At 70.3% G+C, this 57,020-nt stretch carries 49 protein-coding genes and 1 other RNA gene (2 of these 50 only partly in view); 26 read left to right on the forward strand and 24 right to left on the reverse strand.

All coding sequences use genetic code 11. The annotated features are described in order from the left end of the window. Positions 1 to 143: the 3' end of a bifunctional RNase H/acid phosphatase gene (locus tag H9L21_RS05450; protein ID WP_154595358.1), read on the forward strand. Its footprint begins 1,030 nt before the window's first position; only the last 143 of its 1,173 coding nucleotides appear in the window; its start codon lies off the left edge, out of view; it ends in the stop codon at positions 141 to 143. Positions 144 to 274: 131 nt separating this feature from the next. On the opposite strand, the gene H9L21_RS05455 is transcribed toward H9L21_RS05450, so the two are convergent. Beyond that, positions 275 to 1,018: a YaaA family protein gene (locus H9L21_RS05455; protein ID WP_187411822.1), complete on the reverse strand. Its 744-nt coding sequence runs from the start codon at positions 1,016 to 1,018 to the stop codon at positions 275 to 277. A gap of 15 nt (positions 1,019 to 1,033) precedes the next feature. Continuing rightward, the gene (locus H9L21_RS05460) at positions 1,034 to 1,594 is read right to left on the reverse strand and encodes a TMEM165/GDT1 family protein (RefSeq protein WP_154595357.1); all 561 of its coding nucleotides are present in this window, start codon (positions 1,592 to 1,594) and stop codon (positions 1,034 to 1,036) included. 234 nt (positions 1,595 to 1,828) lie between these two features. On the opposite strand from H9L21_RS05460, the gene rnpB reads away from it, so the two are divergent. Further along, positions 1,829 to 2,207: RNase P RNA component class A (rnpB, locus tag H9L21_RS05465), an RNA gene on the forward strand. Here the strand turns inward: rnpB and H9L21_RS05470 are convergent. Further along, complete coding sequence (locus H9L21_RS05470) at positions 2,201 to 2,644, reverse strand: hypothetical protein (RefSeq protein WP_154595356.1); 444 nt, start codon at positions 2,642 to 2,644, stop codon at positions 2,201 to 2,203. The genes rnpB and H9L21_RS05470 overlap by 7 nt on opposite strands. 46 nt (positions 2,645 to 2,690) lie before the next feature. On the opposite strand from H9L21_RS05470, the gene H9L21_RS05475 reads away from it, so the two are divergent. The 3 genes from H9L21_RS05475 (at position 2,691) to H9L21_RS05485 (ending at position 5,953) form a co-directional block, all read left to right on the forward strand. Beyond that, positions 2,691 to 3,146 (forward strand): hypothetical protein, encoded by a 456-nt coding sequence (locus tag H9L21_RS05475; RefSeq protein WP_154595355.1) that lies wholly within the window; start codon positions 2,691 to 2,693, stop codon positions 3,144 to 3,146. A gap of 139 nt (positions 3,147 to 3,285) precedes the next feature. Continuing rightward, positions 3,286 to 4,182: a hypothetical protein gene (locus H9L21_RS05480; protein ID WP_154595354.1), complete on the forward strand. Its 897-nt coding sequence runs from the start codon at positions 3,286 to 3,288 to the stop codon at positions 4,180 to 4,182. Further along, positions 4,175 to 5,953: a GMC family oxidoreductase N-terminal domain-containing protein gene (locus H9L21_RS05485; RefSeq protein WP_154595353.1), complete on the forward strand. Its 1,779-nt coding sequence runs from the start codon at positions 4,175 to 4,177 to the stop codon at positions 5,951 to 5,953. The genes H9L21_RS05480 and H9L21_RS05485 overlap by 8 nt, the downstream gene beginning before the upstream one ends. A 432-nt stretch (positions 5,954 to 6,385) precedes the next feature. Here the strand turns inward: H9L21_RS05485 and H9L21_RS05490 are convergent, their stop codons facing one another. Beyond that, a complete protein-coding gene (locus H9L21_RS05490; protein WP_154595352.1) occupies positions 6,386 to 8,041 on the reverse strand; it encodes a nuclease-related domain-containing DEAD/DEAH box helicase in 1,656 nt (551 codons plus the stop codon). A gap of 83 nt (positions 8,042 to 8,124) precedes the next feature. On the opposite strand from H9L21_RS05490, the gene H9L21_RS05495 reads away from it, so the two are divergent. The 3 genes from H9L21_RS05495 to H9L21_RS05505 are packed head-to-tail and all read left to right on the forward strand — an operon-like array spanning position 8,125 to position 10,697. After that, positions 8,125 to 8,964, forward strand: coding sequence for an aldo/keto reductase (locus tag H9L21_RS05495; protein WP_154595351.1), 840 nt, complete (start codon positions 8,125 to 8,127; stop codon positions 8,962 to 8,964). 42 nt (positions 8,965 to 9,006) lie between these two features. After that, positions 9,007 to 9,201: a hypothetical protein gene (locus H9L21_RS05500; RefSeq protein ID WP_154595350.1), complete on the forward strand. Its 195-nt coding sequence runs from the start codon at positions 9,007 to 9,009 to the stop codon at positions 9,199 to 9,201. Then, positions 9,198 to 10,697 (forward strand): hypothetical protein, encoded by a 1,500-nt coding sequence (locus H9L21_RS05505; protein WP_154595349.1) that lies wholly within the window; start codon positions 9,198 to 9,200, stop codon positions 10,695 to 10,697. The genes H9L21_RS05500 and H9L21_RS05505 overlap by 4 nt, the downstream gene beginning before the upstream one ends. A gap of 7 nt (positions 10,698 to 10,704) precedes the next feature. On the opposite strand, the gene panB is transcribed toward H9L21_RS05505, so the two are convergent. Beyond that, a complete protein-coding gene (panB, locus tag H9L21_RS05510; protein ID WP_154595348.1) occupies positions 10,705 to 11,556 on the reverse strand; it encodes a 3-methyl-2-oxobutanoate hydroxymethyltransferase in 852 nt (283 codons plus the stop codon). An 83-nt stretch (positions 11,557 to 11,639) separates the two neighbouring features. Between panB and H9L21_RS05515 the strand changes: the two genes are divergently transcribed. Further along, positions 11,640 to 13,334, forward strand: a complete 1,695-nt coding sequence (locus tag H9L21_RS05515; protein ID WP_154595347.1) for a hypothetical protein — start codon at positions 11,640 to 11,642, stop codon at positions 13,332 to 13,334. A gap of 15 nt (positions 13,335 to 13,349) precedes the next feature. On the opposite strand, the gene H9L21_RS05520 is transcribed toward H9L21_RS05515, so the two are convergent. Beyond that, complete coding sequence (locus H9L21_RS05520; protein ID WP_187411823.1) at positions 13,350 to 15,101, reverse strand: NAD+ synthase; 1,752 nt, start codon at positions 15,099 to 15,101, stop codon at positions 13,350 to 13,352. Between the two features lie 170 nt (positions 15,102 to 15,271). On the opposite strand from H9L21_RS05520, the gene H9L21_RS05525 reads away from it, so the two are divergent. The 3 genes from H9L21_RS05525 to H9L21_RS05535 are packed head-to-tail and all read left to right on the forward strand — an operon-like array spanning position 15,272 to position 20,456. Next, positions 15,272 to 16,609: a glutamine synthetase family protein gene (locus tag H9L21_RS05525; RefSeq protein ID WP_154595345.1), complete on the forward strand. Its 1,338-nt coding sequence runs from the start codon at positions 15,272 to 15,274 to the stop codon at positions 16,607 to 16,609. An 8-nt stretch (positions 16,610 to 16,617) separates the two neighbouring features. Next, complete coding sequence (locus H9L21_RS05530) at positions 16,618 to 19,509, forward strand: bifunctional [glutamine synthetase] adenylyltransferase/[glutamine synthetase]-adenylyl-L-tyrosine phosphorylase (RefSeq protein ID WP_255467350.1); 2,892 nt, start codon at positions 16,618 to 16,620, stop codon at positions 19,507 to 19,509. A gap of 47 nt (positions 19,510 to 19,556) precedes the next feature. Then, positions 19,557 to 20,456, forward strand: coding sequence for a DUF3152 domain-containing protein (locus tag H9L21_RS05535; protein WP_154595344.1), 900 nt, complete (start codon positions 19,557 to 19,559; stop codon positions 20,454 to 20,456). 31 nt (positions 20,457 to 20,487) lie between these two features. On the opposite strand, the gene H9L21_RS05540 is transcribed toward H9L21_RS05535, so the two are convergent. The 4 genes from H9L21_RS05540 to H9L21_RS05555 all read right to left on the reverse strand — a co-directional run bounded on the left by H9L21_RS05540 (position 20,488) and on the right by H9L21_RS05555 (position 25,283). Further along, positions 20,488 to 21,036, reverse strand: coding sequence for a hypothetical protein (locus H9L21_RS05540; protein WP_154595343.1), 549 nt, complete (start codon positions 21,034 to 21,036; stop codon positions 20,488 to 20,490). 94 nt (positions 21,037 to 21,130) lie between these two features. After that, positions 21,131 to 22,546 carry a DUF6801 domain-containing protein gene (locus H9L21_RS05545; protein ID WP_187411825.1) on the reverse strand — a complete coding sequence of 472 codons (1,416 nt, stop codon included), beginning with the start codon at positions 22,544 to 22,546 and terminating at the stop codon, positions 21,131 to 21,133. Between the two features lie 357 nt (positions 22,547 to 22,903). Further along, complete coding sequence (locus H9L21_RS05550) at positions 22,904 to 24,181, reverse strand: fatty acid desaturase family protein (protein WP_154595341.1); 1,278 nt, start codon at positions 24,179 to 24,181, stop codon at positions 22,904 to 22,906. 10 nt (positions 24,182 to 24,191) lie between these two features. Continuing rightward, on the reverse strand, positions 24,192 to 25,283 hold the full coding sequence (locus H9L21_RS05555; protein WP_154595340.1) for a ferredoxin reductase: 1,092 nt from the start codon (positions 25,281 to 25,283) through the stop codon (positions 24,192 to 24,194). Positions 25,284 to 25,444: 161 nt separating this feature from the next. Between H9L21_RS05555 and H9L21_RS05560 the strand changes: the two genes are divergently transcribed. The 3 genes from H9L21_RS05560 to H9L21_RS05570 all read left to right on the forward strand — a co-directional run bounded on the left by H9L21_RS05560 (position 25,445) and on the right by H9L21_RS05570 (position 28,666). Beyond that, entirely contained in the window at positions 25,445 to 26,071 is a 627-nt protein-coding gene (locus H9L21_RS05560) for a TetR family transcriptional regulator (RefSeq protein WP_187411826.1), read from the forward strand. Positions 26,072 to 26,188: 117 nt separating this feature from the next. Further along, entirely contained in the window at positions 26,189 to 26,815 is a 627-nt protein-coding gene (locus H9L21_RS05565; RefSeq protein ID WP_255467352.1) for a GTP pyrophosphokinase, read from the forward strand. A 54-nt stretch (positions 26,816 to 26,869) separates the two neighbouring features. Further along, entirely contained in the window at positions 26,870 to 28,666 is a 1,797-nt protein-coding gene (locus H9L21_RS05570) for an acyl-CoA dehydrogenase (protein ID WP_154595338.1), read from the forward strand. 40 nt (positions 28,667 to 28,706) lie between these two features. Here the strand turns inward: H9L21_RS05570 and H9L21_RS05575 are convergent, their stop codons facing one another. Then, the gene (locus H9L21_RS05575; RefSeq protein WP_154595337.1) at positions 28,707 to 29,315 is read right to left on the reverse strand and encodes a TetR/AcrR family transcriptional regulator; all 609 of its coding nucleotides are present in this window, start codon (positions 29,313 to 29,315) and stop codon (positions 28,707 to 28,709) included. Between the two features lie 394 nt (positions 29,316 to 29,709). Here H9L21_RS05575 and H9L21_RS05580 point away from each other — a divergent pair, with 394 nt between their 5' ends. Further along, positions 29,710 to 31,422 (forward strand): AMP-binding protein, encoded by a 1,713-nt coding sequence (locus H9L21_RS05580; protein ID WP_154595336.1) that lies wholly within the window; start codon positions 29,710 to 29,712, stop codon positions 31,420 to 31,422. 91 nt (positions 31,423 to 31,513) lie between these two features. Here the strand turns inward: H9L21_RS05580 and H9L21_RS05585 are convergent, their stop codons facing one another. Together H9L21_RS05585 and H9L21_RS05590 are read right to left on the reverse strand one after the other, a co-directional pair. Further along, positions 31,514 to 32,044: a hypothetical protein gene (locus H9L21_RS05585; protein WP_154595335.1), complete on the reverse strand. Its 531-nt coding sequence runs from the start codon at positions 32,042 to 32,044 to the stop codon at positions 31,514 to 31,516. Positions 32,045 to 32,073: 29 nt separating this feature from the next. Next, positions 32,074 to 33,549, reverse strand: a complete 1,476-nt coding sequence (locus H9L21_RS05590) for a carbohydrate-binding domain-containing protein (protein ID WP_154595334.1) — start codon at positions 33,547 to 33,549, stop codon at positions 32,074 to 32,076. Positions 33,550 to 33,832: 283 nt separating this feature from the next. On the opposite strand from H9L21_RS05590, the gene H9L21_RS05595 reads away from it, so the two are divergent. The 4 genes from H9L21_RS05595 to H9L21_RS05610 all read left to right on the forward strand — a co-directional run bounded on the left by H9L21_RS05595 (position 33,833) and on the right by H9L21_RS05610 (position 39,472). Then, entirely contained in the window at positions 33,833 to 34,567 is a 735-nt protein-coding gene (locus H9L21_RS05595; protein WP_255467355.1) for a response regulator transcription factor, read from the forward strand. Between the two features lie 40 nt (positions 34,568 to 34,607). Then, positions 34,608 to 36,029, forward strand: a complete 1,422-nt coding sequence (locus tag H9L21_RS05600) for a sensor histidine kinase (RefSeq protein ID WP_255467356.1) — start codon at positions 34,608 to 34,610, stop codon at positions 36,027 to 36,029. A 163-nt stretch (positions 36,030 to 36,192) separates the two neighbouring features. Further along, positions 36,193 to 38,883, forward strand: a complete 2,691-nt coding sequence (locus H9L21_RS05605; protein ID WP_154595332.1) for a purple acid phosphatase family protein — start codon at positions 36,193 to 36,195, stop codon at positions 38,881 to 38,883. Between the two features lie 112 nt (positions 38,884 to 38,995). Then, positions 38,996 to 39,472, forward strand: a complete 477-nt coding sequence (locus H9L21_RS05610) for a TspO/MBR family protein (RefSeq protein ID WP_154595331.1) — start codon at positions 38,996 to 38,998, stop codon at positions 39,470 to 39,472. 1 nt (position 39,473) lies between these two features. On the opposite strand, the gene H9L21_RS05615 is transcribed toward H9L21_RS05610, so the two are convergent. Both H9L21_RS05615 and H9L21_RS05620 read right to left on the reverse strand, forming a co-directional pair. Further along, complete coding sequence (locus H9L21_RS05615) at positions 39,474 to 40,520, reverse strand: FUSC family protein (protein ID WP_154595330.1); 1,047 nt, start codon at positions 40,518 to 40,520, stop codon at positions 39,474 to 39,476. A 90-nt stretch (positions 40,521 to 40,610) separates the two neighbouring features. Then, positions 40,611 to 41,567 carry an alcohol dehydrogenase catalytic domain-containing protein gene (locus tag H9L21_RS05620; RefSeq protein ID WP_154595329.1) on the reverse strand — a complete coding sequence of 319 codons (957 nt, stop codon included), beginning with the start codon at positions 41,565 to 41,567 and terminating at the stop codon, positions 40,611 to 40,613. 82 nt (positions 41,568 to 41,649) lie between these two features. On the opposite strand from H9L21_RS05620, the gene H9L21_RS05625 reads away from it, so the two are divergent. Together H9L21_RS05625 and H9L21_RS05630 are read left to right on the forward strand one after the other, a co-directional pair. Further along, on the forward strand, positions 41,650 to 42,288 hold the full coding sequence (locus tag H9L21_RS05625) for an alpha/beta hydrolase family protein (RefSeq protein WP_154595328.1): 639 nt from the start codon (positions 41,650 to 41,652) through the stop codon (positions 42,286 to 42,288). Positions 42,289 to 42,543: 255 nt separating this feature from the next. Then, complete coding sequence (locus H9L21_RS05630) at positions 42,544 to 45,489, forward strand: M1 family metallopeptidase (protein ID WP_187411828.1); 2,946 nt, start codon at positions 42,544 to 42,546, stop codon at positions 45,487 to 45,489. A 197-nt stretch (positions 45,490 to 45,686) separates the two neighbouring features. Here the strand turns inward: H9L21_RS05630 and H9L21_RS05635 are convergent, their stop codons facing one another. The 4 genes from H9L21_RS05635 to H9L21_RS05650 all read right to left on the reverse strand — a co-directional run bounded on the left by H9L21_RS05635 (position 45,687) and on the right by H9L21_RS05650 (position 50,041). After that, entirely contained in the window at positions 45,687 to 47,252 is a 1,566-nt protein-coding gene (locus H9L21_RS05635) for a peptide chain release factor 3 (RefSeq protein ID WP_187411829.1), read from the reverse strand. 34 nt (positions 47,253 to 47,286) lie between these two features. Continuing rightward, positions 47,287 to 48,291 (reverse strand): 5'-3' exonuclease, encoded by a 1,005-nt coding sequence (locus H9L21_RS05640; protein WP_154595326.1) that lies wholly within the window; start codon positions 48,289 to 48,291, stop codon positions 47,287 to 47,289. A gap of 62 nt (positions 48,292 to 48,353) precedes the next feature. Next, positions 48,354 to 48,479, reverse strand: a complete 126-nt coding sequence (locus tag H9L21_RS05645) for a methionine/alanine import family NSS transporter small subunit (protein ID WP_154595325.1) — start codon at positions 48,477 to 48,479, stop codon at positions 48,354 to 48,356. Continuing rightward, positions 48,476 to 50,041: a sodium-dependent transporter gene (locus tag H9L21_RS05650; RefSeq protein WP_154595324.1), complete on the reverse strand. Its 1,566-nt coding sequence runs from the start codon at positions 50,039 to 50,041 to the stop codon at positions 48,476 to 48,478. The genes H9L21_RS05645 and H9L21_RS05650 overlap by 4 nt, the downstream gene beginning before the upstream one ends. A 180-nt stretch (positions 50,042 to 50,221) precedes the next feature. On the opposite strand from H9L21_RS05650, the gene H9L21_RS05655 reads away from it, so the two are divergent. Further along, positions 50,222 to 50,587: a DUF2255 family protein gene (locus H9L21_RS05655; protein WP_187411830.1), complete on the forward strand. Its 366-nt coding sequence runs from the start codon at positions 50,222 to 50,224 to the stop codon at positions 50,585 to 50,587. Positions 50,588 to 50,608: 21 nt separating this feature from the next. On the opposite strand, the gene H9L21_RS05660 is transcribed toward H9L21_RS05655, so the two are convergent. From H9L21_RS05660 to glnA, 4 genes are all read right to left on the reverse strand, one after another. Next, positions 50,609 to 51,910 carry a DUF7168 domain-containing protein gene (locus tag H9L21_RS05660; RefSeq protein ID WP_154595322.1) on the reverse strand — a complete coding sequence of 434 codons (1,302 nt, stop codon included), beginning with the start codon at positions 51,908 to 51,910 and terminating at the stop codon, positions 50,609 to 50,611. Positions 51,911 to 52,004: 94 nt separating this feature from the next. Beyond that, positions 52,005 to 52,859, reverse strand: a complete 855-nt coding sequence (locus H9L21_RS05665; RefSeq protein WP_154595321.1) for a PhzF family phenazine biosynthesis protein — start codon at positions 52,857 to 52,859, stop codon at positions 52,005 to 52,007. Positions 52,860 to 53,007: 148 nt separating this feature from the next. Further along, on the reverse strand, positions 53,008 to 53,550 hold the full coding sequence (locus tag H9L21_RS05670; RefSeq protein ID WP_187411831.1) for a TOPRIM nucleotidyl transferase/hydrolase domain-containing protein: 543 nt from the start codon (positions 53,548 to 53,550) through the stop codon (positions 53,008 to 53,010). A 143-nt stretch (positions 53,551 to 53,693) separates the two neighbouring features. Further along, positions 53,694 to 55,115 carry a type I glutamate--ammonia ligase gene (gene glnA, locus H9L21_RS05675; RefSeq protein WP_154595320.1) on the reverse strand — a complete coding sequence of 474 codons (1,422 nt, stop codon included), beginning with the start codon at positions 55,113 to 55,115 and terminating at the stop codon, positions 53,694 to 53,696. 246 nt (positions 55,116 to 55,361) lie between these two features. On the opposite strand from glnA, the gene H9L21_RS05680 reads away from it, so the two are divergent. The 3 genes from H9L21_RS05680 to H9L21_RS05690 are packed head-to-tail and all read left to right on the forward strand — an operon-like array spanning position 55,362 to position 56,922. Further along, positions 55,362 to 55,610 carry a hypothetical protein gene (locus H9L21_RS05680; protein ID WP_187411832.1) on the forward strand — a complete coding sequence of 83 codons (249 nt, stop codon included), beginning with the start codon at positions 55,362 to 55,364 and terminating at the stop codon, positions 55,608 to 55,610. After that, positions 55,553 to 56,518 carry an HNH endonuclease gene (locus H9L21_RS05685; RefSeq protein WP_187411833.1) on the forward strand — a complete coding sequence of 322 codons (966 nt, stop codon included), beginning with the start codon at positions 55,553 to 55,555 and terminating at the stop codon, positions 56,516 to 56,518. Before H9L21_RS05680 ends, H9L21_RS05685 begins: the two co-directional genes overlap by 58 nt. A gap of 23 nt (positions 56,519 to 56,541) precedes the next feature. Then, positions 56,542 to 56,922, forward strand: a complete 381-nt coding sequence (locus tag H9L21_RS05690; RefSeq protein WP_187411834.1) for an RDD family protein — start codon at positions 56,542 to 56,544, stop codon at positions 56,920 to 56,922. Position 56,923: 1 nt separating this feature from the next. Here H9L21_RS05690 and H9L21_RS05695 read toward each other — a convergent pair whose 3' ends face one another. Further along, positions 56,924 to 57,020, reverse strand: the final stretch of a protein-coding gene (locus H9L21_RS05695; protein WP_154595317.1) for a DUF4191 domain-containing protein. It continues 611 nt past the right edge of the window; 97 of the gene's 708 nt are visible here — the last part of the coding sequence; its start codon lies off the right edge, out of view; it ends in the stop codon at positions 56,924 to 56,926.

Consider the following 57,020-nt stretch of genomic DNA (forward strand, 5'->3'; position numbering starts at 1 on the left):
CGATCAAGTTGATGGTGCGGCTGGCGCTCGGGGCCGACATGAACGTCATCCACCGCATGGAGCTGTCGCCGGCCTCAATCACGACGATCGCGTGGTGGCCCGACGGGACGCCGAGCCTGCGGAACTTCTCCGTCGCTCCCTGAACTCGAGAGCTCGCCCCGCCCCGCCCCACCCCACTTTTGGAACTGGATCCACCTCAACCGGAACGTTTGACGTGGATCCGATTCCAAAAGTGGGGGGTGGGCGCGGCGGACGAGGAGTCGGGTCGCGCGCCTCAGCGCAGGACGACGTCCAGGCGGGCCGGTCCCGAGGACTCCACCGACCAGCCGAGATCGCGCAGGGCGTCGGCGAGCGAGCCCGCGTCCTTCGCCTCGACGCCCTCGGCGAGCAGTTGGCGCACGATGCGCCCCTTCGTGGCCTTGTTGCTGTGGCTGACGATCGACCGCTTGCCGTTCGCCTCGGTCAGCACGCGCATCGTCACCGAGCCGGCGGGCGCCTGGCCGAGCGCGACGTACGTGCCCGACCGCAGGTCCAGCACCAGGTCGCCGTCGGCGAGGTCGACCAGGGCAGCGGGCAGGACCGGCTTCCAGCGTGAGGCGACGGTCCCGAGGCGGGGCAGGCTCACCGATCCGCTCATCCGGTAGGCCGGAATGAGGTCGTGCGGGCGCACGAGACCGAACAACGCCGACGCGACGGCCACGCTGGCCCGGCCGCGCTCCCGGGCGGTCTCGTCGAGGTCCGCCCAGCCCAGCTCGCCGTAGAGGACACCGGTGTAGACCTCGATGGCCGGGGCGGTCGGCTCCTCGCGCAGCCGCGCGTTGCGGACGATGTCGTCGGCCTGCTGGGGCCCCAAGCCGAGGATCTCGGCGGCACGCTTGGTCGAGCTGAGCCGCACGAGGGCGTTCAGCAACTGCTCGCGGGTGCGTGTCAGCCGGGGCGACGAGAGCGAGGCGAGATCCAGCGGAGGACCGGTCTGCGGCCGGGTCTTGCCTTCGGACGGGGGGAGGACGATCAGCACGTCGGAGACCCTATGTCAGCCCACGAGCATCCAGATGCCGAGGGCCGCGAACAGCAGCGCGGCAACGGCGTGCACGGCGCGCACCGGCAGGACCTTGAGGATCTGCTTGCCCAGCACGACGGCCAGGGTGATCGAGACGAGCATGCCGAGCGTGCTGCCGACCCAGACCCAGACCCACGAGTACTGCGTCGCGAGGGTCATCGTCGCGAACATCGTCTTGTCGCCCAACTCGGCCAGGGCGAACGCCAGCCCCACGGTGACCAGGGCCCGACCACTGTGCGGGACGACGTCGGGCTCGTCCTCGTGCTCATCGCCGAACAGCGACCAGGCGGTGATCGCCGCGAAGACGAGGAAGACCACGCCGGCCACGACCTGCAGCACCTGTTCGGGGATGAAGTTGCCCAGCGCCTCACCCGCCAGCGCCGAGGCCAGGTTGATGATCGCGCAGGCGATGCCCATGCCGAGCACGACCGTGCGGGCGCGGTAGCGCGTCGCGAAGGTCATCGCCATGAGCTGGCTCTTGTCGCCGAGCTCGGCGACGAACACCAGTGCTGCCGCGATGAAGACGGCTTCCATCAGAAAAGCTCCTCGTCCACCCGGACGAGGAGCCATGTTCGCGACGAGCCTCGACCGGGCTCGTGTACACGAATCCGGTCGAAAGTCTCGTCCGCCAGATTTCTCTGGCCCGCTGTACCGGAGGCCGAGGCCTCAGTGTGTCGACACAGCGATTGGGGACTACTCCCTTTCGATGACTCCAGCGTACCGGGCCGGGGGGCACGGCGGTGTCTCGGCATAGGATGGGGACGCGAATGAGTCGGCCGGGCGGTCGCGGCGTCTTCGGGCGTCGAGGAAAGTCCGGACTCCACAGAGCACGGTGGTGGTTAACAACCACCCACGGCGACGTGCGGGACAGTGCCACAGAGAACAGACCGCCAGCGGCCACCTCCGGGTGGTGCGGGTAAGGGTGAAACGGTGAGGTAAGAGCTCACCAGCACGGCGGGTGACCGTCGTGGCTAGGTAAACCCCACCGGGAGCAAGACCAAGTTGGCCCCTCGCGGGGCCGTGCCACAGGGCTGCTCGTCCGACGTGGCAGGTAGGTCGCACCGAGGTGTCCAGCAATGGGCATCCCAGATGGATGGCCGTCCCTGCTCCGGCAGGACAGAATCCGGCTTATAGGCCGACTCATTCGCACCCTCGGTTTCCCGGGCCCGGGCACGTACATCGCTCGCGCGAACGGTCCTTGGCGCTGTCCTCGTTGACGCACAGCACGACGGCGCGGCGCTCGAGCCCCTTGGCGCCGAGCACGTGACCGTAGAAGACGTCGTCCTCGTCGAAGAACGTCGACCAGTAGCCCGCCTGGTCGTGGTAGTCGGTGCGCTCGACCTGCACCGGGGTGGCGTCGACCGGTGGTGAGCAGGCAGACGTGCCGGGATTCCAGCCCTCGTCCAGCAGGGCGTCCACGGCATCATCGGCGGCGGCGAGGGCGTCGTCCGGCGAGGCGGCCACGAACCGGACGGCCGGCCCCTCGCCGCCACGGGAGTACATGCGCGACGGCGCGAGCGGCCCGAACGCCTCGTGGATCTGCTGCGTGTTGCGCAGGTTGTGGTCGTCGCTCCCAGAAGTCACTGTCGGTGCGATCGCCGTCCGGCGCGCCCCACTGGCGACCGAAGTCGTGGAGGGTGCCGACGAACGCCGGCCGCTCCTTGCGGTTCCACGACCGCACCTCGCGACCGAGGTGGGCGGCCAGTCCGAGCGAATAGCAGAGGACGGCTACCCGCTGAGGTTTGACGCCGCCGCGCCCCTTGCTCAGTTGCTTGGCCTGCTGCAGGGCGAGGACGGTCTTGCCGCTTCCGGCACCGCCGCGCACCTCGACGCGCGTCAGCAACCGCGTGACGCCGAGGATGGTCGCCTGCTCCTGCGTCAGCCGGTCGGCTGTCTCCGCGCGCTCGTCGGCCGCGGCGTTCACGTCGAACGAGGTGGGCAGGCGCCCGGTCAGGATCTCGGCGATGAGGTCCACGTCGTCCTGCGTCGGCACGAGCTTGCCGTGCTGGGCCCGCCGTGCGTTGTCGACGAGCCGCTCGAGGAGCCCCGCCTGCTGGGAGCGCGGGCCAACCTGGAGGCCGAGTGAACGCTGTTACGCCCGGGACCAGCACGTTGACGACGAACCCGACGAAACCGTTGATTTCCCGAAAAAAACCGTTGATTTCGTTGGCCCGCACTCGGTAGCGTCACCAGGAATGAGCCGTCGATCCGAGTAGGGGACCGCCGTGGAAGAACCGCTCTCGTCGCACGGGCTCGAACGAAGGCGCCTGCTGCTCGGCCTCGGCGCCGCCGTGGTGGCAGGCCTGGCGCCGTCGTCGCTCTGGCGGGTGGCGCCCGCCGACGCCGCGCTGCTCGCCGACCACGTCGCCCCGGGAGGGACGGGGCCGACGTACTGCATGAGCCGGCCGACCTACGACACGATGGCCGGGCTCGCCGCCTGGGTGCTGCCGGGTGACGACGCCTACTCCGCGACCCAGGGCGTCACCGATCCCCGCCCGGGAGCCGTGGCCGCCGGCGCACCGCAGTTCCTCACCATGGCCTTCAACCAGGTGCTGCTCGACCCCACGGCGATCACGCTGCTGCTCGACCGGCTCGCCGACCTCTTCCAGCTGGTCGAGCTGCCCGACGACGTCGCCGCCTGCGAGCGGATCGGCTCGGCGATCGAGCAGGAGGGCGCCGTCCCGCTGGCGCCGGTCATCGTGGCGCTGGTCAACGCCGTGGCCGTCTCGGTCCGCCCGTCGAGCGCAGCGGGCCCGCACGCGGCGCCGTTCGCCCGCCTCAGCTGGGCCGAGAAGGCCGAGACGTGGCGCCGACTCGAGCAGGACGTCCCCCGGCTGCTCAAGCCGCGGTACCCCGCCATGGAGGCGCCGGTCGTGGGTCGGCTCCTCGAGCTGAACGAGACGCTCGGCGGGATCATCGAGTACGCGTCCGGCGTGGCGCCGATGCTCGCCGGGTTCTTCGGTTACAGCGAGACGCTCGTGTACGACCGTGCCGCCCGGCGGCTGGTGGATCGACCGATCGGCTGGGACCTGTCGAACCACCTGCCCGGCCGCCTGTGGCCGGTCGACGGCTGGGACGAGTTCCAGGGCTACTACCAGGGGAGGTCGAGCGTCGATGCCTGACGTCATCGTGATCGGAGCGGGCGGTGGCGGGCCCGTCGTCGCCAAGGAGCTCGCCCAGCGCGGGCTCGACGTCCTGCTCCTCGAAGGGGGGAGCCGCAACGCGAACATCGAAGCCAAGTGGACACGCCTCGAGGACGACGCCAACAACCCGCTCTGGGGCTACCTCCGCTTCGGCGCTGACGACCGGGAGATGCCGTGGTGGCAGCGTGACCACCCGCAGAACTCCCAGGTCTTCCACGTGGCCGGCGTCGGCGGCACGACCGCGCACTACTTCGGCAACAGCCCGCGGACGCCACCGGGCGTCTTCGCCGGGTACGCCGGCCCCGACGCCGGCGCCTACGACACGGCGCACCGCTTCCCCTTCACCTACGAGGAGTTCCGGCCGTACCTGGAGTGGGTCGAGGACACCCTCCCGATCCTGACGGCGCCGATGGGTACGAAGGAGGAGATCTTCTTCCGGGGGTGCGAGCGGATCGGCCTACCGGTGCTCCGTCAGCGCGACACCACCCACGACTCCTACCGCCCGCAGGAGAACGCCATCCTGCAGCCCGAGGGCACCGCCGGCCGCACCACCGACCCGGCGCTGCTCACGTACCCCCAGGCCCAGGGCTGCACCATGTGCGGGGGCTGCCTGCAGGGCTGCAACCTGCCGAGGCAGGCACCGCGCAACCTCAAAGCCAAGCGCTCGACCGACAACAGCTACGTGCCCATGGCCCTGACCGCCGACCGGTGGGCGCCGGGCGGACGCGCCGTGACGCTGGTGAGCGACGCGTTCGTGACGAAGATCCACACGCGCACGACGTTGCTCGGCGCCCCGCAGGCCGTCGGCGTCACCTGGCGCGACACCAGGACCGGTGCGGTCACCCGGGTCGACGCCAAGGTCGTGGTCATGGCCGGCAGCGTCGTGGAGAACCCCCGGCTGTGGCTGAACAGCGGCCTGCCGAACCCGAACGGCTGGGTGGGCCGGGGCCTCACCGACCACGCCCTCGACTGGGTGACCGGGATCTTCGACGAGGACACCGACCAGGACAAGGGCCAGGACTCGGCGTGCCGGGCCGACTTCCCCGGCCGCGGGGCCATCGAGAACGTCGGCCTCGGTCCGGCGACCCAGGTGCTCAGCATGCTGCTGAGCGACAGCGGCGTCCGCGGCGCCTACGGCAACGGCCGTGGGGTCACGGGGCCGTGGGACGGGAAGACCGGCCGTCCCCTCGGGCTCGAGCTGAAGGACACCATGCGCGACAACAACAAGTTGTTGAACATGCTCATCCTCACCGACGACGACGTCGAGGCGAAGAACCGGGTGCTTCGCTCGCCGCTGCCGCCCGACCGCAACGGTCCGATGCCCAAGGCCCGCATGTACAAGCGGGTCCGCTCGGCCCGGACGCTGCGCAACCGCGAGTGGTTGGCGGCCAAGGCGGTGGAGATCATGCGGGCCGCCGGCGCCCGCAAGGTCATCCGCATCGACATGGCGCCGCTGATGCTGCACACGCAGTCGTCGATGCGGATGGGCCACCGCGCCTCCGACTCCGTGCTGAACGCCGACGGCGAGGCCCGGGCGGTGCGGAACCTGTTCATCGCCGACAACTCGGCGCTCCCCAACAGCGTCGGCGGCGTGAACCCGACGCTGACCACCCAGGCTCTCGCCACCCGCACGGCGGAGAAGATCTTCACCCGTCACTTCGGGGGCGACCCGTGGGTCAACGTGGAGGCCCCGCTGAGCTCGGCCGACGACCGGGTCACGCAGGCGGTGGTGGCCGCCGGGATCACCTGATTTCGAGCTGGGCCGCCAGCGCCGCCGGCTCGGTGACCGACTGGCGGCAGGCGAACGCCTCGCACACGTAGGCGCGGCCCCCGGCTCGCCCCACGCCAGCACGGTCCGCGGGCGGGACGCCTGCTGCACGACGCCGACCAGGTCGGGCCGCTCGCCGACCACGGCGACCTCGGTCACCGGCCCGACGAGGAGGTCGACGGCAGCCAGCAGGTGGGCGAACGCCGTGGCTAGGTAAACCCCACCGGGAGCAAGACCAAGTTGGCCCCTCGCGGGGCCGTGCCACAGGGCTGCTCGTCCGACGTGTGGCAGGTAGGTCGCACCGAGGTGTCCAGCAATGGGCATCCCAGATGGATGGCCGCCCCTGCTCCGGCAGGACAGAATCCGGCTTACAGGCCGACTCATTCGCGCCCCGGCCCAGCGCCGGGGCGCGCCTCACTCGATGCCCAGGCGCTTGGCCACCTCGAGGCCGCCCATGTCCCGGATCACCTTGGGATCGCCGACCACGATCAGCTCGTCCGTGGCGCGCGACATCCCCACATACAGCCGCTCCCGGGAGCGCTCCTGGACGCTCGACTCGTTGACGCACAGCACGACGGCACGCCGCTCGAGGCCCTTGCACCCCAGCACGTGCCCGTAGAAGACGTCGTCGTCGTCGAAGAACGTCTCCCAGTAGCCGCTCTGGTCGTGGAAATCGGTGCGCTCCACCTGGATGGGGTGGCGCCTTCCGGTGGTCAGCAGGCAGACGTTGCCCGCCTTCCACCCCTCGTCGAGGAGCGCGTCGATCGCGTCGTCGGCGACCGCCAGCGCGTCGCCCGCCTCGGCGGGCAGGAAGCGCACGCCCGGACCCTCGCCACCGCGGGCGTACATGCGCGAGGGGGCCAGGGGACCGAAGGTCTCGTGGATCTGGCGCGTGTTGCGCAGGTTGTGGTCGAGCACGAGGGGGACCAGGTGCACCGGCGGGCGGCCGAAGCGGGCGAAGATCCGCTGGTTCTCGTCGGAGTACACGAAGAGGCCGCTCTCGTTCTCGTCGCGCAGGGACTTCAGGACGGGCTGCCACCAGTCGTCGGCGAAGTCCTGGGCCTCGTCGACGATGACGGCGTCGTACTTCTTGCTCTGGGGAAGGTCGTCGGCCAGGTCCGACATGAGCGCGGGCAGCCGGCGCTCCCAGAAGTCGCTGTCCGTCCGGTCGCCGTCCGGGGCGCCCCACTGCCTGCCGAACTCGTGGAAAGTGCCCACGAACGCCGGCCGCTCCTTGCGGTTCCACGACTGGACCTCGCGCTTGAGGTACTCGGCCAGGCCCAGGGAGTAGCAGAGCATCGCCACGCGCTGGGGCCGCTGACCGCTGCGGCCCTTGGTCAGCTGCTTGGCCTGCTGCAGCGCCAGGACCGTCTTTCCGCTGCCGGCCCCGCCGCGCACCTCGACCCGGTGCAGCAGTCGGGTGACCCCGAGGATCGCGGACTGCTCCTGCGTGAGGCGGTCCGCGGCGGCGGCGCGCTCGTCGGAGTCGGCGTTGATGTCGTACCTCGTGGTGAGGCGCCCCGTCAGGATCTCGACGATCAGGTCCACCTCATCCGCCGTCGGCGGGAGCTTGCCGTGCTGCTGCCGGGCCGCGTTGTCGCGCAGGCGCGTCACGAGGTCGTGCTGGTCGTCCCGGTCGTGCAGCATCCAGCGGGGACACTCGGGCAGGTCGAACTCGTCATCGAAGGCGGAGTACGGGGTGACGACCGCGTGGCCCCAGGCGACGTGGTTGCGCCGGCTCCACCGCTCGTCGTGGCCCACGTAGTTCCGGATGGCGTACTTGGTGCCGCGCACCTGGTCGACGGGGTGGATGACCGTGGGACGTCCGTTGCGGCTGATGAGCCAGCGGTCGCCGTCGTGCCACACGCTCCCGCCCTTGACCTCGACGACCACGATCCCGACGTCCGGCATCAGCACGACCAGGTCGGCCTCGTGGTCCTTCGTCTCGTCCGTGAGTCGCAGGTTGGCGATCAGGACGTCATCGGGGCCGAGTCCGTCCCGCAGCCGCGTCCAGACCTCCTGCTCGGAGGCGGTCGTGAACTGTGGTGCGGACGGGATCAAGCGAGGCATGACGGCACGATGTCATGGCGCCGCGTCGCTGTCCGGAAGTTCCCGGGACGCGAGCCCGGCGACCCCCGGTTAGCGTGGGGCACATGACGGTTCCCACTCTCACCTTGAACAACGGCGTCCAGATCCCCCAGTTCGGCTACGGGACCTGGCAGGTGCCGCCGGAGACGGCGCAGGACCGCGTGGCCGAGGCGTTGGACATCGGCTACCGGCACATCGACACCGCTCAGATGTACGGCAACGAGGAGGGCGTCGGCGCGGCGATCGCGGCCTCCGGTCTGCCCCGTGACGAGGTCTTCGTCACGACGAAGCTGAACAACAACCGGCACGATCCCGAGCGCGTCGGCCCGGCGCTGGACGAGTCGCTGGAGAAGCTCGGTCTCGAGCGCGTCGACCTGTTCCTCATCCACTGGCCGCTGCCCATGATCGACATCGACTTCGTCGACACGTGGCGCGCCATGGAGGAGGCCTACGCGGCCGGCAAGGCCCGCGCGATCGGCGTCTCGAACTTCCAGCCGTCGCACCTGCGTCGCGTCGTCCAGGAGGCCACGGTCGTCCCCGCGGTCAACCAGATCGAGATTCACCCGTACTTCACCCAGGACGAGCTGCGCGCCGTGAACAGCGAGCTCGGCATCGCCACCGAGGCCTGGTCCCCGCTGGCCCAGGGCCAGGTGTTCGACGACGCGGCGCTGGAGGCGATCGCGCGCAGCACCGGCCGCAGCGTCTCGCAGGTCGTCCTGCGCTGGCACCTGCAGCGCGGCGACATCGTGTTCCCGAAGGCCTCGTCGGTCGAGCGGCTGAAGCAGAACTTCGACCTGTTCGACTTCGAGCTCTCCGACGCCGACATGGGCGCCATCTCGGCCTTGGACGCCGGCCGCCGGATCGGCGCGGACCCTGACGAGATGAGCTGGGTCCCCGAAGGCTGAGGTCCCAGCGCGCGCCGCGCCTCGATCGGGCACGATGTGCCCATGGCCTACTACTACTGCTTGAAGCACCATGCCGTCGAAGGCGATCACGGTTGCAAGGCCGCCGACCGCATGGGGCCGTACGAGACCGAGGACGAGGCGTCGCGCGCGCTGGAGATCGCCCGCGAGAAGACGAAGGCGTGGGACGAGGACCCGACGTGGAACGACGACGTGCCCGAGTCGGGCACGCCTGAGTGACGCTGCGCGACGACCTTCGGTCCCGGCCCTGGCTGATCGCCTGGATCCTCCTGGTGCTGCCGCTGGCGTGGTGGACCGTGCAGCTCGTCGCAGGTGGGTGGGTCCCGCACGGTGACACCGCGGTGGCTGCCGTGCGGGTCCACGACGTGTTCGGGTCGCACACCCCACTGCTCGGCATGCCCTCCACGAGCGGGCTGGCCGTGGAAGGCGTCCACGCCCACCACCCGGGGCCGCTGCAGTTCCAGCTGCTGGCGCCGCTGTACGCCCTGACCGGTCACGCGCCGTGGGCCCTCGTCGTGGGGTCGTTCGTCCTGATCGCGACCCTGCTGGCGCTGGCACTGGCCGCCGCGAACGCCGCCGGCGGCCGGCGCGGGGCGATCGCGGTCGCCGTCGCACAGGCGGTCGCGCTCCCGGTGGTGGGCGCGGGCCTCGTCACCCCGTGGAACCCGTGGGTCGCCATGGTCGCGTTCACGGCGGCCGTCGCGTCCGGTTGGGCGATCCTCGTCGGCCGCGGACGGTGGTGGCCCGTCTTCATCGTGACGCTCTCCCTGGCCGCGCAGTCCCACCTCGCCGTCGCGCCCGTGGCGGTCGTGCTGGGGGTGGTGGCACTGGTCGCCTCGGTCGTGCTGTGGCGTGCCGGCCTGCTGCAGATGAGCCGAGGCACCGTCATCCTGACCGCCGTCCTGGGTCTCGTCTGCTGGGTCGCCCCGCTCGCGGACGTCGCGACGCGTCGTCCGCACAACCTGGAGCTGTTGCTGCGGGTCGCCGGCGCCGGGGACGGCGCGCCCGTCCTCTCGGTCGTCGTGCTGGCGGGGGCCGGCGCGCTGTTGTGGTGGCTCCATCGGCATGGCGGGGGAGTGGCCTCGGGGAGGCCATCGGTCGTGGTCCCCTGGGTTGCCATCGTCACGGCCGTCCTGCTGCTGTCGGCGACCCGCGCCGGCGGTGGACGGGCCGGCTACATCGCCATCGGGCTGCCGGCCGTGCTGATCCTGCTGACGTGGCCCGTCGTGGGCTGGTGGAGCCGGTCCCGGCACGCCCGGGCAGCCGCCGGCGTCCTCGTCGCCGTGGTGGCCCTCGGTCTGCTGCTGGTCCCTCGACCGTTCGAGCGGCTCATCGGCGCGGACGCCGATCGTGCGGCGGTCGTGGTCGAGCGCGCCCGCCAGGTGGCGCGGGGGATCGACGGGCCGGTCGTGATCCGGTCGACCGGGAGTACCGCCTGGGCCGACATCGCTCCAGCGGTCTATGCCGCACTCGTAGCCGGCGGGCGCGAGGTCTACTTCGAGCCCCGGGTCGACGGGCAGCGCGAGGACGACTTCCGTCACCCGCGCCACCTGGACGCCCCTCACCGCACGCTGCTCGTCGACAGCTACGCGGATCGGCCCCAGCCGGCACCGGAGGGGGCCGTGGTCGAGCGGGTCGAACTGCCCGAGCGGCCGGAGGCTCCCGCGCCCGGCGGCGACCGTTACGTCGACCTGGTCCTGACCCCGGCGGGGTGAGGGCGGCTCAGCTCTCGAAGACGTGCTCGGGGCCGGGGAAGGTCCCGTCGGCGACCTCGCTCTGGAACTGGTCGACGGCGCCGGCGATGATGCCGCGCAGATCGGCGTACTGCTTGACGAAGCGCGGCGCCTTGCCCGACCGCAGGCCCAGCATGTCCTGCCACACCAGCACCTGGGCGTCACAGTCCGCGCCGGCGCCGATGCCGATCGTGGGGATGTGCAGCGTGGCGGTGATCTCGGCGGCGACAGGCGCCGGGACCATCTCCATCACGACGCTGAAGGCTCCGGCGTCCTGGACGGCCAGGGCGTCGTCGATGAGCTTCTGGCGGGCGTCGCCGCGACCCTGGACCCGGTAGCCGCCGAGGTTGTGCTCGGACTGGGGCGTGAAGCCGATGTGCGCCATCACCGGGATGCCGCCCTCGGTGAGCTTGCGGATCTGGGGGGCCATCTCGGCGCCGCCCTCGAGCTTGACCGCGTGCGCCAGACCCTCCTTCATGAACCGGACGCCGGTGTCGTAGGCCTGCTCGGGCGAGCGCTGGTAGGAGCCGAAGGGCAGGTCGGCGACGACCAAGGCGCGCCGGACCGAGCGCGTGACGCCCTTCGTGAGGGCGAGCATCTCGTCCACCGTGATCGGCAGGGACGACTCGTAGCCGTACACGTTGTTGGCGGCGGAGTCGCCGATGAACACGACCGGGACACCGGCCTCGTCGAAGATCTGCGCGGTGTACTGGTCGTAGCTGGTGAGCATCACCCACTTGTGGCCCTCGGACTTCCACTTCGCGAGGTGGTGGGTGCGGACCTTGCGCACGTCGGGCGAGGTCGTCGGACGGGAACCGTAGGGTGCGGGCTCTTCAGTCATGGCGATCACAGTAGTCCCCGGCACGTGTCGCGAACGGCCCGTAGACTGCCGAGGTCCTCGACCCCGTCCCGCGCAAGGAACCCGTGCCGACCTCGCCCGCCTCGATCCGCACCCGGATCGGCCGCCGCCTCGCCGTACGAGAACATCTCTGGTTCTGGACGGTCTTCGCCGTCCTGCTGCTGCCGATCGCCTGGTGGTTCGTCTCGCGCCTCGGCGAGGGCTGGCTGCCCCAGGGTGACGACGCGATGATCGCCATCCGGGCCCACGACGCGTGGACCGGACACTGGCCCCTGGTCGGCATGCGCTCGACCAGCGACCAGACGGTCGACGGGGTGTTCGCGTACCACCCCGGGCCGCTGGAGTTCTACGTGATCGGCCTGCCGTACCTGCTCTCCAGCTGGCACGTGTGGGGCCTGCTGCTCGGCTGCGCCCTCGTGCTGGCGGCGTTCGTCGGCGTCACGCTGTGGTCGGGCTACCGTGCCGCCGGCCGGCCCGGGCTGCTCGTCATGGCCGGTGCCACGATCACGCTCTACGGACTGTTCGGCTCGGTGCTGGTGCTGCCGTGGAACCCGTGGCCGACCGTCTTCGGCCTGCTGGCGAGCCTCGCGGTCGCCTGGCGGATGCTGTTGGGTCACCGAGGGCTGTGGCCGTTGTTCATGGTGTGCGTCAGCTGGACGGGCCAGGCGCACCTGGGCGTCACGCCGGTCGTGGGCCTGCTGGGCGTGTGGATGCTCGCGCTGACCCTCCGGCGGTGGTGGCGCGGCTACCGCAGCGCACCGGGCGCTGTCAGCAAGACCCTGATGGTGACACTCGTGTGCTGGGCGGGTCCGATGATCGAGGTGGTGACCTATTCACCCAACAACATCGGCGAGATCCTGGCGCTGACCACCGCCGAGAAGACCGAGGACACGGCGCGGGGCCAGGCATGGGTCCACCTCAGCCAGATGATGTTCCCGTGGACACGCCGGTGGCGTGACGCGGGCGAGGCCACCTGGCCCGCCCTCGTGCTGCTGGCGGTCGCCGTCCTGGCCGTGGCGTGGCGGTGGCGCGACCGCCGTCTCCGTCGCCGGATCGATCCGGACGTCGACGCCGCGACCAGCGCCGTCGTCGTGGGGCTCTTCGCCCTCGTCGCGTGCTTCTGGGCCGGGACGCGCACCGGAGGCGACCTGCGCATCGTCTACCTGGACTTCACGATGGCCGGGCCCGTGTTCTTCACGGCCGCGGTCGCGCTGTGGGGCTTCCACCGCGCCCGGCTGACGCTGCAGGAGCGCGGCGAGACGCCTGCGCGCCTGCAGCAGTGGGGCCGCTTCGCCGCGGCGGCTGCGCTGGTCCTGCCGGCGGTGGGGGCCACCAGTGGCTGGGCCTCGGTCCGGACCTTCGTCGAGGCGGGCAACGAGGTCAACACCGAGCAGGCCCGGCTCGTGCTCGACGAACTGGTGCCCGTCCTGCAGAAGTGGCCGTACGCCGACCTGCCGGTCCAGCTCGAGGGCATGGGCTTCACGGCCTGGGGCAGCGTCGGACCGGCGGTGTCCCACGAGCTCATCGTCGAAGGACGTGACGTCTACTACGAGTCCTGGTGGCCCAAGTCCGCCGACGACGACCACCGCCGGCCGCGCGACATCGACGGCCAGCGGGTCGTGGTGCGATTCGAGGAGCGCGCGGGCGACACCGGCTGGGCCGATCCGCAGGAGCCGGCCGACGAGACGTTCACCTACCCGCTGCTGACCGACGAGGGCGACGGCGAGATCCGCGTCCTGGTGTCGGTCCGCGACGAGTGAGCTCCGCCCGCCGGCTCAGAGCTGCTCGCGCCAGCGGCTCGTGATCGGCACCCGCCGGTCGCGGCCGAAGTTGCGCTTGCTGATCTTCGGGCCCGGCGGGTACTGGCGACGCTTGTACTCCGCCCGGTCGACCAGGGTGACGACCTTCTCGACGATCTCGGCGTCGAATCCCTCGGCGACGACCTCGGCCGAGCTGAGGTCGCGCTCGACGTAGGCGTCGAGGATCCCGTCCAGCACGGGGTAGGGCGGCAGGCTGTCGGAGTCGCGCTGGCCCGGTCGCAGCTCGGCCGACGGCTCCTTCGAGATCGTGTTCGGCGGGATCGGGGGCGTCTCGCCCCGGGACTCGGCCCACGCGTTGCGCCACTTCGCCAGCTCCCACACGATCGTCTTGGGCACGTCCTTGATCGGGGCGTATCCACCGACCGCGTCGCCGTAGATCGTCGAGTAGCCGGTTGCCAGCTCGGACTTGTTGCCGCACGCCAGCACCAGATGGTTCTCGGCGTTCGACAGTCCCATCCAGATGACGGCGCGGATGCGGGCCTGCAGGTTCTCCTCGGCGATGCCCTCGAGGTGCAGCGCGTCCTGGTAGGCGTCGAAGATCGGGGCGATCGGGATCGTGCGCAGGTCCAGGCCGGTGCGCTGGGCCTGGTCGGCGGCGTCGGAGCGCGAGTGCTCGGTGGACCACTCGCTGGGGTTGGAGACGCCGAAGACGCGGTCCGGTCCCAGGGCGTCGCAGGCGAGGGCCGCGACGAGGGTGGAGTCGATGCCGCCGGACATGCCGAACAGGACCGAGCGGAAGCCGTTCTTCTCGACGTAGTCGCGCAGGCCCAGGACGATCGCCTGCCAACGCTCGCCCAGGTCGTCCCACCGCTCGGCCACCGAGGGCGCGGCGGGCTCGTAGGCCGGCAGCGGCTCCTGACTGATGATCGTGCGCTCGACCAGCAGCCCTTCGAAGCGGGTGCCCGGCTCCGGCATGGCTGCCGTGGCGGCCGGCAGGTCGAGGTCCACGACCAGCAGCTCGGTCTGGAACTGCGCGGCGCGGGCGACGAGCTCGCCACGGGTGTCGACGACCAGCGAGTCGCCGTCGAAGACCAGCTCGTCCTGTCCGCCGACGAGGTTGGCGTACGCCAGGGCGCACTCGCCCTCGACGGCGCGCCGGGCGCACAGCTCGAGGCGCTCGTCGTCCTTGGCGGCCTCGTACGGCGAGCCGTTCAGCACGACCAGCAGGCCGGCCTCGGCGGCCTTCGCGGCCCGGGAGGGGCCCTCCTGCCAGATGTCCTCGCAGATCGCGATCGCGATGTCGACGCCGTGCACCTGGACGATCTGCAGCCGCTCACCGGACACGAAGTGGCGGAACTCGTCGAAGACGCCGTAGTTGGGCAGGTGGTGCTTGTCGTAGCGGGCGACGACCGCGCCGTCGTGGATGATCGAGGCGGCGTTGACCGGTGCGTTCTTCGGGACGCCGAGGCGGTCGGGGATGTCCCGGGCGCGATCGAGATGGCCGACGATCACGACGAGGTCCTGCAGACCCTCCTGGACGAGCTGCTCGCTCAGGGACGCGACGGCGGCCTGCGAGCGCTCGATGAAGGAGCGACGGTAGGCGAGGTCCTCGATCGGATAGCCGGTCAGCGCCATCTCGGGTGTGACGAGCACGTGCGCCCCGGCAGCGTGCGCCTCACGCGCCTGCTGCAGGACGATCTCGAGGTTGCCGGCGACGTCTCCGACGACGGGGTTGACCTGGGCTAGGGCGAGACGAAGTTGAGGCACGGCACCCAGCGTAGGACGTGCCCGTGGGGCGGGCTGGGTGACGGTTTACCACGGTGCCATGGGAAGTTGGCGCCTCCCCAGGGAAACTTCCCTGGGGAGGCGCGGGTTTACCACGGGACCGTGGTAAACCGCGCCCACGAGCGACCGGGACCGGGCCCTACACTGACCGCATGAGTAAGCAGGAGGACTTCGTCCTACGCGCGATCGAGGAGCGGGACGTCCGCTTCGTCCGGCTGTGGTTCACCGACGTGCTCGGATCGTTGAAGTCGGTGGCCATCGCCCCGACCGAGCTCGAGGGCGCGTTCGAGGAGGGCATCGGCTTCGACGGCTCGGCCATCGAGGGCTTCGCCCGGGTGCACGAGGCCGACATGCTGGCCAAGCCCGACCCGACGTCGTTCCAGATCCTGCCGTGGCGCGGCGAGACCCCGGCGACCGCGCGGATGTTCTGCGACATCGCGATGCCTGACGGCAGCCCTTCGTACGCCGACCCCCGGTACGTGCTCAAGCGCGCGCTGGCCAAGGCGTCGGACGCGGGCTTCACCTTCTACACGCACCCCGAGATCGAGTTCTTCGTCTTCAAGAACAAGCCCGACCCCGGCACCCGCCCGGTCGCGGTCGACGACAGCGGCTACTTCGACCACACGGCCCAGGGCGCCAGCCAGGACTTCCGCCGCGAGGTCATCTCGATGCTCGAGGCGATGGGCATCTCGGTCGAGTTCAGCCACCACGAGGGCGGTCCCGGCCAGCAGGAGATCGACCTGCGGTACGCCGACGCCCTGTCGATGGCCGACAACATCATGACGTTCCGCACGATCGTGCGTGAGGTCGCGCTGAGTCAGGGCAAGTGGGCGTCGTTCATGCCCAAGCCGTTCACCGACCACCCGGGCTCGGGCATGCACACGCACGTCTCGCTGTTCGAGGGCGACGAGAACGTCTTCTACGAGGCCGGCGCCAAGTACCAGCTCAGCAAGACCGGGCGCGCGTTCATCGCCGGCATCTTGCACCACACGCCCGAGATCACGGCCGTGACGAACCAGTGGGTCAACTCCTACAAGCGTCTGGCGTGGGGCGGCGAGGCGCCGAACTACGTCTGCTGGGGCCACAACAACCGCTCGGCCCTCGTGCGGGTCCCGATGTACAAGCCGCACAAGTCCGGGTCGGCCCGCGTCGAGCTGCGCGCCCCCGACTCGGCCTGCAACCCGTACCTGGCGTACGCGCTGATCCTGGCCGCGGGCCTCAAGGGCATCGAGAACGACTACCCGCTGCCGCCCGAGGCCGAGGACGACGTGTGGTCGCTGAGCGAGAACGAGCGACGCGCGATGGGCATCTCGCCGCTGCCGCGCAACCTCGACGAGGCGATCCGCACGATGGAGACCAGCGAGCTGGTCGCCGAGACGCTCGGTGAGCACGTGTTCGACTTCTTCCTGCGCAACAAGCGAGCCGAGTGGCAGGACTACCGCTCGCAGGTGACGCAGTTCGAGATCGACCGTCTCATGCCGGTCCTCTAGGCGTCGCCGTGTCCCGATCGCGGTTCGCCGACCCGGAGTCCGCCCGGGCCAACCTGGCCCGGTTGGGCGAGGTCTCTGTGGACTTCGTCGACCAGATCTCTGCCGTCGCCGATCCCGACACCGCGCTGGCGTCCCTCGTGGCGCTGGCCGAGACCGACGACGGCCGCGGGGTCATCGAGGCGCTGGACGACGACCCCGTGCTGCGTCAGCGGGTCATGGTGGTGCTCGGCACGAGTCGCGCCATCGGCGACTTCTGGCGGCGCCACCCCCAGTACGTGATGGACCTCGTCGGCGAGAACCTGCTCGAGCGCCCGGCGACCGAGCCGGAGTACCGCGACTGGCTCACCGACGCCACGGACCCGGACACGCTGCGGGTGCGGTACCACCGCGAGCTCGCGGCCATCGCCGCGCGCGACCTGAACGCGCACACGACGTTCGCGCAGTCGTCGGCCGAGCTGTCGGACCTGGCGGTGGCCACGCTCGAGGCGGCCCTGCGGATCGCGGTGGCCAACGAGCCCGAGGCCGACCTGGTGCGGCTCGCGGTCATCGCGATGGGCAAGACCGGCGGCCACGAGCTGAACTACGTCAGCGACGTGGATGTGATCTTCGTGCACGAGCCGACCGAGGGCGCCGACGACCACCGCGCCACGGCCGTTGCGGCACGCCTGGCCTCGGCGATCATCAAGATCTGCGGTGAGCACACCGCCGAGGGCACCATCTGGGAGGTCGACCCGAACCTGCGGCCCGAGGGCAAGCAGGGTCCGTTGTCACGCACCCTGGCCAGCCACATCGCCTACTACGACCGGTGGGCGGTCACCTGGGAGTTCCAGGCGCTGCTCAAGGCCCGGTACGCCGCGGGCGACCGCGAGCTGGCCGACGAGTACCTCGCGGCGTTGCAGCCCTTGGTGTGGAAGGCCGCCGAGCGCGAGAACTTCGTGCCCGAGGTGCGACGGATGCGCCGGCGCGTCATCGAGAACATCCCGGCGGCGCACCGCGACCGTCAGCTCAAGCTCGGCAGCGGCGGTCTGCGCGACGTCGAGTTCGCGGTCCAGCTGCTGCAGCTGGTGCACGGTCGCGTCGACGAGCAGATCCGCAGCCCCAACACGCTGGAGGCGCTCAGCGCGCTGACCGAGCGCGGATACGTCGGGTGGCGCGACGGTTCGGCGCTGGAGGAGTCGTACGAGTTCCTGCGCGCACTCGAACACCGCTTGCAGCTCTTCCGCCTGCGGCGCACACACCTCGTGCCCGAGGACCCCGACGACCTGCGCCGCATCGGCCGCAGCATGGGATTCACCACGAACCCGGCCGAGAACCTCGTCAAGGAGTGGCAGGCGCACCGGCGGATCGTCAGCCGGCTGCACGAGAAGATCTTCTACCGTCCGTTGCTCGAGGCGGTCGCCTCGCTGCCCGAGGATCGGTTGCGGCTCAGCACGCAGGCCGCCGAGGACCGGCTCGCCGCCCTCGGCTTCAGCGATCCCCGCGGCGCCATGGCGCACATCAGTGCCCTGTCCTCGGGAGTCACGCGCCGCGCGGTGATCCAGCGCTCGCTGCTGCCGGCGATGCTCAGCTGGTTCGCCGAGTCGCCCCAGCCCGACGCGGCGCTGCTGGCCTTCCGGCAGATCTCCGAGGAGCTCGGCGACTCGCCCTGGTACCTGCGCAAGCTGCGCGACGAGGGCACCGGCGCCCAGCAGTTCGCCCAGATGCTGTCCTCCAGCACCTACGTCACCGACCTCATCCGCCGGGCGCCCGACGCCGTGGCGCTGCTCGGTGACGACGATGCCCTGGTCCCGCGCGAGCTGGAACGTCTCGACACCGAGATGACGCTGGCGGCCAGGCGACACCCGATCCCCGAGGGCGCGGTGCGCGCGATCCGGCGCATCCGGCGCCGCGAGCTGTGCCGCGTGGCGATGTCCGACGTGCTGGGCCGGCTGGACATCACCGAGGTCGGCGAGGCACTGACCTCGATCAACACCGCCACGATCGCCGCCACATTGCGCACGGCGGAGTTGGCGTGGTCCATCGAGCACGACCGGCCGGTGCCGACGCGCAACGCGATCATCCTCATGGGGCGTCTCGGCGGCCACGAGGCGGGCTACGGCTCCGACGCCGACGTCATGTTCGTGCACGACCCGATCGCGGGCGCCGATGTCGACGAGGCCAAGGCGTGCGCCCTGTGGGTTGCGCAGCTGATTCGCAAGATGCTCGGCGAGGCCGGTGCCGACCCCGCGCTCGAGATCGACGCCGGACTGCGGCCCGAGGGCAAGAACGGCCCGCTCGTGCGGACCTTCGACGCCTACGCGGCCTACTACGCGAAGTGGTCCGACACCTGGGAGGCGCAGGCTCTGCTGCGTGCCGAGGCGGCCGTCGGCGACCCGGAGCTCTGCGAGCGCTTCACGGCCCTGATCGATCCGCTGCGCTATCCCGAGGACGGCCTGTCGACCACCCAGGAGCGTGAGATCCGGCGGATCAAGGCGCGGGTCGACTCCGAGCGGCTGCCGCGAGGCGCCAATCCGAACACGCACCTGAAGCTGGGGCGCGGTGGACTGGCCGATGTCGAGTGGACGATCCAGCTGCTGCAGATGCAGCACGCCCATCGCGTGCCGGCGCTGCGCACGACCCGCACCCTCGCCGCGCTGGAGGCCGCCGCCGAGGCCGGCCTGTTGTCGACCGAGGACGCGCAGGCGCTCATCGAGTCGTGGCGCCTCGTCGCACGGATCCGCAACGGCGTCGTCCTGTGGCGGGCCAAGCCGGCCGAGTCGATGGTCGAGACGGCCACCGACCGGGCCGGCCTGGCCCATCTGCTGGGCATCGGCCAGGACCACACCGAGGAGATGGTGAACGACTACATGCGCATCACGCGGCGTGCGCGTCAGGTCGTCGAGCGCGTCTTCTACGAGTGACGGCTCGAGCCGAGGGGGAGCGGCCGGCCGGGGGTTAGCCTGAGCACATGCTCTCCCGGTTGCTCCCCGTCCTGCTGACGGCGGGTCTGCTCTCGGCGGTTCCCGCGGTCGCCTCCGCCGAGCCCGCCCCCACCACGCCACCTCCGGCCGTGGTCCCGACCGCGGCGCCCGCGCCCCAGCGCATCGTGATGACGGAGCGCCCCCGGGTGAAGGGCACGGCACGCTTCGGCCGGACGCTGCAGCGGAGCGTGGGGCGCTACTCGGTCGGCGGCCTGCGGTTCCGGACCCAGTGGCTGCGCAATGGCAAGGCGATCAAGGGCGCCACTCGCGCCTCCTACAAGCCCCGGGTCCGCGACGTCGGGCACACGATCGCGGTCCGGGTGACGGTGAGCCGTCCCGGATACACCACCATCGCGCCGCGGTCGCCGCGCAGGACGGTCAAGCACGTGCGCGACGTGCGCAAGACCGTGAAGTACTCGGTCAAGACGAACGGCAAGATGACCACGAGCGTCCCGGCCTTCCGGCGTCAGGTCCAGCAGATCCTGGACGACCCCCGCGGCTGGCGGGCCGGCGGCATCGCCTTCAAGCGGGTCAAGTCCGGCGGCTCGATGACGATCGTGCTCTCGCAGGCCTCGCGGGTGCCCTCGTACTCCAGCGGGTGCTCGTCGACGTGGAGCTGCCGGGTCGGCCGCCACGTCATCATCAACCAGGAGCGCTGGAAGCACGCCTCGCCGGCCTGGAACAAGTCCAGGAGCACCACGCTGCTGGGCTACCGGCACATGGTCGTGAACCACGAGGTCGGTCACTGGCTCGGCTGGAATCACGCGTCGTGTGGTGGCAAGGGCAAGAAGGCGCCGGTGATGATGCAGCAGTCGAAGGGCCGCAACGGGTGCACGTTCAACCCCTGGCCGAAGCCCTCCGAACGGAACGTGCCCCGGTACCGCTAGGGCACCGGGGCACGAACGCGCGTGGACGAGATCAGCTCATGATCGAGGTGCAGGTCTCGTTGCTCTCGAACGCCTTCTTCAGCTCGGCGTTGCTCGCGCTGAGCTCAGCCAGCGGGCCCGCGTAGCTCGAGGACTCCGCCAGGGACTCGCCGACCTGCAGCAGGCTGGCCTGCATCTCCTCGGCGTTCTTGGGATCGGCCTTCTTCAGGCGCACGATGACGCCCTGGAGCATCCGTGAGCCGTCCGAGACCGACTTCTTGGCCTTCTCGTAGGTGGCGGCGTCGACCTCCGGGGGAGCGCCGGCGTCGTTCAGGACCTCGGCCTGCGAGTCGAGGCGGTCGCGCAGGGTGCGCAGGAACTCGACGATCTCCTTCTTGGACTCGGCGGTGTTGGTGGCCGAGTCGGTGGCCGGGGGCGAGATGGCGGCGGTCGTCGGCTCCAGCGCCTCGCACAGCGACTGGGCCCACTTCTCCTGCGGCGTCGCCTGGGGCTTCGGGTCCTCATCGGAGCTGCCCGTGCACCCGCTGAGTGCCAGACCGAGAGCCGCCAGGGCCAACGTGGCCCGGGTCGTCCTGTTCATGGTGTGCCTTTCGGTGTGTGCGGAACGGAGGGAGGGCCCCGCCGCAGAAGCGGCGGGACCCTCCCCGGTGTTCAGTTGTTGATCATGCCGTGCGTCAGGACGCGGGCGTCGCCAGCGTGGCGGTGATCTTGTTGCCCGGACCGGACGCGAAGATCGACAGCACGTCGTTCAGCAGGCCACAACCCTGGAGCTTGGCGATGGAGTAGGTACCCTCCACCGAGCCGCCCCGGGTCGGGCTGAAGCGCCCGACCGACTTGAGCGGGATCGTCGAGGGGCTCGACGCCTTGCACTTGTCGCCGCCACCGATCTTCAGACCGAAGGACTTGACCGACGTGATGTAGATGTCGGTCTTCGCCGTGGCGGTCAGGATGCCCGTGGTCGTGTCGATGCCGCCGGTCGTCTTGCCGACCGACTTGAACGCCAGGTCGGCGTCGACCGGCAGGAAGCCCAGGGCCTTCAGCTTGGCCTTGGTCTTGTCCAGGGTCAGGTCAGCGGTGAACGTGCTGCTGACCAGGTCGAAGTCGGCATCGATCTTGCCCGACAGCGGCGCGGTGCCGTTGCCCGCCTTGATCGTGGTGCTGCCCTTCAGGTTGAAGAGCACGTCGATGACGTCGGCCGTCGGCTCCGTGGTCGGCTCCGTGGTCGGCTCGGTGGTCGGCTCCGTGGTCGGCTCCGTGGTCGGCTCGGTCGTCGGCTCCGTGGTCGGCTCGGTCGTCGGCTCGGTCGTCGGCTCCGTGGTCGGCTCCGTGGTCGGCTCGGTCGTCGGCTCCGTGGTCGGCTCCGTGGTCGGCTCGGTCGTCGGCTCCGTGGTCGGCTCGGTCGTCGGCTCGGTCGTCGGCTCCGTGGTCGGCTCCGTGGTCGGCTCGGTCGTCGGCTCCGTGGTCGGCTCCGTGGTCGGCTCCGTGGTCGGCTCCGTGGTCGGCTCCGTGGTCGGCTCCTCGACCGGCGTGACGCCGATCGAACCGAGCGTCAGGTCCTCGCCGGTCTTGACGGTGCAGGCGAGGGTGGCCGGGACCTGATCATCGGGTTCGGGGAATGCCGTGAAGATGGTCGCGGTGACGTTGAACGAGGTCGGCAGGCCGACGGCGATCGTGTCGACCGCGTAGTCCGGGACCGTGATCTCCGGCACCGTGCCGGCGGCGGGGATCGTCCAGGGCGCATCCACTTCCTGCGGGATGTCGAGCCGCGGCGACGTGAGGCTGGGGATCGGCACCGTCTGGGTCTGGCCGCCCGTGGTCAGGGTGACCACGGAGTTGGTCGAGCCACCGGACGCAGCGACGCCGCCGACGATGTCGACGGTGGAGCTGCGGAGCACCTCGGGCATGTTCAGCGTGATGGTGACAGGCGTGGGGGGGATCTTGTCGCCGGGGCTGACGGTGTCGGGGACCGTGGTCTGGGCGCGGACGCCGACCTCGCGGTTGCCCAGGTTCAGGCTGCCCGCCCGGACGACACACATGTACTTGACGGTCCTGTCCAGGTCAGCGGCGTTGGCGGCGCTGCTGGTGATCACTGTGAGGGTTCCCGCGCTGAGGGCTGCAACTGCCCCTGTCGCCAGGACCCTTCCGATTGTTGTCATCTTCTTCACAGGGTGTCCTTCTATGGGAGTTGGGCCGACTCCGCTGAGGGCGCGAGAGGTGCTCTCGGGAGAGTTGGCTGTGACAGACACCACACAACTTAGGGCGCAGGTTACGAAAGTGCAACCGCCTGTTACAAGTCAGTGTTCACTCCGGAAACAGCGGTCACCAGCCCTGCGTGAGCCCCCCTGGGCCCGGCGGCGTACACGCCGAAACGCACCGAATCCCTAGGGGGACTCGGTGCGTTTCGCGGGTGTTGTGTCGATCAGGGCACACTGCCCGGATCGTGGGACTCAGGCGGCCTGGTGGGCCTTCATCGCCTCACGCTTGGCCCGGCGCAGGGCCTTCGACTCCGGCGAGCGACCGACCTTGTACGGGTCGGACGGCTTCTTGGAGTAGATCGCCAGCTGACGCACGACGCTCGCGAGCTGCTTGGACAGCCGGCCTTCGTTGTAGCGCAGGCCGTACTTCTCGACGAGACGCTGCACGTCGACCTTGACCTCGCTGTAGCGGCGGGCCGGGATGTCGGGGAACAGGTGGTGCTCGATCTGGTGGCTGAGGTTGCCCGTCAAGACGTGGAACGGCTTCGAGCCGGAGATGTTGGCCGAGCCGAGCAGCTGGCGCAGGTACCACTGGCCGCGGGTCTCGTTCTGGGCGTCCTCCTCCTGGAAGGTCTCGGCACCGGCCGGGAAGTGGCCGCAGAAGATGACCAGGAAGGTCCAGATGTTGCGCACCAGGTTGGCGACGAAGTTGGCGCCGAGCACGGCCACCGGGGCCCACCAGCCGACGAACGGGATCGCGGCGCAGGCGATGACCGGGTAGACGACGTAGTCCTTGAACAGCTGGCGGCGGACCTTGACGTACGCGCGCTTCTTGCGAGCCTGGAACTCCTCCTTGCTCATCTTGCCGCCGAGGTACTCGTCGAGCTCGATGCCGTGGTACATCACGCCCCACTCGAAGAACAGCATCAGCATGAACGACAACGGCAGGTTGAACCGGTGGTTCGGGTACCAGGGCTGGTCGGGGTCGATCCGCAGCAGGCCGTAGCCGATGTCGCGGTCCATGCCGTGGATGTTCGTGTACGTGTGGTGGATGAAGTTGTGGCCGTGCTTCCAGTCCTGCGCGGGGGCCACGTTGTCCCACTCGTAGCGCTTGCCATCGATCATCGGGTCGTTCATCCAGTCGTACTGACCGTGCATGATGTTGTGCCCGATCTCCATGTTCTCGATGATCTTCGAGAGCGACAGGAACACGACGCCGGCGATGAAGGCCGGCGGGAAGATCGGCAGGAAGATGCCGATGCGGCCCAGGACCTCGAACCACTTCTGCAGGCGGATGACGCGGCGGATGTAGTCGGCGTCCTTCTGGCCCAGGTCGTCGAGGACGCGCTGGCGCACGGCGTCGAGCTCGCGCCCGAACTCCTCGAGCTCCTCGTACGTCATGTACTCGAGCCCGATGGTGGACTTGCGATTCGGGTCGTAGGTGTCGACCAGGGGCACGGGAGCCTGGTTGTGCTCCGATGCGCTCAATCGCTCGATCGGTGCGTGCTTGGCGCGCTTCAACAGGGGCATCTGTTTCTCCTCACAGATCGACCGCGACGTCGCCCACGGGGACGTTGACGCAGACCTTGATGGTTTCGTCGGTGTCGGCACAGACCTCACCGCTGATGACGTGACGCACTGCGCCATGGAGCTTCTTGACCGCGCAGGTGTTGCACACACCCATGCGGCAGCCGTACGTGGGGGACAGTCCGGCGGCCTCGGCCTGCTCGAGGATCGTGGTGCCGGAGTTGGGGGCGGCGACGCCGCTGGCCTCGAACGTGACGCTGCCGGTCGCGTCCGCGGCGTCCAGGTCGACCGAGGGAACCTTGAAGTACTCGGCCGTCAGCTGGTCCTGGGCGCCGAGATCCTCGTACAGGTCTCGAACCGTCGCGATGAGACCGGCGGGTCCGCAGACCCAGGTCGGCGTGGTCAGCGGGTCGATGCCCAGGTGGCGCAGGTGGTCGAGGGTGATGCGGCCGACGAGGTCGGCACCCGGCTCGGGGTCGCGCGTGTAGACACGCACCATGTCGACGAAGGGCAGCTCGCCCAGGGCGTCCAGCTCGGTGGAGAACATCTCGTCCTCGCGCGAGCGCGCATAGTGCAGGAAGGTGACGTGGCCGGTGTGGCCACGGTCGGCCAGCGTGCGCAGCATGCTCATGACCGGGGTGATGCCCGAGCCGCCGCTGATCAGCAGCATGTCGCCGGGCACCTGCTTCGGGAGCACGAAGTCGCCGGAGGCGGGGGACAGGTAGACGACGGTGCCGGGCTTGAGGTGGCCGGCGTGCAGGAACTGCGAGACGTAACCGTCGGGATGGGCCTTGACCGAGACGCTGAAGAGTCCGTCCTTGCGCTCGGCGGAGCTCGACACGCTGAACACGCGCACGCGGCGCGTGCCGTCGACCTCGACGCCGAATTCGACGTGCTGGCCCGGGACGAATCCGGTCCAGGCGCCGTTGGGGCGCATCACCACGGTGCTGGCGGCGCCGGTCTCGCGGATGACCTCCACGACGCGGCCCCGCACGGCCTGGACCGTGAGCATGGGGTGGACGAGGGTCAGGTACTCGTCGGGGTGGTGCGGGGACGTCACCTTGGCGACGGCCGGGGAGGCCAGGGCCCTGCGGATCAGTCCCATGGAGCTCCTGTCGGGTGGGGCGACGTCGCGTGAGCGAAATCAGTGAACATCTGTTCACCCAAGAATGTCAGGTGAAGCAACCTGTGGTCAACAGGACAGGCCGTGTCGTGGAACACGTGTTCACCGAACCGAGGGCCGACCGTACGGCCTAGGCTGGGACCGTGTCCGAAGCCGTCAGTGCGCGTCAGCAACAGAAGGAGCGCACCCGTGCGGCTCTCCTGGATGCTGCGCTCGAGCTCAGCAGTGAGCAGGGTTTCGCCCAGACCAGCCTGCGGCAGGTCGCGAAGCGTGCGGGGGTCGTCCCCGCGGCGTTCTACCGGCACTTCGCCTCGATGGACGAGTTGGGCCTGGCCCTGGTCGAGCGGTGCTTCGGCACGCTGCGCACCATGATCCGCGACGCCTCGCGCGACCCCCAGGTCTTCCTGCAGATCATCGACGCGGCCGCCGAGATCCTGGTCGACGCGGTCAAGCAGAACAAGGCCGACTTCGCGTTCGTGGCTCGCGAGCGCGTCGGTGGGTCCGAGGTCGTGCGGCGCGCGATCGGCCACGAGCTGGACCTGTTCGTCTCCGAGCTGGCCGTCGTGCTGGCGCGGCTGCCCAACATCGAGACGTGGAGCGCCGACGACGTGCAGATGGTGTCGCGGCTCTTCGTGCGCAACATGGTGGCGAACGCCGAGGAGGTCGTCGAGATGCCCGAGGGGCGTCCTGACCTCGAGGAGCGCATCCGCGAGGGTGCCCGGCGCCAGATGCGGCTCATCGTGCTCGGCTTCGAGGACTGGCGCAGCTGACACGCGCAGGGCGATCACCGGCCGGTGGACACAATGGACACCATGACGAATTCCGGGGCGTCCGACTCAGTTGACCTCGGGGTCCTTCGCCAGCTGGCGGGGAGCCCTCACGGGCCGGTGGAGTTCCGGCACCGCCTGCGCGAGGCGCAGCGGCAGATCTCGGGATTCCTGATGGAGTACAAGTTCGCCCTCGACGAGATCGAGACGAAGATCTCGATCCTGCGCGAGGAGTTCGAGCTGGCCCACGAGTACAGCCCGATCGAGCACGTGAAGTCGCGTCTCAAGACCCTCCAGAGCCTCGTGGACAAGGTGGACCGCCTCGACTGTCCCCGCGACCTGCCCACGATCCGCGAGCGGATCCGCGACATCGCCGGCATCCGGGTGTCGTGCGTCTTCGTCGAGGACACCTACCGCTTCGCCAAGATGCTCTCGCAGCAGCACGACCTCACGGTCCTGGAGACCAAGGACTACATCGCCCGTCCGAAGCCGAACGGCTACCGGAGCCTGCACCTGATCGTCGAGGTGCCGGTCTTCCTCTCCGATCGCACGGTGCACGTCCCGGTCGAGGTGCAGGTCCGCACGATCGCGATGGACTTCTGGGCCAGCGTCGAGCACCAGATCTACTACAAGTACCGCACCGACGTGCCCGGCGAGCTGAGCGCCAAACTGGCCGAGGTCGCCGCGACCGCCGCTGATCTGGATTCACAGATGGGACGCCTGCGCGAGGAGATCGGCTCCCTGTAGTGATGTGGGATCCGTTACAGTCTGACTAAGCAAGCGCTTAGTCAGGAGAATCCCATGTCCGTGGTGCTGTCCCGTCGAGACGTCGACTTCCTGCTGTTCGAGTGGCTGGACGCGGTCGATCTGACCACGCGCGAGCGGTACTGCGAGCACTCCCGCGAGACCTTCGACGCCGTCATCGACCTGGCCGAGGCCATCGCCACCGAGCGGTTCGCCCCCATCAACCGGCTGCTGGACACGCACGAGCCGTTCGTGGGCGAGGACGGCAAGGTCGTCCTGCCGGCCGAGCTCGCCGACGCGCTGCGCGTCTACGCGCGGTCGGGGATGCCGGCCGCGACGTTCGACGCCGAGGTCGGCGGCATGCAGCTGCCATTCACCGTCGGGCAGGGTGCGTTCGCCTTCCTGCAGGCGGCGAGCGCGGCTGCGGCGTCGTACCCGTTCCTGTCCACGGGCAACGCCAACTTGCTGGTCGCCCATGGCTCCGCCGAGCAGGTCGAGCGGTATGCGCTCCCGGTGATCGAGGGCCGTTGGTACGGCACGATGGCCCTCTCGGAGCCCCAGGCCGGGTCGTCGCTCGGCGACATCACCACGCGCGCGGTGCGCCAGCCCGACGGCACGTACCGCTTGTTCGGGACCAAGATGTGGATCTCGGGCGGCGACCACGAGCTGAGCGAGAACATCGTGCACCTGGTCCTGGCGAAGGTCGAGGGAGCGCCCCCGGGCGTCAAGGGGATCTCGCTGTTCATCGTGCCCAAGTACCTGGTCGAGGCGGACGGGTCGCTCGGTGAGCGCAACGACGTCGCCCTGGTCGGCCTCAACCACAAGATGGGTTGGCGCGGCACCACCAACACGCTGCTGAACTTCGGCGAGGGCCTCGCGACCCCGGGCGGCGTGGCGGGTGCGGTCGGCGACATCGTCGGCGAGGAGGGCCAAGGTCTGGCCCAGATGTTCCACATGATGAACGAGGCGCGCATCTCGGTCGGCATGGGCGCGGTCGCGCTGGGCTACACCGGGTACCTCCACTCGCTCGAGTACGCCAAGCAGCGCACGCAGGGGCGCGTGGCCGGCGCCAAGGACCCGGCACTGCCGCAGGTGCCGTTGGTCGAGCACGCCGACGTGCGACGGATGCTGCTGGCCCAGAAGTCGTACGTCGAGGGCGGCCTCGGCCTGCTGCTCTACTGCGCGCGACTCATCGACGAGCAGGTCAGCGCGACGGACGACGCCGCACGCGACCGGGCGCGCGAGCTGCTGGAGGTGCTCACGCCGATCGCCAAGTCCTGGCCCTCGCAGTGGTGCCTCGCCGCGAACGACCTGGCGATCCAGGTGCACGGCGGCTCGGGCTACACCCGCGACTACGCGGTCGAGCAGTTCTACCGCGACAACCGGCTGAACCCCATCCACGAGGGCACCCACGGCATCCAGAGTCTGGACCTCCTCGGCCGCAAGGTCGTCGCGGGCGGTGGCGCGGCCCTGGGCACGCTGGTCGGGACGATCAAGGCGACGACGGCCCGTGCTGCCGAGGGCGACGAGACGGTGGCGGCGTACGCGGCGCAGCTGGACGCGCGGGTGGACCGGCTCGTCGAGGTGACCGGCGCGCTGTGGGCCGGGGGTGACCCGGCCGTCGCGCTGGCGAACTCGGCGGTCTACCTGGAGGCGGCCGGCCATGTCGTGATGGCGTGGATCTGGCTCGAGCAGCTGCTCGCGGTCGGTGACCGCACGGACGCCTTCTACGACGGCAAGCGGGCCGCCGGCCGGTACTTCTTCGCGTTCGAGCTGCCGAAGGTCGATCCGCAGTTCGACCTGCTCGCGTCGCTGGACCGCACGGTGCTGGATCTGGATCCCGCGGTGCTCTGAGCGCTGCGGTTCCGGGGGACCGACGCGACCGGCGCGTCGCTCAGCCAGCGGTCCCGCGCGACGACGGATCGATCTCGGCGGCGAGGCTGAGGCCGCCGATCGTGATCGCGGTGAGCGCCGCGACGGCGGTGTCGGCATCGACCTCGACGCCCCGGAAGTGGGCGTCCATCGCGACGCCCCAGCACATGCCGACGCACATCGGGGTGGTGAGCTTCGGGTCCAGGGTCTGCGACCACACGGTGTCGGCAGCGGCGGTCTGGGCGGCGATCGCGTCCATGTACGGCGCGATGCGGCGCAGGTAGAAGTCCTGGCCGTTGGCGCGGTCGCTGAACAGGACCACGTGGAAGACCTCGAGGTAGTCGGTGAAGACGCCCAGCAGCGCCCGGTAGAACGCATCGATCATGTCGGGAACGCCCGGAACGGGCGTGCTGACCAGTCGGGTGCGCATCAACTGGTCGAGCGGCTCGACGATCGCCTCCTCGAACAGCTGCTCCTTGGAGTCGAAGTAGCGGTAGAGCAGGGCGACGTTCACTCCGGCGCGATCGGCGATGTCGCTGACCCGGGCGCTCCCGGGTCCGACCCGCAGGAACTCCTCACGGGCAGCCTCGAGAAGTTGCTTGCGCCGCTCCTCGGCATGCAGTCGCGCCATGGTCCTTGCACCTCCTTCGGGGTGAGCCTAAGTCGCCGACGGCTCACTGCGTGGCTCATCCGTGCTGGAGGTACTGGTCACGCGGAACGACAGCCTCCCTGCAGAGTGATACGCCTGATCACTCTGCTTTTCAGGATCGCACGAGTGGGGCCTCTGGGCCTCCCAAAGAGTGGTGGCAGCTCAGCCCCGTGAGGCGCGCGCCCGCTCGGTCGCGGAGGCCCGGAGGAAACCCAGGTGTCCGACCTGCCGACCGGGCGCCGGCGCGAGCTGCAGTCGCTCTGTTATTCGCCGTCGGCCCACGGGACCTCGCCCCGGAGCGAACCGAGCGGCTCCTAGACTCGAAGGGTGACGTCGGGCCGCTCGGGTCCGACCTTCGAACGGCAAGGCAGGAACGATGTACGAGCACGGTGAGCGCCCCTGGTCCGTCCACTACGGCCCCGGCGTACCGACGCAGATCGACATCCCGGACGAGCCCATCACGGCGGGTCTGGAGCGTGCAGCGAAGAAGTGGCCCGACCGGATCGCCACCGACTTCCTCGGTGCCACCGCGACCTACGCCGAGACCGAGCAGGCGGTCCGCCGGGCCATGGTGGTGCTGCGCGACCTCGGCGTGAAGGCCGGCGACAGGGTGGCCCTGGTGCTGCCGAACAGCCCCAGCCACCTGGTCGCCTATCACGCCGCCCTCCGCCTGGGCGCGGTCGTCGTCGACCTGAATCCGACCTACACGCAGGCCGAGTTGACCCACCTCCTCGCCGACTGCGGCGCGACGTACGCGCTGGTGTGGCACAAGGCCGTCGAGACCGTCCTGGCCGCGCGTGGCCAGACCCGCGTCAAGGTCGTCAGCGTCGACATCAGCCGCGACCTGCCGACCTCGGCGCAGCTGTTGCTGAAACTGCCGGTCAAGGCGGCCCGCGAGAAGCGCGACGCGCTCCGGGGCACCGTCCCGGCGGACATCCTCGACTGGCACACCCTGGTGAAGAAGGCCCGCGGCGAGGTCGCGGCCGCCGAGGTGCATGGCGACGACCTGGCGCTGCTGCAGTACACCGGCGGCACGACGGGCACGCCGAAGGCCGCGATGTTGACGCACCGCAACCTGGTGGCCAACGTGGTGCACGGCCAGGCCTGGGTCTCGTTCCGCGAAGGAGAGGAGACCGTCTACGGCGTCCTGCCGTTCTTCCACGCCTTCGGTCTGACCTTCTGCCTGAACCTGCCCGGGTACATCGGGGCGACGCTCGTGATGTTCCCGAACTTCGATCCCGAGGCCGTGCTGGCCGCGTTCGACCGCCGCCCCGCGACGTTCATGGCCGGCGTCGCCCCGATGTTCGACCGGATCGCGCTGGCCGTCGAGAAGGCGAAGAACCCGCCCACGGAAGGGCTGCGCCAGGTGCGGCTCGGTTTCGCCGGCGCCATGCCGATCCCGGAATCGACCGTCGAGCGCTGGGAGGCCCTGACCGGAGGCCTGTTGATCGAGGGCTACGGGATGACCGAGTGCGCCCCGATCGCGCTGGGCAACCCGTGCAGCCCGGCGCGTCGCCCGGGCACGCTGGGGGTGCCGTTCCCCAACACGGACATGAAGATCGTCGACATCGACGACCACACCCGCGAGGTGACGCCCGATGAGCACGGGTACCGGCGCGGCGAGCTGCTCGTGCGCGGTCCGCAGGTGTTCTCGGGTTACCTGAACCGGCCCGAGGAGACCGCCCACCAGCTGCTCGAGGGCGGCTGGCTGCGCACCGGCGACGTCGTCGAGGTCGACGAGACCGGCTGGGTCACCCTGGTCGACCGCGTCAAGGAGATGATCATCGTCGGCGGGTTCAAGGTCTACCCGTCGAACGTCGAGGACCACCTGCGCCTCATGCCGGGCATCGCCGACGTGGCGGTCGTGGGCGTGCGCACGAGCGCCGGCGACGACCAGGTGCTGGCGGCCTTCGTGCTCGAGGAGGGCGCCGTCGCGCCGTCGCTCGAGCAGGTCCGCGCCCACGGCGAGACCCATCTCGCGCGCTACGCGCTGCCGCGCCGGGTCGAGATCCTCAAGGACCTGCCGCGCTCGCAGATCGGCAAGGTCATGCGCCGGCAGGTGCAGAAGCTCTTCACGCACGGGGACTGAACGCAGTCGGGCGGTCGCACCCACGCGACACGACGACGGGCGGCCCGCATGGTGCGGGCCGCCCGTCGTCGCGGTGCGGATGGGCCGGTCGTCAGAACTTCGCCGTGTCGTCCTGCTTCGGCGTGGCCGAGTCGCCGTCGGGCTGGCCGTCGCCGTTGTAGTCGGGTGACTGCTGGGACCGGTCACCGCGCTGGCCCTGGTCGGGCCGATCGCCCTGGCCCTGGTCGGGCCGCTCGCCCTGGCCCTGGTCGGGCCGCTCGCCCTGGCCCTGGTCCTGGTTCTGGCCCGGGCCGCCGGGGAACTGCCCGCGGTGGCCCTGCCCGGGCCCGCCGGGCATCTGCTCGCCGCCGTGCGGACCGCCCTGGCGGTCGAACTGCTGGGACATCTCGTGCCCGCCGCGCTCGGGTCCGTCATCGTCCCCGACCGCGTAGCCGGCGCCGAAGCCGACCGCAGCGAGGACCACGCCGCCGGCGACGGCGCCCGCGATGGTCGCCTTGCGGCCTCGGGGCAGGCGCTCGCGCCACGTCGAGCTGCGGGGCTCGGCCGGGGAGTCGGCGGGCGCGGGCGCGCTCTCGGCGGGGCTGGTGGGCTGGGGGGTGGTGGGGTTCTCGTTGGTGCTCATGTTGGTGGTGTTCCTCTCTGGGTGGGGGGTCAGTGGGCCGCGGATCCGGGGCCGCCCGCAGGGGCCTCCCCGGCCGTGGCCGTGGTCGTGTGCCCGGCCGCGGTGACGGTGTACGTCTGGCCGGTCGTGATCTGCGGCGATGAGTAGACGACTGCTGCGAGGTCCTTGCGGGCCGTGAAGGTGGCGACCTCATCACCCCTCGGGTCGGTGATGACGACCTTTTCGCCCGCTCTCACCGGGCGGTCGAGCGCCACGGCGATCCACGCCTGCTCCGACTCGCCGGACGGCGCGGTCAGCATGGTGGCGCTGCCGGTCGCGAGCAGGGTGCCGCCGGAGATCTCGAAGTCGCCGTTCACGTCCAGAGCGCCGTCCTCGCCGCTCGTGGGGCCGTGCACCGTGACGGTGCCTCCGGTGACCGTGAGGTCGCCGTTGGAGTCGATCCCGTCGCCACTGGACCAGACGTCGACGGTGCCGCCGTTGATGACGATGCGCAGGGAGTCGTCGGGCTCCATGGAGCCGGTGCCGCCGTGCTCGCTCGTCGACTCCTCGTCCGAGGACGAGGCGTTGACGGCGTCGTCGGCCGAGCGCAGGTCCAGGTCGCCGCCGTCGACGATGACGACGGAGCCCTCGACCGCCTCGGTCGATCCGGCGACGTCGACGGTGCCGCCGGAGACCAGAACCTGCACGCCCTTGAGGGCGTCGTCACGGGAGTCCACGCGGACGGAGCCGTCCTCGACCAGGACGAAGCCGGCGCCAGGATCCTCGGTGTTGTCGGACCTCAGCCCGTCGTCCACCGCGGTCACGCTGACGTCGGCGCCCGATGCGACGAGGTAGTCCTTGCCGATGATCCCGTCGTCGACGGCGTCGACCGAGATCGTGCCGCCGGCCAGGACCAGGCCGTCCTTGCTCACGATGCCGTTGTTGCTGCGGCCCTCGACGCTCAGGGAGCCGGTGCCCCCGATGGTCAGGTCGGCCGTCGAGAACAGGGCGCCGGTGGGGGCGTCGTCGGAGGTGTCGGCGTAGGTCGTGGCGTCCTCGAGCCGGTTCTGGCTGCCCTGCGCCAGCACGACCACGACCGAGTCCGCCTCGGCCACGTGCAGTGCGGCGGTGGTGCCGGAGGTGATCGAGGCGCCGTCCAGGAGGAGCCGCACGGCACCCTCGGCGTTGCTGTCGACGACGACCTGGCCGGTCAGGCTCCCGTGCAGCCGGTAGGTGCCCGGTGCGGAGATCGTGACGGTGCCGTCCTTCGCGGACACGTCGTCGCTGTCGGAGGAGGCGGTGGCGCCGGACAGGGTGACGTCCACGGCGTCGGCGGCGTCCTCGGAGGTGTCTCCGGTCTCGACGTCGACGTTGTCGGCCAGGGCCGCACGGACGGTTGTGGCGTCGGTGATCGTGGTCGGGTCGTGCGGGGCGTCGCCGGACGGCGTCTCGGACGCGCCGCAGCCGGCGATGAGCGCCAGCGACGCGGTCGCCACCAGGACGCTCCGCAACCTGTGAGTCTTCATGAGGGTCCTTTCGGGACGGGCTCGGTGCTTCGTTGTCTCGATCGTGCTGCGCCGACCTGTCGCCGTGATGGAGTCCAGATGTGAGCGGGCTGTGAGGGTCCCGGACGCCGTCGCGGGGGAGCTCCCGGCCGCTCACAGGCGGCTCACAGGCGGGTGGTGGTCCGGCGACAGCGCGCGCTGCAAGGGTGGTGGTCACCGACCTCTGTGAGGAGTCAGCATGAATCCACGTCGCGCGTCCTCGTCCCCGTGCGCGCCGAACCCGCCCGCGGGTACCGTCGGAAAGGTGGACCCCACGGCATCGCAGTCCTCCCGGCTCACGCGCCCGGACGGATCCCCGCTGCGGGTGCTCGTCGTCGACGACGAGGTCAACCTGGCCGAGCTGATCGCGATGGCGCTGCGCTACGAGGGTTGGGACGTCACGATGGCCCACACCGGCCGCAAGGCGGTCGACCTCGCGCGGGAGCTGCGTCCCGACGCCGTCGTGCTCGACATCATGCTGCCCGACTTCGACGGGTTCGAGGTGCTGCGCCGGATGCGCTCCTTCGACCCGAACGTGCCGGTCCTCTTTCTCACCGCGCGCGACGCCGTCGAGGACCGCGTCGCGGGCCTGACCGAGGGCGGGGACGACTACGTGACCAAGCCCTTCTCGCTGCAGGAGGTCGTCGCCCGCGTCCGGGCCCTGATGCGGCGCGCCGGCGCGCAACAGGCCGAGTCGTCGTCGGTGCTGGTGGTCGGCGACCTGACCCTGGACGAGGACAGTCACGAGGTCTTCCGCGGCGGCGACGAGATCACCCTGACCGCGACCGAGTTCGAGCTGCTGCGGTTCCTGATGCGCAACCCCCGGCGCGTGCTGAGCAAGGCGCAGATCCTCGACCGGGTCTGGAACTACGACTTCGGCGGACAGGCCAACGTCGTCGAGTTGTACATCTCCTACCTGCGCAAGAAGATCGACGCGGGCCGTGCGCCCATGATCCACACGATGCGTGGCGCCGGCTACGTCCTCAAGCCGGCGGAGTGACGTGCGACCGGGTGGGCCGCGCTCCCTGACGGCGCGACTGGTGGCCACGACGGTGCTGCTCGTCGTGGGCGTGACCGTGCTGGTCGGGGCATTGAGCGCTGTCGCGGTGCGGTCGTACCTGCTCGCCCAGCTGGACGACCAGGTCACGGCGTCACTGCAGCGGGCCCAGCGTGCGCCGTCGTTCGGCGACGGGCCCGGCCCGGACGGTCTCGACGACCGTCGCGGCCAGGGCGTCGGCACCCTCACCGCGGTGTGGATCCCGGACCGGGACGTGGCAGTCGGTGACGTCATCGTCGAGGGGCAGGACGGTCGGACGAGTCGGTCGCCACTGTCGGAGGACGACCTGGAGGCCCTCGACGAGGTCTCGGCCGACGACGGTCCCCACACCGTGCGGCTGGACGAGTTCGGTGGCTACCGCGTCGTGGTCGTCGAGACCTCGGCGGGGAAGCTGGCGGCGGGCCTGCCCACCCGTGACGTGGACGCCGCGGTTGCCACACTGCTGGGCTGGCAGGGCGTGCTGACGGTGCTCGGCGCGGTCGCCGCACTGGGCGGGGCCCTCGTCCTGGTGCGCCGGCAGCTGCGGCCGCTGCGCGAGGTGGCCGGCACCGCGAACGCCGTGGCGCGGCTGCCGCTGGCCCGAGGGGACATCGAGTTGGCGGAGCGGGTGCCCGCAGACCTCGCCGACGAGTCGACCGAGGTCGGTCAGGTGGGCAGCGCGCTGAACACGTTGCTGGACCATGTCGAGTCCTCCCTCGAGGCACGTCAGCGCAGCGAGGAGCAGGTGCGCCAGTTCGTGGCCGACGCGTCACACGAGCTGCGGACGCCCCTGGCGACCATCGCGGGCTACTCCGAGCTGGCCCGCAGCCGACCGGACGACGAGGAGGCGCTGCGCCGGGCCCTGGAGAAGGTCGAGGAGGAGTCGCACCGGATGACCGCGCTCGTCGAGGACCTGCTGCTGCTGGCCCGACTCGACGCCGGCCGTCCGCTGGCACGCCAGCCGGTCGACCTGACGCGGATGCTGCTGGAGGCGGTCGCCGACGCGCGGGTCATCGCGCCGGACCATGTCTGGCGGCTGACGCTGCCGGACGAGCCGATCGAGGTCCTCGGCGACGAGCAGCGCCTGCACCAGGTCGTCACCAACCTGCTCACGAACGCGCGCAAGCACACGCCCGCAGGAACCACCGTGACCGTGGCCGCCGACCCGTCGGGGTTCACCGTCCACGACGACGGGCCGGGGTTCTCACCCGAGTTGGCCGAGCACGCCTTCGAGCGGTTCACTCGCGGCGACCGTGCCCGCACCCGAGAGGGCGGCGTCGGGCTGGGGCTCGCGCTGGCGGCGGCCATCATCGAGGCGCACGGCGGCAGTGTGACGCTCGACAGCCGGCCGGGGGACACGACCTTCACGGTCCGGCTGCCGGCGGAGGGCGCGCAGGAGGACCCGCCCGGTGAGATCGACGGGTGAGGTGCGCCGGGCCACGGAGGGGACGGAGCGTTCACCCGGGGTTCGCGACTTCTTCTCCCACGCGCCGTAGCACCGTCCCCGTCCAGCCCACCGGTGTTCATCCGCCTCGGGCTGACTAGCTCTCAGGGTGCGCATCCACGCGCACGTACCGAGAGGAATCCAGATGAAGAACCCCATGGGCCGGGCGCGATCCCGGCGCATGTCACTGGCCGCCGTGGCGCTCGCCGTCGCCGGTGTCGGTTGCCTGAGTCCGGTCGCGACCGCCACGGCCTCGTCGACCGCGGCACCGGGCATCGTCCGGGTCGCGAACGAGCCGACCTACTTCGAGCCGCTGATCGACGCCGGCACCTCGTGGCGCTACCTGGCCACCGGCGTCGACCCCTCGCCGACCGGTGACCGCCACGCCTGGGCCCAGCCCGGCTTCGACGACAGCGCCTGGGCCACCGGCAAGGGCGGATTCGGTGCGAAGTGGGAGAGCGGTGTCGAGACCGCCGACTTCGACGACGGGATGCGCGCCACCACCGTGCTGCCGATGCGACCGACCGGTGGCGACAACATCCCCACGTACTTCTTCCGGACCACCTTCGATGTGACCGCCGAGCAGCTCGCGACCGGCGAGGACATCGGCTTCGACGGGTACATCGACGACGCGGCCGTCATCTTCATCAACGGCGAGGAGGTCAAGCGTCACCTCGTCGAGGACGGCACACCCAACGTCGCGTACGACAGCGGCACCGGTGAGGAGCTCGCGTTCACGATCCCCGCGTCGAAGTTCCGGACGGGCAGCAACACCATCGCCGTGCGGCTGCACCAGGACCGTGCCGCGAGCTCGGACATCTGGTTCTCGCTGGACCACCTGGGCGGCGAGCTTCCGCCCCCGCCCTCCGGCCCCGCCGTCGGCGCACCCAGCCGCGTCATCCTGACGCCGACCGAGACCCCCGAGACCTCGCAGAGCTTCACCTGGCTCGCGGGCGCACCGGACGTCAGCGTGGGCCGCGTCCAGTTGCGGGTCGGCGACGGCCCCATCCGGACGGTCGGCGCCACGAGTCAGGGCACGGCCGTCAACCAGGGCAACCCGCACTTCTCCGCGACGGTCCGTGGCCTGAAGCCCGACACGGAGTACACCTACCGCGTCGGCAACCCGGACGCCTGGAGCCAGTGGAAGACGTTCACCACCGCCGACCCGGACGCGGAGGAGACCGAGTACGTCTACTACGGCGACGCCCAGATCGGCCTGGACTCGACCTGGCCGAACGTCGTCAAGCTGGCCCGGGAGAAGGCGCCGAACTCGATCGGCTCGGTGCATGCCGGCGACCTCATCGACACCTCCAGCAACGACACCCAGTGGAAGAACTGGTTCACCGGCATGGTGGAGTCCGCCGCGACGACGAACATCTTCGCCGCGCCGGGCAACCACGAGTACTCGGGCGATCGGCTGCTGAAGTCGTGGAAGGCGCACTTCGAGTACCCGGACAACCAGCCGAACTCCTCCACGATCGGCGACCTGGCCCAGCGCTCGGTCGGCGACACGGAGGTCGCGCGCCAGTACCAGGCCTACTTCGACCACTGGTCGCAGTTCGCGCACGAGACGGTCTACTACAGCGACTACCAGGGCATCCGCTTCATCACGATCAACGCCACGACCGACTCGACGTTCCTGACCCCGCAGAACCTGCCGTCCTGCTCGGGTGAGGAGTGCCCGTCGAAGCGGGTCGCCGCGCTGTGGGCCGAGTACCAGGCCGCGTGGATGGACCACATCCTGGGCGAGTCGCCCGCGAAGTGGAACGTCGTCACGTTCCACCAGCCGGTCTACTCGGCGTCGGCCGGTCGCGACGAGCCGCACCTGCGTGGACCGTGGGTGCCGGTCTTCCAGAAGCACAACATCGATCTCGTCCAGATGGGCCACGACCACGTCTACGCCCGCGGCTTCAACAACGAGAACCGGACCGAGCGCGACGGTGTCACCGACGGCCCGGTCTACATCGTCCAGAACTCCGGCGCCAAGCACTACGACCTGGAGACCGACGAGCGGAACGTGTGGACGAAGAACGGTGCGACCCAGGTGCGCAAGGGTGAGGACTTCTCGAGCTTCGCGGTCGTGAAGGTCACCGACGACCGCCTGCACTACACGTCGTACATCGCCGAGAAGACCGCGTCGTCCACGACCGATGTCCCGGTCGGTGGCGTGTGGGACGAGTTCGTCGTCACCAAGCACGACGACGGCCGCAAGGTCGTCACCGAGGCCGGTGCCCCGGTCCCCGAGTTCGAGGACCTCACCCCGGCACCGCAGATCGTGAAGCAGTCGCCGACCACGGTCCACACGAAGGTCGGCGGCACCGTGCGCCTGGCCGTCGAGGCCCGTGGCGAGGGCGGCCTGTCCTACCAGTGGCAGCGCAGCCCGGTCGGGAAGAACGCGTGGACGGACATCGTGAACCAGGACAAGTCCAGCCTCGTGCTGGAGGACGTCACCGCGAACACCGGCCGTCAGCAGTATCGGGTGGCCGTGACCTCGGGCACGCGGACGGTTCACTCGCTGCCCACGACCGTGATCGTGGCCCCCGACCGCAAGATCGCGTCGAAGGTCGCCGTCGGCAAGGCGACGGTCAAGGCCGGCAGGAAGGCCGCCGTGGTCGTGCGGCCCAGCGTCACCGGGAAGGTTCGCGTGACCGTCCGGGCGGGCGGCAAGAAGCTCACCCGCACCGTGACGGTGAAGGCCGGTCGCAAGACGACGGTGCGGCTCGGCGCGGTGCCGAAGCGTGCCAGGGGTCGAGCCGTCGTCACGGTCGTCCTCAACCCGAGCGATGCGAAGTACGCGACGTCCACCCGGACCAAGGCGGTGAAGGTGAAGCGCTGAGTCTCGGTACGAGCGGGCCCGCCACCGGCTTCGGCCGCGGCGGGCCCGTCCGCTTCTCCTCCAGCAGACGCGTCGAGTCGCGAGCCCGGTGGACCGTGCCTACCGTGGCCGAATGAAGAGCCGCACCCTCGCCAGCAGCATCGCCGCGCCGGTCGCCGCGGCCGTCCTCGGATCCGTCGCGACGTCCACCGGGATGAAGAGCCTCTGGTACCGGACGCTGCGCAAGCCGTCGATCCAACCGCCCGGGCCCGTGTTCCCGGTCGTCTGGACCGGGCTCTACGCGTCCACGGCCTGGGCGTCGGTTGATGCGCAGGCACAGATGACGCCGGACGAGGCGAGCACGTACCGCCGCAAGCTCGCGCTCAACATGGCCCTCAACGCGGGTTGGTGCTGGTCGTTCTTCCGCGGACACCAACTGGTCCCGTCGATCGCGGTGGCGGGCGCCCTGGCTGCCAGCTCGGCCGACCTGGCACGCACCGCCGGGGGAGCCTCGAAGCGAGCCGGTTGGGCGCTGGTGCCGTACACGGTGTGGAACACCTTCGCGACCGTCCTCACCGCCGCGATCTGGCGGAAGAACAGGAACCGCTGACTCAGGCGAACGTGTCGAGGGCTCGTCGCAGCGAGAGCACGACACTGTTGACCACCAGCTGCTCGTGGGTCTCACGAGCCTGGAAGTGGAGCAGTTCGGTCAGCTCCTCGTCGGCAGCCTTCAGATCGGGGTCCGTGTCCGCCCCGTCGGCGTAGGCGTCGAGCGCATCGGCCACCCGGTGCATCGCGCGGGCGATCGGCTCTCGGACGGAGTCGGCCAGAGTCGTTTGACCGGTGGGGTCGCCCGGTGCGCCGTGGGATCGCAGCACGAGGTCGCTGACATCGGCCACGAGCAGCGCGACGCGGTCGAGAGCGTCCGCCTCCTCGGTGAGCTTCCTGAGGGCCTGACGGTGGCGGCGCGCACGGGCGTTGCCCGTCAGTGACTCCTGGGCGCGCAGCACGGCGTCACGCATCTGCGCCCGTGCGCGACGGAGCTCGGAGTGGTCCCGGTGCCACTGCTCCAGGGTGGGCAGCTCGTACGCCACCATGAGGTCGCCCAGCTCGCGCAGCTGTGAGGCCAGGACGTGCCGCGTGTGTCCCACTGCGGACCGGGCGGGAGCCAACGGCAGCGGGGGAGCCATCACGTTGATCAGGATGCCGACCGCGGCGCCGTAGAGGGTCAGGCCGCCGTACGCGCCGATGAAGAACGCCTCGCCGTGGCCGATGATCAGCGTGAACACGGCCGCCGTGGGCGCCCAGCCACCCATCACGCCCAGTGGTCGCCAGCCGGCCGCGCAGACCGAGAGCGCGACCACGATGCCCACGGTCAGGGGAGCGGTGTCACCGGTGACGAGGTCCACCAGCCACGCGATGGTGCCGCCCACGACGATGGCACCCACGGCCTGCATCGACTCGCGGACCGAGCCGGCGAGGGTCGAGGTCGTGGCGATGATCGCCCCGAACGGGGCGTAGTACGGGTAGTCCTGGGCGCCGGGGATGAAGCGGACGAGGCTCCAGGCGATCGCCGCGGCACACGCCGCACGCAGCGCGAGCGCGAACCGGGGGTGGCTCGCCCAGAGGTCGAGGAGCCGGATTCGTGCGGAGTGCATCCGGTCCACGGTGCCACGGTTCGCCGAGGGCGGCATGTCGTCGACGGGGCACGAGCCCGACGGTGCGCGCCCGCCACGGGGGGAGAGAGATCAGCGGGGCACCAGCAGCACGACCTTGCCCACCGACGCCCTCGATTCCAGCGCGCGATGGGCCGCTGCCGCCTCGGACAGGGGGAGAACCGTCCCGACGTGAGGAACCCGTGTCCCGTCGGCCGCCGCGCGGAGAGCCGCCCGCTCGAACTCGTCGAGCCGGTCCAGGATCGGTGGGCCGAGCACGTCGATCACCGGCCGGCTCGGATCGGCGTAGTCGTTCGGCTCTCCGGAGGACCAGCCGAACCGCACCAGCCGGCCGCCCGGCGCGAGGCTGCGATACAGGGCGCGACCGATCGGTCCCGCGACGCCGTCGAGGACGACGGTCGGCGTGCCGACCTCACGCAGTCGCAGCTGCCAGTCGGGACGCTGGTGGTCCAGCGCCAAGGTCGCGCCGAAGCGAGCGACCAGCGCCGTCTTGTCCGGACCGCCCGCCAGCCCGACGGTCCGCGCCCCCGCGGTGGTCGCGCCCTGCAGCAGCAGCGGACCCAGCCCACCGGCGGCGGAGGTGACGACCACGACGTCCTCCGGCCTCAGCTCGGCCAGCTCGAGGATGGCGGTGGCCGTGCGGCCCGTCCCGATGGTGGCGACCGCGGTGGCGGCGTCGAGACCGGCGGGCACGAGATGGGCCCGGTGCGAGTCGACCACGGCCTGCTCGGCGTAGCCGCCGCTCGCGAAGCCGAGGTGGGCGACGACGCTGCGCCCCAGCCAGGTCCCTTCCACGCCGGCGCCCACGTCGTCGACGACGCCCGCGACCTCGCGGCCCGGGATCATCGGCAGCGTGGGGCGGTCGCCGGCGCCGAAGGCGTCCCCGGCCCGGATGGACGTATCGAGCAGGTGGACCCCGACCGCGTCCACGCGGATGCGCACTTGCCCCTCTCCCGGGACGAGGTCGGGCAGGGTCTCGAGGCGCAGGACGTCGGCGGGGCCGAACTCGTGATGACGGATCGCGTACATGACCTCATCGGACAACCTCAACCGGACTTCAGGTCAAGCGCTCCCACCTGCCGCCGCGGCTTTCGGTGCGTAGGGTTCGAGGATGACCTCGATCCTGCTGACGTCCGAGGACCCTCGCGGCATCCTGCTGTTCGCGCCCGGAGCCGCCGGCGACCCGACCCGCTACGAACGTCTGCTGACGTCCGCGAACGAAGCCGGGTTCATCGTCGCGTCGCCCGAGCATGACCTCGACGAGACCTTCTCCGACGAGGTCGTGCGGGAGCGCGTGACGGCCCTCGCTGCAGGGCTCGAGGGTCTCGGGCACGAAGACCTTCCCGTGGTGGCCGCCGGTCACTCGCTCGGCGGCTGCGCGGCACTGTGCCTGGCCGGCGTGCGCCCGCGGAACAGCCAGGGCGCCGTGATCGACGTGCCCCGAGAGCCGCGGGTCGGCCGCGTGGTGGTGCTCGCGCCGGCGACCGGGTGGTTCGAGGGCCGCGATGCACTGGACGACCTGAGCGTCCCGATCACGGTGTTCATCGGTGCGAAGGACGACGTCACCCCGCCGGATACGGCCGAGGTCCTGTGGCCGGCTCCGACCTGGCTCGAACTGCGCACCTACGAGGGCGTGGGCCACTTCGACTTCATGTGGCCACTCCCGGAGAACAAGGTGCCCACCCCGGGCCTCGATCACGAGGAGTTCTACGAGCGGTTCATCGCGGACTTCGTCACCGCACTCGGCTGAGCTCGGGCCCTCACGCGGTGATGACGAGCTCCGCGATCCGATCACCGGCCATCGTGACCCGGAAACGCAGGTCCGCGACGCCGCCGGGGACGTCGCAGCTGGTCGGCCAGCACCGGGACGTGGAGCCAATTTGCTACTCGGCCTGGGCGAATGTCTCCGCGCGGGGGCGGGCAACCGCTAGGGTCGGCACGAACCCAGGGGATGTCGCTGTGCGAGGGGGCTCGCGAAGGACCCGTGACCGACGGAGGCAAACCCGTGAGCGCATCCACCCTCGAACGAGCCCGCTGGCGCCGCGCCGCCGCCCGGGCCGTTCCCCTCGTGCTGGTGGCAGGCACCCTGCTCGGCACGCCGGCCCAGGCCGAACCGCTCGCGCCGGTCGACGGCGCGCAGACCGCGGGAGACGCGATCTTCCCGCACGTCGGCAACGGCGGCTACGACGCCCTGCACTACGACGTCGACATCGCGTGGCAGGCGAACGGCCTCGTCGGAAACATCATGAGCGGCGAGCTCACCGACGCCTCGACCACGATGCGGGCGCGCACCACCGGCGCCCCGCTGCGCACCTTCTCGCTCGACTTCGAGGGCCTGCAGATCGACTCCGTCACGGTCAACGGCGCCCCCGCCACGTACGAGCGCGTGCAGAGCGCGGCGGCCATCAAGTTCAAGCTGATCGTCACCCCGGCCGAGCCCGTCGAGGGCGAGTTCACCACCGAGGTGACCTACCGCGGCACGCCGAGCACCCACGTCGATCCCGACAACTCGTGGGAGGGCTGGGTCCCCACGACCGACGGCGCGATCTTCATGGGCCAGCCGGTCGGCGCGATGGCGGGTTTCCCGCACAACAACACGCCCGGCGACAAGGCGACCTGGTCGTTCACTCTGGACGTCCCCTCCACGATCACCAGCGCGACCGGCACGGGCCCCGCGGCGGCCGTCAGCAATGGTGAGTTGGCCTCGAAGACCGTCAGCCCTGGCGGCGAGCGCACCACGTGGGAGTGGGTGCAGCGCGAGCAGATGGCCAGCGAGCTGGCGCTCATCTCGATCGGCAAGTACGACGTGCACGAGTCCCAGGTGACCCTCTCGGGCGGGCGAGTCATCCCCGAGTGGTCCTTCGTGGACTCGTCGCTCTCCGAGGCGAACAAGACCACGATCAACAACCGGCGCGCCCTGCTCGGCGAGATGCTGCGGCGCTTCGAGGGCGTCTTCGGCCTCTACCCGGGCAACAGCACCGGCGTGGTGATCGACACGGTGCCTTCCGGCATCAACTACGCCCTCGAGACCCAGGACCGCTCCTTCTTCCCCTCGGCTGGCTCCGTCAACGGCAACACGTTGCTGCACGAGCTGGCGCACCAGTGGTACGGCAACAACGTTTCGCCGGGACTGTGGACCGACATCTGGATCAACGAGGGCATGGGCACGTGGGCACCCACCTACTACAACAGCGTCCTGGCGGCGCCCACGCCGAACCCGGGCGCGGTCGAGACGACGTACTACAACAGCTGGTCCAACACGGCGCCGGCGTCGAGCAACTGGAAGACTCCGCCCGGGGCCCAGACCAACCCCGGGAACCTCTACGGCTACCAGACCTACACCCGTGGCGCCCAGTTCTGGGAGGCGCTGCGGACGGTCCTGCGTGACGAGGACTTCCTGCGGGTCCTGAAGCGGTGGCAGGTCCGGTACGCGGGGACGAGCCCGCGCGCCGACCGGCTCAAGGAGCTCGCCGAGGAGATCTCGGGCCACGACCTCAACGCCTTCTGGCAGGACTGGATCTACGACGCCGACAAGCCGGCGTGGCCCAGCAAGTACGACGTGTCGGTCAGCTCCGAGCCGGCCCAGGGCACCGTGTCCGGCGGCGCGGAGGTCGCCTTCACCGTGAAGGCCGTCAACTCCGGCAAGGTCCCGCTGCCGGCCGCGACCGTGACAGTGGACGTCGGCGACGTCGTCGACGACGGTCGCCTCGGCACGTTGCCGGCCGGGGTGACCCGCGCCGGTGAGACGCTCACCTGGACCGTCCCCGAGACCGCCGTCGGCGCGACGGCATCGACGACCTTCACGGTGACGACGCGAGCCGCCAGTGACGACCTCTTCGTGAAGGCCGACCCCGTGACGATGGGCGGGGCCTGCGTCGCCTGCGGCGGCCTGAAGTCCGCCCCGAAGCCGACGGTCTCGGGCACGCCGACGGTCGGCGCGACGCTGACGGCCGAGGGCGCCTGGCCCCAGGGCACGACTCTGACCCACGAGTGGTCGGTCGACGGCGTCGTCCGCACCGGTGCCACCGAGCGCACGTTCGTTCCCGAGCCGACCGACATCGGCAAGACCGTGAGCGTCGTCGTCACCGGCGTCGCTCCAGGCCGCTCCGCGACGCGCCGGGTCAGCGCGCCGACCGAGGCCGTGGTCGAGGGCATGCAGGCGGCCACGCCGGTGCCGACCCTCAGCGGCACCCCGCGCGTCGACGCCGAGGTCTCGGTGGTCCCGGGGGAGTGGGACGCCGGGGTGAGCCTGACGCGCGAGTGGTTCGTCGACGGCGAGTCGGTGGGCAACGGCGCGTCGTACACCCCGACGGCCGCCGATGCGGGCAAGCCGCTGACCGTGGCCGTGACCGGCGAGCGTGCCGGGTACGCCTCGGTGACGCGGACCAGTGCTGCGGTCGAGGTGGCCCTTGCGGAGCAGTCGGCCACGCCGGTGCCGACCATCGCGGGCACCGCCCGGTTCGGGTCGACTCTGCGCGCGACGGCGGGCACGTGGGACGCCGGCGTGACGCTGACGTACCAGTGGCGTCGCAACGGCGCTCCCATCGCCGGTGCGACCACCGCGACCTACCGGTCGGGTCTGGCCGACCTCGGCAAGCGGATCTCCGTCGAGGTGACCGGCTCCCGGGCCGGATACGAGTCGGTCTCGAAGGTCAGCGTGGCGACCGCGCCGGTCGTGCGCGCCACGCTGCCGCGCGGCCGGGTCAAGGTCGTCGGCAAGCCGGTGGTCGGCCGCCAGCTCGGCCTCAGCGTGACCCGGTTCGGCTCGGGACACCGGGTCACCTACCGCTGGTACGTCGGCGGCAAGCGGGTCGGCAACGCCAAGAAGCTGCGGCTGAAGAAGGGGTACGCGGGCAAGCGCGTTTCGTACCGCGTCACGATCAGCAAGCCCGGCTTCACGACCGTCACGAAGAGCGGCAAGGTCAAGGCCAAGGTCAAGCCCCGCCGCTGACCCCACGGGTGGAGGGCTCGGCAGCCACGGCTGCCGGGCCCTTCGTCGTGTCGGGGCGGGTCCGGCCGGTGACGCTGCCTCCGATGGAGCTGGCGGTCCCCGCGACACGAGCGACCCCGCCGCGTGGCGCACCGGTATCGCCCGTCTTCCGGCTGGCCGCCGGCGCTCCCGCGCGGCTGACTCGCCGCGCTGGCCCCTCAGTCGCCTCCGGCCGGCAGCTCCTCCAGCAGAACGTCCGGGTTGTCGCGGGCGACCTTGTTCGCGCGCCACTTGTCCGTGAAGAGCGCCAAGTAGGTGCCGTCCGCCCGTTGCAGGACCTCGACGTTGCGCACTCCGGCCAACGCCTTCGCGCCGTCGGCGTCGGTGCGACGGGCGACCTGGTACTCCAGGCGCGAGAGTCGGATCGGGGAGTTGAACTCGTTCTTCATCCGCTCCTCGACGACCTCGAACTGGAGAGGGCCGACTGCGGCCAGCACAGGGCTCTGGTCGCCGCGGAGGTCGGAACGAAGGACCTGGACGACGCCCTCTTGGTCGAGCTGCTCGATGCCGCGCCGGAACTGCTTGTACCGCCCGATGTCACGGGCGGTCGCGGTCATGAAGTGCTCGGGCGCGAAGCTGGGCACCGGGGGATAGTCGATCGGGTCGCCGACGTAGACGGTGTCGCCCACGCGCAGCGCCTGGGCGTTGACGAAGCCGATGATGTCTCCCGGCGAGGCGTGCTCGGCCGAGGAGGTCGTCCGGCCGAAGACCGCCTGGGCGTACTTCGTCGCGAAGGGCCGGCCGGTCGAGGCGTGGGTCACGATCATCCCGCGGTCGAAGGTGCCGGACACGACGCGGGCGTAGGCGAGCCGGTCGCGGTGGGCGCTGTTCATGCCGGACTGGACCTTGAAGACGAACGCGCTGAACTCGTCGTCGACCTGGCGGACCGTGCCGTCGACCCCGGCGGTCGCGCTCGGGCCGGGGGCGAGTTCGAGCAGCAGCTCCAGCAGCTGGGCGACACCGAAGTTCTGCAGCGCCGAGGCGAACATGACCGGGGTCGTCTCGCCGGCGAGGAAGCGCTTCTGGTCATGATCGGCGCCGTCGAGCGAGAGGAGTTCGCTCTCGTCGGTCGCGGCGGCCCAGACGTCGGCGTCGACGTCCTCGACCTCGTCCGCCGTCATCCGGCGCTCGGGTGCGCGCTCGGCGCCACCGGCGGTGCGGGTGTACTTCACGAACTCGCCGGTGCGGCGGTCCAGGACGCCCCGGAAGTCGCCGGCCTCGCCCACGGGCCAGGTCAGGGGAGTCGGGCGCAGCTTGATCTGCTGCTCGATCTCGTCCATCAGGGCCAGCGGCGACAGGCCCGGCCGGTCCCACTTGTTGATGACGGTGATCACCGGGATGCCACGCAGCGCGCACACGCGGAAGAGCTTGAGGGTCTGCGGCTCGAGGCCCTTGCCGGCGTCGACCAGCATCACGGCCGAGTCGACGGCCGAGAGCACCCGGTAGGTGTCCTCCGAGAAGTCACTGTGGCCCGGGGTGTCGACGAGGTTGATCACGTGATCGCGATAGGTGAACTGCAGCGCTGCGGACGTGATCGAGATGCCACGCGCCTTCTCCATGTCCATCCAGTCCGACACGGTCGCCTTGCGGTCGTCCTTGCCGTGCACGGCCCCGGCCTGGTTGATGACTCGGGCATGCAGCGCGAGCGCTTCGGTCAGGGTGGACTTGCCGGCATCGGGGTGACTGATCACGGCGAAGGTGCGGCGGGGGCGTTTGTCGGACACCACCCGATTTTACTCGGGTGCACGGCAGGCGGGTTCAGCGGAGCGCTGCGGACGCCGGATCGGTGCTCAGCACCCGGACCGCGAGCGTCGTCGTCCTCTCGACGCCCAGGTAGCCCACGACCGTGTTGACCCGACCGAGATCCAGCGGCAGCAGTCCCGGTGTGCCCGGTACGTCGGGCGTGAGACCGAGGTCGAGGTCGTCGCGGCCCGACATCATCTGGATGTTGAACTCGTAGCGCTCGCGTGCCTCGGGCGCGGCGAGCTTGCGGACGATGGTGGCACCCATCCGACGCGTGCCCGTCTCCACGGCCCAGGAGTCCAGGGTCGCTGCGAGGGTGCGTCCCTCGTTGTGGTCGATGTCCGCCCAGACCGTCTGCATGGAGCCGGCCTGCGTGAGGAGCACCGCCGCGGTCTTCTCCCCGATCCCGGAGACTCCCGGGAGGTTGTCGCTGGGATCGCCGCGCAGGGCGGCGAAGTCGAGATAGTGCTCGGCGGCGACGCCGTACATGCTGACGAGCCGAGTCGGGTCGAGCAGCGGCGAGGCGTCGATGCCTCCGTTGATGAGGCGCAGCACGCGGGTGTGCTCGCTGATGTGGCTGAACGCGTCGCGATCGGACGTGATGATCACGCAGTTCCAGCCGTGGTCCTCCGCCCACCGGGCGCCGGAGGCGCTGACGTCGTCAGCCTCGAGCCCCGGGGGAGTGAGGGTGGCCAGGCCGAGGGCGTCGAGGAACGTGCCCGCACGATCGAGCTGGTCGACCAGGGCGTCGTCCTTGGCTGCTCGTCCCGCCTTGTAGGCCGGATAGAGCTCCTCGCGCACCGACGCCTTGCGGTCGTCGAGCCCGAAGATCACCGCGTCGGGGGCGAACCGCTCGATCGCCTCGATGATCTGCCGCAGCATCCCGTGGATCGCCCAGGCGGGCCGGCCCGACCGGTCCATGAGGCCGGTGTGGGCGCGGGCGTGGTGGTTGCGGTGCAGCAGTGAGGGTGCGTCGACCACGAGCAGCAGCTTGCGGGGAGGGGCGTGGTGGACAGGCATGAGCGTCCCCATCCTAGGACCGTCGACGCGCAGCCACGCGCCTCTGCGGAGGGAGGTCGGGCTCAGAGGTCGCGGCGGAACTCCTCGGGACCCGGATCGTGCCGCATGAGGTTGAGGATCGCGAGGCCCAGGCCGCCCCAGAGGACGACCATCGCGACGATCATCATGATGACGGCCTCGGCGTTCATCGTGCGACTCCTTCGGTGTGGTCGACAGGGGCTTCGTCGGCGGTTTCGTCGGGGCCGTCCAACGAGGTGCCGGGACGCCAGGGGGTGGGGGCCAGGACGTACCCTGCGACCATGACCACCGCAGCGGCGCCCCAGCCGAAGATGGCGATCATCCAGGTCGGGTAGCCGCCATAGGGCGTCTCGACGACGGTGCGGAACGAGTCGAAGACCAGGTAGGCCAGCGCGATCGGTACCAGGCCTCCCACCAGCAGCCGCCACCAGAGCCTCAGCTTGATCGACCCGCGTCGGTTCATGTGGTCGGCCAGCTCGGGGAGCGCCCGAAGGGACCACGCCACCACCACCATCGACACGAGTGCGACCAGCAGGATGCCGAACTGGTTGATGAAGTAATCGAGGATGTCCAGGACGTACAGTCCGCTGGCGGTCGAGAAGAACGCCAGGCTCAGCAGAGCCGCGGGGATGCTGACCACGGCAGCGGCTGCGCCCCGCGACAGGTCGAACTTGTCCCGGATGGCCGAGACGACCACCTCGAGCACCGAGACCAGCGAGGTGATCCCCGCGACGACGAGGGAGGCGAAGAACAACACGCCGATGAGGGCGCCGCCGGTGGCCTCGCTGATGATCGTCGGGAAGGTGATGAACGCCAGCCCGACGCCGCCTTCGACGACCTCGCCGACCTCCACACCCTGGCTCTGCGCCATGAAGCCCAGAGCGGCGAACACGCCGATACCCGCCAGCAGTTCGAAGCTGGAGTTCGCCAGGCCGACGACGGTGCCGGAGCCCGTCATGTCGGTGTCGCGGTCGACGTAGGAGGCGTAGGTGATCATGATGCCGAATCCGATCGACAGCGAGAAGAAGATCTGGCCGAAGGCCGCCGCCCACACCCCGCCGTGGGTCAAGGTGCTCCAATCGGGAGTGAAGAAGGCCTCCAGCCCGTCGATCGCGCCGGGCAGGAAGAGCGAGCGGATCACGAGGGCGAGGAAGGCCACGACGAGCACGGGGATCGCGACCACCGAGGTCAGGCCGATGCCCTTCTCGACGCCGACCACCATCACGACGATCACGGCGAGCCACACGATCGCCATCGGTATCAGCACACCCGTCACGAGCGTCAGGTCGACGGTGACGTCCCCGGTCTGCAGGAAGTCCTTCATGAAGAACGTCTCGGGATCGTCGCCCCACGCCTCGTTCACCGAGAAGAACGTGTAGCGCAGGGCCCACGCGATCACGGCGGCGTAGTAGGTGGCGATCATGAAGCAGACGCCGACCTGCCACCAGCCGACGGCCTCGGCGGGCCGGCTCAGTCGTGCGAAGGACAGGGGAGCCGAGCCGCGGAACCGGTGGCCGAGCGCGTAATCGAGGTACAGGAACGGCAACCCGGCGCAGAACAGCGCCACCAGATAGGGGATCAGGAAGGCGCCGCCACCGTTCTCGTAGGCGACGTAGGGGAAGCGCCAGATGTTCCCCAGCCCGACGGCGGAGCCGATCGCGGCGAAGATGAACACCTTGCGCGAGGAGAACGCTCCTCGCTTCGCCCCCTCGGACGTGGCATCGGCCGACATGTCGCTCCTCTCGAGAGGGGATCGCTTGCGCTGGATCAGGTCGCGGTCCGACCATCGTGGCAGACGACGAGCCCCGGCGTCCCTCGGGGCGCGGGCGACTGCAGCCGTCGCGGTCGTCTGACATCACGGCCCCGCGGTGTGACGATGGGGGAGTCGGTCGCCGAAGCAACGGGGGTTGTCATGTCGAGCGAGAACACGACGCTGGTGGACGAGGCGGGACGATCGGACGAGGTCACGATCTCCGGGGTCGGGCAACCGCCGGACCAGGTGCCGATCTGGATCGTCAAGAGCGGCAAAGATCTGTATGTCCGCTCGTACCGCGGTCCGACCGGCCGGTGGTACCGGCGGGTCCGCGAGGCGGGACAGGCCGTGCTCGGCATCGGGGGCAAGCAACTGGAGGTTCGCGTCGAGCCGGTGGGCGACCACGACCAGGCCGCGATCAACGCCGCCTACGTGCACAAGTACGGCCACTACGGTCCGGCGTACATCGGCCCGATGACCAGCGAGGACGTCGTGTCGACGACGCTGCGCCTGGTCCCGCAGTGACCTGCGGCTCCTGAGGAGCCCTCAGGTCGTGAGCTCGGCGCCGCGGCCGAGGCGAGCGCGCTCGGCCGCGGCGCGTCCCCGGGCGGTCGAGTGCTCATCGGCCACGGCGTTGCTGCCGCGCCACGTGCCCCGGACGCCATGTTGGCGGCGCATGTAGTCGAAGTAGTCGCGCACCTCGACGTCCTTGGCGACCAGCGCGGGCAGCTTGGTGCCCCTGGCCGTGCCAGTGATCACGTTGATGCCGTTCGAGTAGACCCCGGCGCTGGACTGCGCCGCCCACTGGGCTCGCTGGAGCCGCTGCTCGATCCGTGCGGTCCAGCCGGAGTAGAAGGCCGCGCGCGCGGTGCGCCCGTGCACCGGCCGATGGGCGCCGGAGCGGATGTAGGCGTCGGCGTCGGCCACCATCTGCACGACGAGGGAGACGTAGAGGGTCTTCACCACGGCGATGTCGTCGGGGAACCCGTACAAGGTCACCCCGGTGTTGTCGCCGCGGATGGTGCAGCGCAGGTCGTTGGCTCGGGCGACGGCCAGCATCAACTCGATGTATCGCACGTTCGACTGCTGACCACGGTGCCCAAGCCGGACCGGTTCGAACGAGGGGGTCGGCGACGACTCCGTCTGCTCGTGCGCGGCCCGCGCCACCGCCAGCTCGATCGAGTGGCTCGTGGCGAGCTGCTGCGCCTTCGTGAGGAAGGCGTCGCGCTCCGCCTCGGTGCTGGCGCCCTCGGCGTGGCGCAGCATCTTCCCGACCTTGGCGAGCATGCCGTCGCCCTCGGGTCGTTGGCTGTCGAGCCCCAGCTGCCGGTGTGCCTCACGGAGCATCGCCGCGATCTCGGTCCAGCCGATGTCCTCGAGCAGTTGCAGCATCGTGGCCCGGAATCCGGCGCCGTGCGTGTCGATGATCGCGCCCTCGACACCGGTGTTCAGGTGATGGGCCAACTCGTGCACGACCACGAAGCCGCGCAGGGCCCAGGCGCCGCCGCGCTCTCGCTCAGGCAGGCAGATCTGGCCGTCGCGGTAGGTGGCCTTCTTCCATCCGCGGTACGTCACCACCTCGACGGGCTTGCGTTCGCGGTCGCGATAGCGGGAGCCGTAGTCGCGGGCCTGCTGACGGAGTCGGTCGAGGACCTGGTCGACGAAGACCGTCACGTTCGAGGGGTTCGAGAAGCGGGGCTCGGTCTCGGGCGAGAAGTCGACGACGCGACGCTTTCCCCCGCGGGTGAGGGTCACCTGGACGATCCCGGTGTCGGGGGAGACGGCGTCCAGCCACGCGGTCACCATGTCCTCGGCGGCATACGTCGACCGCTGGTCGGGATCGTCCATGCCCACGAGCGTGCCAGAGGGCTCAGACATCGTTCGGGGCGCCGTGCGGCGCGCCCGCCTGGTCTGCGGAGTTCGCCGGACGCGTCGGGTGATCTCAGGCGGGGATCGCGGCGGCGCGGCCGGTGACAGCGACGCTCGGATCGTCGGCCGTCACGTCGACGAGCAGTTCGCTCGGTCGTCCCATGTCGTGGCCCTGATGGATCGTCACGCGGGTCGGCGTCGACACGAGGTGGAGGTCGCGCAGGTAGCCGCCGAACGCCGCGGCGGCCGCGCCGGTGGCGGGATCCTCGACCACGCCGCCGGGCGGGAACGGGTTGCGGACGTGGAACGTCACCTCGTCCTCGGCCCAGAACAGATGCGCCGTCGTCCAGCCCTCCCGGGCCATGAGTGCCTCGAGCGCCGTGAAGTCGTAGGCGAGCGCGGCCAGCGTCTCGCGGCTGCGGACGCCCAGGACGAGATGGTAGTTGCCGGCGAAGGCGACGTGTGGGGGATGGACGGGGTCGAGGTCGGCGGCGGTCCAGCAGAGCGCGGCCAGCGCCCCGGTCAGCACGTCCGGGTCGACCGGACGGGTGTGCGTCGGGGGCGAGGACACGGTGGCGACGAGACGGCCGGCCTCACTGCGGGTGCTCACTGCCACGTCGCCGGCGGCGGTGCTCAGGGCGAGACGCCCGGGGCCGTGACGCTCGGCGAACGCCACGGCGGTGGCGACGGTGGCGTGACCGCAGAACGCGACCTCCGCCACGGGGCTGAAGTAGCGGACGTCCGCCCGGGTCGTGCCCTCGTCGGTCGCGCCGACCGACAGGAAGGCTGTCTCGGAGTAGCCCACGTCCTGCGCGATCGTCAGCATCGTCGCATCGTCGAGCCCGGTGGCGTCGAGCACGACGCCCGCGGGGTTGCCGCCCCCTTCGGCCGTCGTGAACGCGGCGTAGTGGAGCACCTCGGTGGTCATCGCGCTCGGCCCTCCTCGGTGAGCGTGCAGTCAGGCGGGTCTGGGTCGGTCCGCTCAGCGTGGCACGAGCAGGGCCCCGTCCGCACCAGCCGACTGCGGCGCGACGACCTCCGGGCGGCCGGTCTCGTACCCGGACGGCTGAGGCGCCTCAGTTGCTCCAGATCCAGCCGAGCAGTCCGGCCATGGGCTCTGGGGCCGCCTCGAACGGCACGGTCTCGGCCATCAGAGCGGCGTACCTGGCCTTCCGGGATCCGGTCGCGGACACGAAACGGCGCACCTGGTCCAGCGCCTCGTGGTCGCGGTGCGCCGGCTGGTTCTGGAAGTCGCGGAACGTCTTCAGGTCGCCGTTCGCCTCGAGCAGCGACGTCATCGCGGCCACCCCCATCGCGCGAGCCAGCTCCAGCTCCAGATCGGGGCGGCAGGCGAAGAATCCCTGCCGGGTGAGGTCCTCGCCCTCCTGGCGGTTGAGTGCGCCGGCGACGAAGCGCTCCTCGGCCTCGTCGTACAGGCCGCCCACGCGGTGTCCCTGCGCAGCCGCCTCGGCGATCGCACGGCCGAAGTTGCCGGCGCCCCCGATGGCGGTGACGGTGATCTGCTCCGCTTCGAGGTCGACCCCGAAACGCGGAGCGAGGGCGACGAGGGCGCCGCGGTCGGACTCGCCCTCGACGAGGAGTGTGATGGGTTTGGGCACCCGCCGATTCTCGCGGAGCCGCCAGGGGGAGCCGTGGGCCGGGTCGGCGGGCCCTCGACGACCAACGCGGACTGAAAACCACGAAACCGGCCCCCGATCCTGCGTTTCCGCAGTTCAGGGGCCGGTTCACTGGGCCAGTCGGCTCAGATGTCGTAGTACAGCTCGAACTCGTGCGGGTGCGGCCGCAGCTGGATCGGCAGGATCTCCTCGGTGCGCTTGTAGTCGATCCACGTCTCGATCAGGTCGGGCGTGAACACGTCGCCGGCCGTCAGGAACTCGTGATCCGCCTCGAGGCTGTCGAGCACGGCGCCGAGCGAGGTCGGGACCATGTCGATCTCGGCGTACTCCTCCGGCGGCAGTTCGTAGATGTTCTTGTCGATCGGGGCCGCCGGCTCGATCTTGTTCTTGATGCCGTCGATGCCGGCGAGCAGCAGCGCGGAGAACGCCAGGTACGGGTTGCTCGACGGGTCGGGGCAGCGGAACTCGATGCGCTTGGCCTTGGCGTTCGCGCCCGTGATCGGGATGCGGACACAGGCCGAGCGGTTGCGGGCCGAGTAGACCAGCGCGATCGGGGCCTCGAAGCCCGGCACGAGGCGGCGGTAGGAGTTCACCGAGGGGTTGGTGAACGCCAGCAGCGACGGGGCGTGCTTCAGGATGCCGCCGATGTACCAGCGGGCCGTGTCGGAGAGTCCGCCGTAGCCGGCCTCGTCGTAGAACAGCGGCTCGCCGTTGTTCCAGATCGACTGGTGCACGTGCATGCCCGAGCCGTTGTCGCCGAAGATCGGCTTCGGCATGAACGTCACGGTCTTGTCGTTGGCCCACGCGGTGTTGCGGACGAGGTACTTGAACTTCATCGTGTCGTCCGCGGCCTTGAGCAGCGTGTCGAAGCGGTAGTTGATCTCGGCCTGGCCGGCGGTGCCCACCTCGTGGTGGCCGCGCTCGAGGATGAGGCCGGCGTTCGCCAGGTTCGTCATCATGTCGTTGCGCAGGTCGGCGAAGCGATCGGTCGGCTGGACCGGGAAGTAGCCACCCTTGTAGCGGACCTTGTAGCCGCGGTTGTCCGCCAGGTCGTCGCCGGTCGACCATGCCGACTCGGCGGACTGGATCTCGTAGTAGCTCTTGTTCGCGCTGGTGCCGTAGGCGACGCGGTCGAAGATGTAGAACTCGGCCTCGGGGGCGAAGAACGCCGTGTCGCCGATGCCGGTGGTCTTGAGGTACGCCTCGGCCTTGCGGGCGATGTTGCGCGGATCGCGCGAGTACGCCTCGCCCGTGATCGGGTCGTGGACGAAGAAGTCCATCGCGATCGTCTTGGGGTTGCGGAAGGGATCCACGTACGCGGTGCCGTAGTCCGGCAGCAGCTTCATGTCCGACTGGTCGATGGTCTGGAACCCGCGGATCGACGAGCCGTCGAACGCGACGCCCTCGGCGGCGGTGTCCTCATCGAATGCCGAGATCGGCATCGTGACCTGCTGCTGGATGCCCGGAAGGTCGGTGAAGCGGATGTCGATGTACTCGACGCCCTCGTCCCGGACAAACTTGAAGAACTCGTCGGCATTGCCGAACATGTGGCCTCCTCGACCGCGATGCAGCGGATAGATCGGTTCGGACGGCATCTCCCTGCGTCCACCTAGAGGCTAGGTGGGGGCAGTTTCCCGTCCATCACCGGATTGTTACATGCAGGTTACGCTGCCGCAGTTCGTCAAATTGACCCGGTGTCGGTGGCGAGTGCTAAGCAGCGAGCGCGCAGCAAGCGCCGAGATGGCAGGAAAAAAGACTGGACATTCGAACACATGACCCAATAAGGTGTGGGCATGTCTTCGGGGGTTGACGAGCTGGTCGGCGCGTTGCGCACGGCTGCTCAGACGGTGCGATCGGTCACCAGCTCGGTGGCCGAGGAGTTGCGCGCGTTGTCCGCGGCCCGCGATGCCGCCGAGGCTGCGATGGCCGAGCGCCTCGCGGAACTCGACCAGTCACAGGGGACGTGGCTGAGGACGCGTCGAGTGTGTCGACGTGGGCCCGGCGTGAGTTGCGTCAGGATGCGCGGCGGACGCGTCAGCTGATCACCGCGGCGGGGACGATGTGTGAGTTGCCGCAGGTGGGGGAGGCCGCAAGGGCCGGTCGGATCTCGATCGATCATGTGGCGCGGTTCTCGTTCGCGTTGGCCCATGTCGACCAGGTCGAGGTGCGGCGGTTGGAGTCACACCTGGTCGCCGTGGCGCTGCTGCATCCGCCGTCGCGGGTCAAGGCGTTGGTCGACCGGTTGCGGGCGATCCTCCATGCCGAGGAGCTCGACGAGGCGTGGATCGCCGGCGCGGACAAGGCGCACTTGACGCTGAACGCGTTGCAGGACGGGTGGCACGTCACCGGGTTCCTGCCCATCGACGTCGGGGCGAAGCTGAAGGTCGTGCTCGATGCGGTGTCGGTGCCGCGGGAGGCGGGGGACCGGCGCTCCGCCTCCGAGCGTCGCATCGACGGCCTCGACCAACTGCTCACCCGGGTACTGGCCGAGGGTCTGCCCACCGACGGCACCGTCCGTCCCCAGATCCACGTCATCGTGGACGCCGGCACCTTGCAGCAGGCGCTCGCACCCGACACCCAAGGCGCCTTCGTGCCGGTCGAGCCGGCCGTCCTGGACGGCTTCGGCCACATCGGACCGAACCTGCTGGCGCACCTGACCTGCGGCGCCGACCTCATCCCCGTCCTGGTCGACCACATCGGACCGAACCGCACCGTCCTGGACGTCGGCCGTCGTCACCGTGACGCCACCGCGAAACAACGCCACGCGGTCTGGGTCCAACAAGAAGGAAGCTGCGCCACCGACCACTGCCACAACTCGATCGATCATGTCCACCACCGCAGACGATGGTCCGACGGCGGCCCCACCGACCTGGCCAACCTCGTCGGACTCTGCACCGCCTGCCACCGCCACACCCACCGCCACGACACCACCCTCGCCCGGGCCGGCTGACGCCGCTGCCTACGCTTGGAGACGTGACCGAGACCTACGACGAGCCCTCGCTGGGCCGGCGCATCGTCGCGCTGCTCATCGACTGGGTGATCGCCAGCCTGTCCGCCGTCGCCCTGTTCGGGTGGGCCGGCGTACGGTTCCCGCCCGCCGGCATCCGCGACCAGCTGATCATCAACGGCGTGTTCGTGCTCGAGGTGTCGATCCTGCTCGGCCTGGTCGGCTTCTCGATCGGCAAGCGCGTCATGGGCCTGCGACTGATCAACCCCGACGGTAGGCCGATCGGCATCCCCCGCGCGGTGCTGCGCACCGTCCTGCTCAGCTTCGTGATCCCCGCGATCATCATGACCGAGGACAAGCGCGGACTGCACGACCTCGCGGCCGGCAGCAAGGTCGTCCGGGCCTGAGTCAGCCGCGCATCGCCTTGCGCGCGCCCTTCATGCTCGTGGGCATCGGGCCGCGCGGCATGGGGGCGGCCGGACGCATCGCGTCGAGCGCCTTGAGC

The organism is Aeromicrobium senzhongii (assembly GCF_014334735.1).
Classification (GTDB): domain Bacteria; phylum Actinomycetota; class Actinomycetes; order Propionibacteriales; family Nocardioidaceae; genus Aeromicrobium; species Aeromicrobium senzhongii.

Coding starts and splice junctions, on each gene's coding strand:
- H9L21_RS05485 (WP_154595353.1), top strand. CDS start 4,175: ATGCCTGACGTCATCGTGATCGGAGCGGGCGGTGGCGGGCCCGTCGTC.
- H9L21_RS05570 (WP_154595338.1), top strand. CDS start 26,870: ATGTCCGTGGTGCTGTCCCGTCGAGACGTCGACTTCCTGCTGTTCGAG.
- H9L21_RS05585 (WP_154595335.1), bottom strand. CDS start 32,044: ATGAGCACCAACGAGAACCCCACCACCCCCCAGCCCACCAGCCCCGCC.
- H9L21_RS05580 (WP_154595336.1), top strand. CDS start 29,710: ATGTACGAGCACGGTGAGCGCCCCTGGTCCGTCCACTACGGCCCCGGC.
- panB (WP_154595348.1), bottom strand. CDS start 11,556: ATGACTGAAGAGCCCGCACCCTACGGTTCCCGTCCGACGACCTCGCCC.
- H9L21_RS05645 (WP_154595325.1), bottom strand. CDS start 48,479: ATGAACGCCGAGGCCGTCATCATGATGATCGTCGCGATGGTCGTCCTC.
- H9L21_RS05540 (WP_154595343.1), bottom strand. CDS start 21,036: ATGAACAGGACGACCCGGGCCACGTTGGCCCTGGCGGCTCTCGGTCTG.
- H9L21_RS05575 (WP_154595337.1), bottom strand. CDS start 29,315: ATGGCGCGACTGCATGCCGAGGAGCGGCGCAAGCAACTTCTCGAGGCT.
- glnA (WP_154595320.1), bottom strand. CDS start 55,115: ATGTTCGGCAATGCCGACGAGTTCTTCAAGTTTGTCCGGGACGAGGGC.
- H9L21_RS05655 (WP_187411830.1), top strand. CDS start 50,222: ATGTCGAGCGAGAACACGACGCTGGTGGACGAGGCGGGACGATCGGAC.
- H9L21_RS05615 (WP_154595330.1), bottom strand. CDS start 40,520: ATGCACTCCGCACGAATCCGGCTCCTCGACCTCTGGGCGAGCCACCCC.
- H9L21_RS05490 (WP_154595352.1), bottom strand. CDS start 8,041: ATGCCTCGCTTGATCCCGTCCGCACCACAGTTCACGACCGCCTCCGAG.
- H9L21_RS05665 (WP_154595321.1), bottom strand. CDS start 52,859: ATGACCACCGAGGTGCTCCACTACGCCGCGTTCACGACGGCCGAAGGG.
- H9L21_RS05590 (WP_154595334.1), bottom strand. CDS start 33,549: ATGAAGACTCACAGGTTGCGGAGCGTCCTGGTGGCGACCGCGTCGCTG.
- H9L21_RS05620 (WP_154595329.1), bottom strand. CDS start 41,567: ATGTACGCGATCCGTCATCACGAGTTCGGCCCCGCCGACGTCCTGCGC.
- H9L21_RS05650 (WP_154595324.1), bottom strand. CDS start 50,041: ATGTCGGCCGATGCCACGTCCGAGGGGGCGAAGCGAGGAGCGTTCTCC.
- H9L21_RS05500 (WP_154595350.1), top strand. CDS start 9,007: ATGGCCTACTACTACTGCTTGAAGCACCATGCCGTCGAAGGCGATCAC.
- H9L21_RS05640 (WP_154595326.1), bottom strand. CDS start 48,291: ATGCCTGTCCACCACGCCCCTCCCCGCAAGCTGCTGCTCGTGGTCGAC.
- H9L21_RS05680 (WP_187411832.1), top strand. CDS start 55,362: ATGTCTTCGGGGGTTGACGAGCTGGTCGGCGCGTTGCGCACGGCTGCT.
- H9L21_RS05555 (WP_154595340.1), bottom strand. CDS start 25,283: ATGGGACTGATCCGCAGGGCCCTGGCCTCCCCGGCCGTCGCCAAGGTG.
- H9L21_RS05605 (WP_154595332.1), top strand. CDS start 36,193: ATGAAGAACCCCATGGGCCGGGCGCGATCCCGGCGCATGTCACTGGCC.
- H9L21_RS05625 (WP_154595328.1), top strand. CDS start 41,650: ATGACCTCGATCCTGCTGACGTCCGAGGACCCTCGCGGCATCCTGCTG.
- H9L21_RS05460 (WP_154595357.1), bottom strand. CDS start 1,594: ATGGAAGCCGTCTTCATCGCGGCAGCACTGGTGTTCGTCGCCGAGCTC.
- H9L21_RS05660 (WP_154595322.1), bottom strand. CDS start 51,910: ATGGACGATCCCGACCAGCGGTCGACGTATGCCGCCGAGGACATGGTG.
- H9L21_RS05610 (WP_154595331.1), top strand. CDS start 38,996: ATGAAGAGCCGCACCCTCGCCAGCAGCATCGCCGCGCCGGTCGCCGCG.
- H9L21_RS05525 (WP_154595345.1), top strand. CDS start 15,272: ATGAGTAAGCAGGAGGACTTCGTCCTACGCGCGATCGAGGAGCGGGAC.
- H9L21_RS05550 (WP_154595341.1), bottom strand. CDS start 24,181: ATGCCCCTGTTGAAGCGCGCCAAGCACGCACCGATCGAGCGATTGAGC.
- H9L21_RS05495 (WP_154595351.1), top strand. CDS start 8,125: ATGACGGTTCCCACTCTCACCTTGAACAACGGCGTCCAGATCCCCCAG.
- H9L21_RS05535 (WP_154595344.1), top strand. CDS start 19,557: ATGCTCTCCCGGTTGCTCCCCGTCCTGCTGACGGCGGGTCTGCTCTCG.